This window comes from Sinobaca sp. H24, assembly GCF_023845525.1.
In genome coordinates this window covers 1-57,671 of sequence record NZ_JALBWT010000019.1, presented here as the reverse complement: position 1 = coordinate 57,671, position 57,671 = coordinate 1, and the positions used below count along the sequence as shown (strand labels likewise).

48 protein-coding genes, 1 other RNA gene, 17 pseudogenes and 1 other annotated feature are annotated in these 57,671 nt (G+C 44.7%); of the genes and pseudogenes, 11 read left to right on the top strand and 55 right to left on the bottom strand.

Annotated features, from left to right (window positions below; all coding sequences use genetic code 11):
• Positions 1 to 108 precede the first annotated feature (108 nt).
• From greA to alaS, 6 genes and pseudogenes are all read right to left on the bottom strand, one after another.
• The gene (gene greA / locus MMY81_RS20630) at positions 109 to 585 is read right to left on the bottom strand and encodes a transcription elongation factor GreA (RefSeq protein WP_252314331.1); all 477 of its coding nucleotides are present in this window, start codon (positions 583 to 585) and stop codon (positions 109 to 111) included.
• 189 nt (positions 586 to 774) lie between these two features.
• Positions 775 to 1,836 (bottom strand): endolytic transglycosylase MltG, encoded by a 1,062-nt coding sequence (gene mltG, locus MMY81_RS20625; protein WP_308215422.1) that lies wholly within the window; start codon positions 1,834 to 1,836, stop codon positions 775 to 777.
• Between the two features lie 175 nt (positions 1,837 to 2,011).
• The gene (locus tag MMY81_RS20620) at positions 2,012 to 2,296 is read right to left on the bottom strand and encodes a DUF1292 domain-containing protein (RefSeq protein WP_252314330.1); all 285 of its coding nucleotides are present in this window, start codon (positions 2,294 to 2,296) and stop codon (positions 2,012 to 2,014) included.
• A gap of 15 nt (positions 2,297 to 2,311) precedes the next feature.
• Positions 2,312 to 2,741 (bottom strand): annotated as a pseudogene (gene ruvX / locus MMY81_RS20615) (Holliday junction resolvase RuvX).
• A complete protein-coding gene (locus MMY81_RS20610) occupies positions 2,734 to 3,006 on the bottom strand; it encodes an IreB family regulatory phosphoprotein (protein ID WP_120193588.1) in 273 nt (90 codons plus the stop codon). Before MMY81_RS20610 ends, ruvX begins: the two are co-directional and overlap by 8 nt.
• A 141-nt stretch (positions 3,007 to 3,147) precedes the next feature.
• Positions 3,148 to 5,786 (bottom strand): annotated as a pseudogene (gene alaS, locus MMY81_RS20605) (alanine--tRNA ligase).
• 415 nt (positions 5,787 to 6,201) lie between these two features.
• On the opposite strand from alaS, the gene MMY81_RS20600 reads away from it, so the two are divergent.
• The 3 genes and pseudogenes from MMY81_RS20600 (at position 6,202) to MMY81_RS20590 (ending at position 10,301) form a co-directional block, all read left to right on the top strand.
• Positions 6,202 to 7,590, top strand: a complete 1,389-nt coding sequence (locus MMY81_RS20600; RefSeq protein WP_252314329.1) for a sigma-54 interaction domain-containing protein — start codon at positions 6,202 to 6,204, stop codon at positions 7,588 to 7,590.
• A 174-nt stretch (positions 7,591 to 7,764) separates the two neighbouring features.
• Entirely contained in the window at positions 7,765 to 9,315 is a 1,551-nt protein-coding gene (gene pruA, locus MMY81_RS20595; protein WP_252314328.1) for an L-glutamate gamma-semialdehyde dehydrogenase, read from the top strand.
• Positions 9,316 to 9,390: 75 nt separating this feature from the next.
• A pseudogene (locus MMY81_RS20590) lies at positions 9,391 to 10,301 on the top strand (proline dehydrogenase family protein).
• Between the two features lie 83 nt (positions 10,302 to 10,384).
• On the opposite strand, the gene recD2 reads toward MMY81_RS20590, so the two are convergent.
• From recD2 to MMY81_RS20555, 7 genes and pseudogenes are all read right to left on the bottom strand, one after another.
• Complete coding sequence (recD2, locus tag MMY81_RS20585) at positions 10,385 to 11,620, bottom strand: SF1B family DNA helicase RecD2 (protein WP_483882496.1); 1,236 nt, start codon at positions 11,618 to 11,620, stop codon at positions 10,385 to 10,387.
• Complete coding sequence (locus MMY81_RS20580; protein ID WP_252314326.1) at positions 11,602 to 12,672, bottom strand: helix-hairpin-helix domain-containing protein; 1,071 nt, start codon at positions 12,670 to 12,672, stop codon at positions 11,602 to 11,604. The genes recD2 and MMY81_RS20580 overlap by 19 nt, the downstream gene beginning before the upstream one ends.
• 14 nt (positions 12,673 to 12,686) lie before the next feature.
• The gene (locus MMY81_RS20575) at positions 12,687 to 13,346 is read right to left on the bottom strand and encodes a tetratricopeptide repeat protein (protein ID WP_252314325.1); all 660 of its coding nucleotides are present in this window, start codon (positions 13,344 to 13,346) and stop codon (positions 12,687 to 12,689) included.
• 56 nt (positions 13,347 to 13,402) lie between these two features.
• On the bottom strand, positions 13,403 to 14,521 hold the full coding sequence (mnmA, locus tag MMY81_RS20570) for a tRNA 2-thiouridine(34) synthase MnmA (protein ID WP_252314324.1): 1,119 nt from the start codon (positions 14,519 to 14,521) through the stop codon (positions 13,403 to 13,405).
• A 19-nt stretch (positions 14,522 to 14,540) separates the two neighbouring features.
• A pseudogene (locus MMY81_RS20565) lies at positions 14,541 to 15,633 on the bottom strand (cysteine desulfurase family protein).
• Positions 15,634 to 15,698: 65 nt separating this feature from the next.
• Positions 15,699 to 16,117: pseudogene (gene cymR / locus MMY81_RS20560) on the bottom strand (cysteine metabolism transcriptional regulator CymR).
• Positions 16,050 to 16,751, bottom strand: coding sequence for a YczE/YyaS/YitT family protein (locus tag MMY81_RS20555; RefSeq protein WP_252314323.1), 702 nt, complete (start codon positions 16,749 to 16,751; stop codon positions 16,050 to 16,052). Before MMY81_RS20555 ends, cymR begins: the two are co-directional and overlap by 68 nt.
• Positions 16,752 to 16,937: 186 nt before the next feature.
• On the opposite strand from MMY81_RS20555, the pseudogene MMY81_RS20550 reads away from it, so the two are divergent.
• Positions 16,938 to 18,208, top strand: a pseudogene (locus MMY81_RS20550) (replication-associated recombination protein A).
• A gap of 74 nt (positions 18,209 to 18,282) precedes the next feature.
• Here the strand turns inward: MMY81_RS20550 and MMY81_RS20545 are convergent.
• From MMY81_RS20545 to ssrS, 4 genes are all read right to left on the bottom strand, one after another.
• A complete protein-coding gene (locus tag MMY81_RS20545) occupies positions 18,283 to 18,459 on the bottom strand; it encodes an ATP-binding protein (protein WP_252314322.1) in 177 nt (58 codons plus the stop codon).
• On the bottom strand, positions 18,432 to 20,057 hold the full coding sequence (locus tag MMY81_RS20540) for a histidine kinase dimerization/phospho-acceptor domain-containing protein (protein ID WP_252314321.1): 1,626 nt from the start codon (positions 20,055 to 20,057) through the stop codon (positions 18,432 to 18,434). The genes MMY81_RS20545 and MMY81_RS20540 overlap by 28 nt, the downstream gene beginning before the upstream one ends.
• A 17-nt stretch (positions 20,058 to 20,074) precedes the next feature.
• Complete coding sequence (locus MMY81_RS20535; RefSeq protein WP_252314320.1) at positions 20,075 to 20,443, bottom strand: hypothetical protein; 369 nt, start codon at positions 20,441 to 20,443, stop codon at positions 20,075 to 20,077.
• Positions 20,444 to 20,525: 82 nt separating this feature from the next.
• Positions 20,526 to 20,707: non-coding RNA, 6S RNA (ssrS, locus tag MMY81_RS20530), on the bottom strand.
• A gap of 151 nt (positions 20,708 to 20,858) precedes the next feature.
• Between ssrS and MMY81_RS20525 the strand changes: the two genes are divergently transcribed.
• Positions 20,859 to 21,176, top strand: a complete 318-nt coding sequence (locus MMY81_RS20525) for a hypothetical protein (protein WP_252314319.1) — start codon at positions 20,859 to 20,861, stop codon at positions 21,174 to 21,176.
• 59 nt (positions 21,177 to 21,235) lie between these two features.
• On the opposite strand, the gene MMY81_RS20520 is transcribed toward MMY81_RS20525, so the two are convergent.
• From MMY81_RS20520 to MMY81_RS20405, 25 genes and pseudogenes are all read right to left on the bottom strand, one after another.
• A complete protein-coding gene (locus tag MMY81_RS20520) occupies positions 21,236 to 21,841 on the bottom strand; it encodes an amino acid--tRNA ligase-related protein (RefSeq protein ID WP_374562479.1) in 606 nt (201 codons plus the stop codon).
• Between the two features lie 57 nt (positions 21,842 to 21,898).
• Positions 21,899 to 22,056, bottom strand: a pseudogene (locus tag MMY81_RS20515) (GAD domain-containing protein); the annotation flags it as partial.
• A gap of 285 nt (positions 22,057 to 22,341) precedes the next feature.
• Positions 22,342 to 22,643 (bottom strand): annotated as a pseudogene (locus MMY81_RS20510) (amino acid--tRNA ligase-related protein).
• A gap of 32 nt (positions 22,644 to 22,675) precedes the next feature.
• Positions 22,676 to 23,056, bottom strand: a complete 381-nt coding sequence (locus tag MMY81_RS20505) for an OB-fold nucleic acid binding domain-containing protein (RefSeq protein ID WP_252314318.1) — start codon at positions 23,054 to 23,056, stop codon at positions 22,676 to 22,678.
• Between the two features lies 1 nt (position 23,057).
• Positions 23,058 to 24,333, bottom strand: a pseudogene (gene hisS, locus MMY81_RS20500) (histidine--tRNA ligase).
• A gap of 81 nt (positions 24,334 to 24,414) precedes the next feature.
• Positions 24,415 to 24,634: a binding site (T-box leader), on the bottom strand.
• A gap of 52 nt (positions 24,635 to 24,686) precedes the next feature.
• Positions 24,687 to 25,134 (bottom strand): annotated as a pseudogene (dtd, locus tag MMY81_RS20495) (D-aminoacyl-tRNA deacylase).
• A 31-nt stretch (positions 25,135 to 25,165) separates the two neighbouring features.
• A pseudogene (locus MMY81_RS20490) lies at positions 25,166 to 27,342 on the bottom strand (RelA/SpoT family protein).
• A gap of 265 nt (positions 27,343 to 27,607) precedes the next feature.
• Positions 27,608 to 28,127 (bottom strand): annotated as a pseudogene (locus tag MMY81_RS20485) (adenine phosphoribosyltransferase).
• The gene (locus MMY81_RS20480; RefSeq protein WP_252314317.1) at positions 28,117 to 29,766 is read right to left on the bottom strand and encodes a single-stranded-DNA-specific exonuclease C-terminal domain-containing protein; all 1,650 of its coding nucleotides are present in this window, start codon (positions 29,764 to 29,766) and stop codon (positions 28,117 to 28,119) included. Before MMY81_RS20480 ends, MMY81_RS20485 begins: the two are co-directional and overlap by 11 nt.
• Positions 29,767 to 29,797: 31 nt before the next feature.
• Entirely contained in the window at positions 29,798 to 30,433 is a 636-nt protein-coding gene (locus MMY81_RS20475; protein ID WP_252314316.1) for a single-stranded-DNA-specific exonuclease RecJ, read from the bottom strand.
• A gap of 177 nt (positions 30,434 to 30,610) precedes the next feature.
• Positions 30,611 to 30,754 carry a LapA family protein gene (locus MMY81_RS35580; RefSeq protein ID WP_374562453.1) on the bottom strand — a complete coding sequence of 48 codons (144 nt, stop codon included), beginning with the start codon at positions 30,752 to 30,754 and terminating at the stop codon, positions 30,611 to 30,613.
• Positions 30,690 to 30,866, bottom strand: a complete 177-nt coding sequence (locus MMY81_RS20470) for a LapA family protein (RefSeq protein ID WP_252314315.1) — start codon at positions 30,864 to 30,866, stop codon at positions 30,690 to 30,692. The genes MMY81_RS35580 and MMY81_RS20470 overlap by 65 nt, the downstream gene beginning before the upstream one ends.
• 11 nt (positions 30,867 to 30,877) lie before the next feature.
• Positions 30,878 to 31,788, bottom strand: a pseudogene (locus MMY81_RS20465) (cation diffusion facilitator family transporter).
• Between the two features lie 38 nt (positions 31,789 to 31,826).
• Positions 31,827 to 32,810 (bottom strand): protein translocase subunit SecF, encoded by a 984-nt coding sequence (gene secF, locus MMY81_RS20460; RefSeq protein WP_252314314.1) that lies wholly within the window; start codon positions 32,808 to 32,810, stop codon positions 31,827 to 31,829.
• A complete protein-coding gene (gene secD / locus MMY81_RS20455; protein ID WP_252314313.1) occupies positions 32,797 to 34,101 on the bottom strand; it encodes a protein translocase subunit SecD in 1,305 nt (434 codons plus the stop codon). Before secD ends, secF begins: the two co-directional genes overlap by 14 nt.
• Positions 34,102 to 34,225: 124 nt before the next feature.
• Positions 34,226 to 34,585, bottom strand: coding sequence for a post-transcriptional regulator (locus MMY81_RS20450; protein ID WP_252314312.1), 360 nt, complete (start codon positions 34,583 to 34,585; stop codon positions 34,226 to 34,228).
• A gap of 145 nt (positions 34,586 to 34,730) precedes the next feature.
• Positions 34,731 to 34,958, bottom strand: a complete 228-nt coding sequence (yajC, locus tag MMY81_RS20445; RefSeq protein WP_252314311.1) for a preprotein translocase subunit YajC — start codon at positions 34,956 to 34,958, stop codon at positions 34,731 to 34,733.
• A gap of 56 nt (positions 34,959 to 35,014) precedes the next feature.
• Positions 35,015 to 35,767 (bottom strand): annotated as a pseudogene (gene tgt / locus MMY81_RS20440) (tRNA guanosine(34) transglycosylase Tgt).
• A gap of 50 nt (positions 35,768 to 35,817) precedes the next feature.
• Positions 35,818 to 35,892: a hypothetical protein gene (locus MMY81_RS20435; protein ID WP_252314369.1), complete on the bottom strand. Its 75-nt coding sequence runs from the start codon at positions 35,890 to 35,892 to the stop codon at positions 35,818 to 35,820.
• A gap of 4 nt (positions 35,893 to 35,896) precedes the next feature.
• Complete coding sequence (locus tag MMY81_RS20430; protein ID WP_252314310.1) at positions 35,897 to 36,142, bottom strand: tRNA-guanine transglycosylase; 246 nt, start codon at positions 36,140 to 36,142, stop codon at positions 35,897 to 35,899.
• A complete protein-coding gene (gene queA / locus MMY81_RS20425; RefSeq protein ID WP_252314309.1) occupies positions 36,139 to 37,182 on the bottom strand; it encodes a tRNA preQ1(34) S-adenosylmethionine ribosyltransferase-isomerase QueA in 1,044 nt (347 codons plus the stop codon). Before queA ends, MMY81_RS20430 begins: the two co-directional genes overlap by 4 nt.
• 28 nt (positions 37,183 to 37,210) lie before the next feature.
• Complete coding sequence (locus tag MMY81_RS20420; protein WP_252314308.1) at positions 37,211 to 37,429, bottom strand: DUF2905 domain-containing protein; 219 nt, start codon at positions 37,427 to 37,429, stop codon at positions 37,211 to 37,213.
• Positions 37,426 to 38,427: a Holliday junction branch migration DNA helicase RuvB gene (gene ruvB, locus MMY81_RS20415; RefSeq protein ID WP_252314307.1), complete on the bottom strand. Its 1,002-nt coding sequence runs from the start codon at positions 38,425 to 38,427 to the stop codon at positions 37,426 to 37,428. The genes MMY81_RS20420 and ruvB overlap by 4 nt, the downstream gene beginning before the upstream one ends.
• Positions 38,428 to 38,462: 35 nt before the next feature.
• A complete protein-coding gene (ruvA, locus tag MMY81_RS20410) occupies positions 38,463 to 39,056 on the bottom strand; it encodes a Holliday junction branch migration protein RuvA (protein WP_252314306.1) in 594 nt (197 codons plus the stop codon).
• Positions 39,057 to 39,125: 69 nt separating this feature from the next.
• Positions 39,126 to 39,872, bottom strand: coding sequence for a YebC/PmpR family DNA-binding transcriptional regulator (locus tag MMY81_RS20405; RefSeq protein WP_252314305.1), 747 nt, complete (start codon positions 39,870 to 39,872; stop codon positions 39,126 to 39,128).
• Between the two features lie 98 nt (positions 39,873 to 39,970).
• On the opposite strand from MMY81_RS20405, the gene MMY81_RS20400 reads away from it, so the two are divergent.
• Entirely contained in the window at positions 39,971 to 40,510 is a 540-nt protein-coding gene (locus tag MMY81_RS20400) for a transcription repressor NadR (protein WP_252314304.1), read from the top strand.
• 29 nt (positions 40,511 to 40,539) lie between these two features.
• On the opposite strand, the gene pheA is transcribed toward MMY81_RS20400, so the two are convergent.
• From pheA to MMY81_RS20380, 4 genes are all read right to left on the bottom strand, one after another.
• The gene (pheA, locus tag MMY81_RS20395; protein WP_252314303.1) at positions 40,540 to 41,433 is read right to left on the bottom strand and encodes a prephenate dehydratase; all 894 of its coding nucleotides are present in this window, start codon (positions 41,431 to 41,433) and stop codon (positions 40,540 to 40,542) included.
• A 30-nt stretch (positions 41,434 to 41,463) separates the two neighbouring features.
• Positions 41,464 to 41,904, bottom strand: coding sequence for an ACT domain-containing protein (locus MMY81_RS20390; RefSeq protein ID WP_120193590.1), 441 nt, complete (start codon positions 41,902 to 41,904; stop codon positions 41,464 to 41,466).
• Positions 41,905 to 42,023: 119 nt separating this feature from the next.
• The gene (obgE, locus tag MMY81_RS20385; RefSeq protein WP_252314302.1) at positions 42,024 to 43,313 is read right to left on the bottom strand and encodes a GTPase ObgE; all 1,290 of its coding nucleotides are present in this window, start codon (positions 43,311 to 43,313) and stop codon (positions 42,024 to 42,026) included.
• A 12-nt stretch (positions 43,314 to 43,325) separates the two neighbouring features.
• Complete coding sequence (locus tag MMY81_RS20380) at positions 43,326 to 43,856, bottom strand: Spo0B C-terminal domain-containing protein (RefSeq protein ID WP_252314301.1); 531 nt, start codon at positions 43,854 to 43,856, stop codon at positions 43,326 to 43,328.
• 355 nt (positions 43,857 to 44,211) lie between these two features.
• On the opposite strand from MMY81_RS20380, the pseudogene MMY81_RS20375 reads away from it, so the two are divergent.
• Positions 44,212 to 45,163: pseudogene (locus MMY81_RS20375) on the top strand (agmatinase family protein).
• A 129-nt stretch (positions 45,164 to 45,292) separates the two neighbouring features.
• Here the strand turns inward: MMY81_RS20375 and hemY are convergent.
• From hemY to MMY81_RS20350, 5 genes are all read right to left on the bottom strand, one after another.
• Positions 45,293 to 46,684, bottom strand: coding sequence for a protoporphyrinogen oxidase (gene hemY / locus MMY81_RS20370; protein WP_252314300.1), 1,392 nt, complete (start codon positions 46,682 to 46,684; stop codon positions 45,293 to 45,295).
• 5 nt (positions 46,685 to 46,689) lie between these two features.
• Positions 46,690 to 47,625, bottom strand: a complete 936-nt coding sequence (hemH, locus tag MMY81_RS20365) for a ferrochelatase (protein WP_252314299.1) — start codon at positions 47,623 to 47,625, stop codon at positions 46,690 to 46,692.
• A gap of 1 nt (position 47,626) precedes the next feature.
• Complete coding sequence (hemE, locus tag MMY81_RS20360) at positions 47,627 to 48,673, bottom strand: uroporphyrinogen decarboxylase (protein ID WP_252314368.1); 1,047 nt, start codon at positions 48,671 to 48,673, stop codon at positions 47,627 to 47,629.
• A gap of 203 nt (positions 48,674 to 48,876) precedes the next feature.
• On the bottom strand, positions 48,877 to 49,350 hold the full coding sequence (locus tag MMY81_RS20355; protein ID WP_252314298.1) for a hypothetical protein: 474 nt from the start codon (positions 49,348 to 49,350) through the stop codon (positions 48,877 to 48,879).
• Complete coding sequence (locus MMY81_RS20350; protein WP_252314297.1) at positions 49,337 to 51,043, bottom strand: transglycosylase domain-containing protein; 1,707 nt, start codon at positions 51,041 to 51,043, stop codon at positions 49,337 to 49,339. Before MMY81_RS20350 ends, MMY81_RS20355 begins: the two co-directional genes overlap by 14 nt.
• Positions 51,044 to 51,201: 158 nt before the next feature.
• On the opposite strand from MMY81_RS20350, the gene MMY81_RS20345 reads away from it, so the two are divergent.
• From MMY81_RS20345 to MMY81_RS20335, 3 genes and pseudogenes are all read left to right on the top strand, one after another.
• The gene (locus tag MMY81_RS20345) at positions 51,202 to 51,726 is read left to right on the top strand and encodes an antibiotic biosynthesis monooxygenase family protein (protein ID WP_252314296.1); all 525 of its coding nucleotides are present in this window, start codon (positions 51,202 to 51,204) and stop codon (positions 51,724 to 51,726) included.
• A gap of 64 nt (positions 51,727 to 51,790) precedes the next feature.
• The gene (locus MMY81_RS20340; protein WP_308215418.1) at positions 51,791 to 52,453 is read left to right on the top strand and encodes a cytochrome c biogenesis CcdA family protein; all 663 of its coding nucleotides are present in this window, start codon (positions 51,791 to 51,793) and stop codon (positions 52,451 to 52,453) included.
• 50 nt (positions 52,454 to 52,503) lie between these two features.
• A pseudogene (locus MMY81_RS20335) lies at positions 52,504 to 53,687 on the top strand (M20 family metallopeptidase).
• 47 nt (positions 53,688 to 53,734) lie between these two features.
• Here MMY81_RS20335 and MMY81_RS20330 read toward each other — a convergent pair.
• Positions 53,735 to 54,319 (bottom strand): TetR/AcrR family transcriptional regulator, encoded by a 585-nt coding sequence (locus tag MMY81_RS20330; protein WP_308215417.1) that lies wholly within the window; start codon positions 54,317 to 54,319, stop codon positions 53,735 to 53,737.
• A 176-nt stretch (positions 54,320 to 54,495) separates the two neighbouring features.
• Here MMY81_RS20330 and MMY81_RS35575 point away from each other — a divergent pair.
• Positions 54,496 to 55,123, top strand: a pseudogene (locus MMY81_RS35575) (NAD(P)H-dependent oxidoreductase).
• Between the two features lie 65 nt (positions 55,124 to 55,188).
• Here the strand turns inward: MMY81_RS35575 and MMY81_RS20315 are convergent.
• The 3 genes from MMY81_RS20315 to MMY81_RS20305 form a co-directional block, all read right to left on the bottom strand.
• On the bottom strand, positions 55,189 to 56,409 hold the full coding sequence (locus MMY81_RS20315) for an ABC transporter permease (RefSeq protein WP_252314293.1): 1,221 nt from the start codon (positions 56,407 to 56,409) through the stop codon (positions 55,189 to 55,191).
• A 1-nt stretch (position 56,410) separates the two neighbouring features.
• Positions 56,411 to 57,151 carry an ABC transporter ATP-binding protein gene (locus tag MMY81_RS20310; protein WP_252314292.1) on the bottom strand — a complete coding sequence of 247 codons (741 nt, stop codon included), beginning with the start codon at positions 57,149 to 57,151 and terminating at the stop codon, positions 56,411 to 56,413.
• A 209-nt stretch (positions 57,152 to 57,360) separates the two neighbouring features.
• Entirely contained in the window at positions 57,361 to 57,633 is a 273-nt protein-coding gene (locus MMY81_RS20305) for a hypothetical protein (RefSeq protein ID WP_252314291.1), read from the bottom strand.
• Between the last annotated feature and the right edge of the window lie 38 nt (positions 57,634 to 57,671).

The following is a 57,671-nucleotide window of genomic DNA, read 5'->3' as shown; positions in this document are numbered from 1 at the left end:
TTCACACATAATTGTAAAATATGTAATCAGCCGAAAACCGGGAAATATATCTTATTGAGCTTAATAAAAAACTGCCGCTTTTCAGCGGCAGTAATTGGTTTGTATGATTTAGCTCACTTCAATAATTTCCACTTCTATTTCACCGCCGGGCGTGTTAACCATAACAGCTTCTCCGACTCTTCTGCCAAGCAGGCTTTGAGCCATCGGTGAATCATTTGATATTTTACCTTCCAATGGATCGGATTCCGCACTGCCGACAATGGTATACATTTCTTTTTCGCCGTCCGGCAGCTCTTTAAACGTAACGGATTTACCAAGAGCCACTTCGAAATTGTTGCTTTTGTCTTCTTCAATCATGATAGCTGTTTTTAACATGTTTTCAATCTGTCCGATACGTCCTTCAACGAAGGCCTGTTCATCCTTAGCAGCATCGTACTCGGAGTTTTCAGATAAATCTCCGAAACTTCTCGCTACCTTTATACGTTCCACAATTTCTGTGCGGCGATCGGTTTTAAGGAAATTCAGTTCTTCCTCTAATTTATTTTTACCTTCTTCAGTCATATAATTTTGCTTTTCTTCTGCCATTGCGATGGTCACTCCTCTTTCTCAGCTTAAAAGCTCTAAAGTTGTTTGTGCGTGTATTCCTATATTGTAAGCGATCTCTCTATTTCCATTGTTTTCATCATACTCATTTTTTACCATAATTCAATTAGAATTGATGAAATATGGAAATAGATTTCTCCTACTATTATACTTTCCCTATATAGAAGGTTTTTAATCTGTCTCTTCTTCCTGCTGTCTTCCATCTTCCCACTCGCTGCGGTACTGCTCCTGGGTTTCCTGATGAGCTTCGAAGGATTCATTATAAATCACTTCTCCATCAGGACGGGCATAGAAGAAAATATAATCGGTGCTTTCCGGTTCCAGTACTGCCTGTATGGATGCCAGCCCCGGACTTGCAATGGGACCAGGCGGAAGACCGGCGTTCCGGTACGTATTATAAGGGGACTCCGTGTCCAGATCATCATATGAGGTCATATAACGGTGTTCCCGTATAGCATAGGCGACAGTAGGATCTACTTCCAGGCGCATATCTGCTGCCAGCCTATTCTCAATTACTCCAGCAATCAGAGGCCGGTCAACATCATACTGTGCCTCTCTTTCTACAATAGAAGCGATCGTTAAGAGCTGATGAACGGTATAGTCACTCTCCTCTATTTGTGAAGCGTATTCTACCATACTTTCTTCCGTGCGTTCAATCATTTCATGTAAAATAACCTGAAGCTCTGTATCTTCATCAAAAAATTCATACGTAGATGGAAACAAATATCCTTCCAGCGGATACAGTAGCTCTTCTCCGTTAACTTCCTCTGTCACGATACTATGCTGTTCTATTGCTTCCGTTATAAATTCCGGACTGCCTAATTCGTCTATTACTTCTTCTTCTGAATATGACGTATTCTCAGAAATGACCGCTGCAATATCTTCCAGCCATACGCCCTCCGGAACAGTAAATACAATACCCGGCTCTGCATTTGGACCCTCTCCAAGCTGATTGGCGATCTCTCTCATTGTCATATCCTGAGAGAACATATAATGACCGGCCTGAATAGTGGAGTCTGATGTAGCTCTTAAGTAATACCGAAAGACTGTGTCGTTATGTATTAAGTTATTTTCTTCTAGCATAGCCGCCGTATCTGCGGCAGAATAGCCCTGTTCTATTTCCATATCCACTTCTTCCGGCTCACTGCTCTCTACTGGACTCATAGACTGCATGATATACCAGCCTCCGGCTGATGCTGCCAGGACAAGAATCAGAAGAATAGATAAAAAAATAATGGACTTTTTTCCTTAAAAAACAATCTTTTTTTGTTGGGGCGGTTAGTTTCTTCCACGAGACTCCCCTTTCTTCATACTAAGCACTCAGCAATGATTGAAAAGTACAAAGAAAAGCGCTCATGCCCTGTAAAAACAGGGGCAGCGCTTTTCTGTACTGCAAACCCGCCTGCTGCTATTCTTCCATATCCGCAAGCGTATTAATCATTTCTTCTACCATGTCCCACTCTTCATCTGTTTCTATTTCTTCTAGTGCGATATCGTCCTCATCGTCACCTTCCTGGTAACGGAAAGCAAGAATCTCAATCTCTTCATCTTCACTTTCCTGGTTTCCGGAAGCAGTAACCACAATATACGAATGGCCCAGCTCTTCAATTGGAAAGGTGAAAAGAACATCAAATAAGTGTTCATTTCCTTCTTCGTCGGGTATTACAATGCGCTCTGTTTCTTCTTCAGACAAAAATAACGCCTCCATTTATTGTAAAGAATTTTGATTCCTGTCAAGGTATCCCTGTAATATTAACACAGCAGCCATTTTATCAACTACCTGTTTTCTCTTTTTTCGGCTCACATCAGCCTGAATTAGTGTTTTGAGCGGCCTGGGTCGTCAGCCTTTCATCATAAAGAACGACAGGAATACCTATATACGTTTCAAGTGATGCTGCGAACTCCTGGCATTGCTCTCCTCTGGGACCGATGGAACCATTCATGTTTTTAGGGAGCCCTACTACCACAGTAGCTACTTCATTTTCTTCTACCATTTTTTTAATCGCTGGAAACGATTCTTCTGTGGCACTGCTTTTTAAATGAATGGTGTCGTGTCCCTGTGCGGTCCAGCCCATTAAATCAGAAAGCGCAACGCCAATTCTTTTTAAACCAACATCAAGTCCAAGTACTCTATCCATTTCCGCCGCCTTTTTGTACGTATGACCGCACCAATTCTTCAAGCAGTTCATCTCTTTCCAGCCGCCTGATTAGTGCCCGTGCCTCATTATGGCGGGGAATATAGGCAGGATCGCCGGAGAGTAGATAGCCTACTATTTGATTAATCGGATTGTAGCCTTTATCTTTCAACGCATCATATACTTTTAAAAGGACTTCTTCCGCTTGCAAATCGGTGGATAATTCATCCTGCACGTTAAATTTTACGGTTTTATCTTTCGGATCCACCATGCTGCCTCCTTCGATCTGCCTGTCTTTACCAGGGAAAAGACTATCCTGCTGAAATGCAGGCAGACGTGCTATGATTATGCATTTAAAGAAATAGTTTACCTGTCTCTTCGAGTACCATTGTACAACATTTCAAAGCGTTTAGGAAATAGATTCCACCATACCTGGAACAGAATCCAATGCTTCCTGCAGCTTTTCCGGATTACGGCCGCCGGCCTGTGCCATATCAGGACGTCCGCCGCCTCCGCCTCCGCAGATAGCTGCCGTCTGCTTAACCAGGTCGCCGGCTTTATATCCTTTTTTGATTAAATCCTCTGTCACTCCAGCTACGATTTGTACTTTGCCATTATTAACTGCGCCAAGCACCACAATACCGGATCCCAGTTGTTGTTTTAGTTCATCCACTGTATTTCTCATAGCATCCATGTCTTTCGCCTCTGCCGCTTCTGCAATAACCGGAATTCCATTTACCTGCTTTGCTTTATTCAGCAGAGTAGACGCTTCTGCATTGCCAAGCTTGGAAGACATGGAGTCATTTTCCCGCTGCAGCTCTTTTATTGAATGGTGCAGTGCATCAATTCTGCTCGGCACATCCTCAATAGATTTAGCTTTCAACATGTCGGCTGCTTGTTCAAGCGTTTCAATCTGGCTGTTCATATGACCGTAAGCATACTGACCTGTCAGTGCTTCAATTCTTCTAACACCAGCTCCTGTACCTGCTTCGGACACAATCTTAAAAATACCAATCTCAGCCGTATTATTCACATGGCAGCCGCCGCATAATTCAATGCTGTAGTCGGAAATCTGGACGACGCGGACATCTTCGCCGTACTTTTCTCCAAACAGTGCACGGGCTCCCATTGCTTTTGCTTCATCGATCTTTTTACTTTCGATTACGACAGGAATATCCGCCCAGATTTTTTCGTTTACTTTTCGTTCGATTTCTTTCAGCTCTTCCGCTTTTACCTGGCCGAAGTGGGAGAAGTCAAAGCGCAGCCTGTTTCCAGTCACCAGCGACCCGGCCTGGTTCACATGCTCTCCGAGAACATCTTTCAATGCCTGATGCATTAAGTGTGTCGCCGTATGATTTTTCACAATATCTTTTCTTGTATACGAATCCACCTGAGCCTGAACGAGGTCTCCTTTTTTCAGCGTGCCTTCTTTAATGGAAATCGCATGCAGGTGCTGTCCGTTTGGTGCTCTCTGCACATCTGTCACTTCCGCTTTGGCACTCTCTGTCGTAATGACTCCAGTGTCGGCCACCTGTCCGCCGCTCTCTGCATAGAAAGGCGTATGATCGAGTAGAATATGAGCTGTTTCTCCTTCTGATACTTCATCCACAGACTGTTTATCATGAATCAGCGCGCTTACCGTCGTACGGGCAGCCAGCTGATTGTAGCCAATGAATTCACTTTTTTCTTTAAGATCTGATAAAAGGGAATCCTGCGTCTGCATAGATCCAGTCGATTTTCTTGCTGCACGTGCACGGCTGCGCTGTTCCTGCATGGCAGTCTGAAAACTGTCACGGTTCATTGTGAAGCCTGCTTCCGTCAAATATTCTTCTGTGAGGTCTACGGGGAAACCGTACGTGTCATAAAGGCGGAAGACTTCTTCACCCGGTATAATTGTCGTATCGTTTGTTTCTGCTTTTTTCATAATGTCAGATAGAATGTGCAGGCCTTCACTGAGCGTTTCGTGGAACCGCTCTTCTTCATTTTTAATCACTTTTTGAACAAACGCTTCTTTTTCCTGCACTTCCGGGTAATACTCTTTCATAATGCTTCCAACGACCGGCACGAGCTGGAACATAAACGGCTCGTGGATGCCGATCAGCTTTGCGTAGCGGACTGCTCTTCTAAGCAGACGCCTCAATACATAGCCGCGGCCTTCATTGGATGGCAGAGCGCCGTCTCCGATAGCAAAACCGACGGTACGAATGTGGTCGGCAATGACCTTATAGGATACATCCGACTCTTCTTTCCGACCGTAGGGAACATCGGCAAACCTTTCAATTTCCTTCATGATCGGCAGAAATAAATCTGTATCAAAGTTTGTCCGTGCATCCTGAATAACGGAAACAATCCGCTCAAGTCCCATGCCTGTATCTATATTCTTTTTAGGAAGCGGCGTGTATGTGTCATCCGCATTATGATTAAACTGGGAAAAAACAAGGTTCCATATTTCCAGATACCTGTCATTTTCCCCGCCTGGATAAAGCTCCGGATCCTTTTCATTGCTGCCGTATTCCGGGCCGCGGTCGTAGAAGATCTCCGTATTTGGTCCGCTTGGGCCTTCTCCAATATCCCAGAAGTTTTCTTCCAGACGGATAATTCTTTCTTCCGGCAGGCCGACTACATCCTTCCATAGATCGTATGCTTCAAAATCTTCCGGATGCACGGTAACCGCCAGTCGGTCCTGTTCAAAACCGATCCATTTTTCGGAGGTAAGAAACTCCCATGCATATTCAATTGCTTCTTTTTTAAAATAATCGCCTATTGAAAAGTTTCCGAGCATCTCAAAAAAAGTATGATGGCGTGCGGTTTTACCTACATTTTCAATATCGTTGTCCGAATTGATTTCTGGGCATTTGTAATTCTTGGATTGTCCGGCACGATACGGCCGTCAAAATATTTCTTCAGCGTAGCTACGCCGCTGTTGATCCATAAAAGCGTTGGGTCTTCACTCGGAACAAGCGAAGCACTCGGCTCAATATCGTGTCCTTTTTCTTTGAAAAAATCTAAAAACATCTGCCTTACCTGTGCTGATGTATGCTGTTGCATTTGTTGGTTCCCCCTTGGATTTAGATAAGCTGTTTATAAAATTACGCAGACAAAAAAATCCCGCCCCTGGACGCAGGGACGAGATTGCTCGCGGTACCACCCTGTTTACGAAGAAAATCATTCTTCGTCAACTTGAACGCCTGTAACGCAGCGAAGCGGCACGCATTACCGTGCACTCTGGACCAGCTTTCCGTATTCCGGCGCCCTCTGTTTATCTCAGCGTTCTAAACAGTCTCTGTACTGGGTGGAAAACGTACTTTTTCCTTCAACGTGTTATCTTTATTCTCTTTTCTTTTATAACGAATATTTTCCTTTCTGTCAAATATCTTTCCTGCCTTCTTCCTTTCTATGTGCCTTTACATCTATGTCTTTCATGCTAAGATAATGTGGACAATCTCTGAAAAGGAGTGTACCTATGAATCCTATTCATCCTTCCCTTCAGTATATGTATTCTTCCGTTCTCGATCATCTTGATGTAGGCATTCGAATTATCGATGCCGACGAACAGATCGTAGCATATAACCAAAAAATGAAAAGTATCGAATCTATGACAACAGAGGACTTTTCTGAAAAAAAGATACGGGATGTTTTTTCATTCAAAAATGATATAGACAGCCGTCTTTGGAAAGCACTGCACCAAAAGGAAAGCGTCAAAAATGAAAAACAGACCTACTATAACAATAAAGGCCGTGAAGTAACGACTATCAATCATACGTTTCCTATTCTGTATCAAGGAGACATTATCGCAGCGGCAGAAATTGCGAAAGATATTACTCAATTGGAGAAACTCCGCAGAGATAACAAAAACCGCGGACAGCGCTCGGCTGCTTTTGATTTCAGCCAGTTAATCGGACGTTCGGCTAAAATGACAGAAGTCGTGGACAATGCGAAGCGGTCCTCCAGAACGTCGTCAAGCATTCTTATAGCCGGCGAAACCGGCACCGGCAAAGAATTATTTGCCCAGAGCATCCACACGGAAAGCGCAAGAACCGGCCCCTTTGTTGCCCAAAACTGTGCTGCCCTGCCTGATTCACTTATTGAAAGTCTATTATTCGGCACCGCTAAAGGGGCATTCACCGGAGCACTGGAACGCCCCGGACTATTTGAAGAGGCGGATCAAGGTACACTTCTTTTAGATGAAATCAACTCTCTGCCTATCAGCCTTCAGCCCAAACTTCTACGCGTGCTGCAGGAGAAAAAAGTTACGCGTATTGGAGGCTCAACGGAACGCACGGTCGATGTAAGAGTAATCGCCACGATTAATGAGGACCCGATAGAAGCAGTTGCTTCCGGCGTAATGAGAAAGGATTTATACTACAGGCTCAGCGTTGTCCCGATTATTATTCCACCGCTTCGGGAACGCCCAGAAGATATTGAGCCGCTTATCCAGCATTTTATTAATAAATATAATCTCCTGTTTCAAATGAATGTCGAAAATGTGGCAGAAGCAGTAATGGATAAATTTATTAAGTATAACTGGCCGGGAAACGTCCGGGAGCTGGAACACGTTGTTGAAGGAGCCATGAATTTTCTAACTGGGGAGAAAACGATTCAGGCAGCTCACATTCCTGCTGCTTTTCAGCATAGAGCATCTATTAGCGGGGAAATACCTGTAACCGCCTCGGCAGCAAGAGATGAGACTATTTCTATGAAGGAACAGCTTGAGTCTATAGAAAAAAGCTGGATTAAAGAAGCTCTTCAACATCATCATTATAATGTACAGCAGACTGCCCGCAAGCTTGGCTTAAGCCGACAGAGTCTCCAATACCGCATGGAAAAACTGCGTATTTCAAAACATCTTTAACTGTCTGACTTTTTTGATATCGCAAATATTTTTGCATATAAAACGCTCGTTTTTTTGCTTTACTGTTCTTTTTCAGTTGATTTTCCCTGTTTTCCAGGGAAATCAAAGTTGGCACACTATTTGCATTTGTACATAGGTGAGACCATTTTTATTCAACTGAAGGAGGAAAATAACATGGTATGGACGTATAAGCATGAACCATTCACAGATTTTTCAAATGAGACCGAGCAAAAAGCATTCAAGGAAGCAATTAAACTAGTATCGAAAGAGCTGGGCAAAAATTACCCTCTTATCGTAGGCGGGGAACGGATTACTACGGAAGATAAAATCATTTCGGAGAACCCATCCAACCGTAAAGAGGTCGTAGGCTATGTATCTAAAGCTACACAGGAGCACGCGGAAAAAGCGATGCAGAGCGCCCTGCTTGCTTTTGAAGACTGGAAAAAATGGAAGCCGGAAGCAAGAGCAGATGTGCTGTTCCGCGCTGCCGCCATTATCCGCCGGAGAAAGCATGAATTCTCTTCTTATTTAGTTTATGAGGCCGGAAAACCATGGAAAGAAGCAGATGCTGACACAGCGGAAGCGATTGATTTCCTTGAATACTATGCACGCGACATGCTCCGCCTAAAAGATGGGGTGCCCATTCACAGCCGAGAATACATCGAACAAAATACATTTAATTATATCCCGCTTGGGGTCGGAGTTGTTATCTCTCCATGGAATTTTGCTTTTGCTATTATGGCAGGTACTACGGTCGGCCCCATGGTATGCGGAAACACTGTTCTTCTTAAGCCGGCAAGCACTACTCCGGTTATTGCCTATAAGTTTATGGAAGCACTCGAAGAAGCCGGGATGCCGGCAGGCGTCGTCAATTATATACCGGGCAGCGGTTCGGAAATTGGTGATTATCTTGTCGAACACCCTAAAACCAGATTTGTTAATTTCACCGGATCCAAAGAAGTCGGTATCAGTATTTATGAAAAAACGGCCAAGGTTCAGCCCGGACAGAAATGGCTCAAGCGCAGCAGTATTGAAATGGGCGGAAAGGATACCATCATCGTTGATAATGAAGCGGATCTTGAATTAGCCGTAGACTCTATTATTTATTCTGCCTTTGGCTTTTCCGGACAAAAATGTTCTGCATGCTCGAGAGCGGTTATCCATGAAGATGTTTATGATCAAGTAGTAAACATGCTTGCTGAAAAAACGGAAAAATTAACCGTAGGCAATCCACAGCAGCTCGAGAACTTCATGGGCCCGGTAAATGATCAGGCCGCACACGATAAAATCATGGATTATATCCGTATTGGCCGGGGAGAAGGCAGATTAATCGCCGGGGGGACAGGTGATTCTTCTCAAGGATATTTTATTCAGCCAACCGTATTTGCCGATGTTGCACCGGATGCCCGTCTCATGCAGGAGGAAATTTTCGGACCTGTCGTCGCCTGCTCCAAAGCATCCTCTTTTGAGGAAGCACTTGATACAGCTAATAATACGGATTACGGACTGACCGGAGCTGTTATCTCCAACAACCGGGCCCGTCTGGAAAAAGCACGTGAAGAGTTTCATGTTGGAAATTTATACTTTAACCGTGGATGCACCGGCGCTATCGTTGGATACCAGCCTTTTGGAGGCTTTAACATGTCAGGCACTGATTCAAAAGCCGGCGGGCCTGATTACCTGCTCCATTTTCTTCAGCCCAAAACCGTTTCTGATGCATATTAATCGTTTTTCATTTTCTTTTCTGACCCTTCAGCCGCTTAAGTAAGCGGCTGTTTTTCCAAATGAAAGGAGAAGGCTATGCAGAAAACATCGAGAAACTTCTTTTTATTTTTATCAAAAAATAAAACGTTAAATAAAAGCGCCAAACGCTGGGGCTTTAACCTGGGTGCAGCCAAAGTAGTGGCCGGGGAATCAATTGAGAGCGCTATGGAAACTGTTCAACAGTTAAACGAAAAAGGGTTAATGGCCACCGTTGACCATCTGGGGAATTTGTTTCCATAGAACAGGAAGCTAAAGAAGCAGCGGAGCACTGTCTGAAGACATTGGAAGCTATTCATCGTTACGAGCTGAATTGTAATCTATCGTTGAAGCTGACCCAGCTTGGCCTCGATATCGATCGCGGACTCTGCCTTCACTTCATGAAAGAAATAGTGGAAAAAGCAAAGTCCCTGCAGCTTTCTGTATGTATTGATATGGAGGATTATGCTCATTACCAGCTGACGCTGGATATTGTTAAAGAGCTGCGGGAAGAATATGATAATGTCGGAACCGTGATTCAGGCGTATTTATACCGTGCTTCCGCAGATATTGACGATTTAAAAGGAGTTCCGCTTCGTTTAGTAAAAGGCGCCTATAAAGAAAACGAAGCCGTTGCCTGGCAGGATAAAAAACAAATTGATGCTAATTTTATTAATATTATCAAGCAGCATTTACTAAATGGCAGCTATACCGCAATTGCTACCCATGACCACAATATTATTGAAATGGTTAAACAGTTCGCCTCCGAAGCTGATATTCCAACGGATCAGTATGAGTTTCAAATGCTGTATGGATTCCGCACGGATATGCAGGAATCTCTTTCCGAGGAGGGGTACAGGTTCAGAACTTACGTGCCTTTTGGTAATGACTGGTACGGCTACTTCATGCGCCGTCTCGCCGAAAGACCTCAAAATGTTTCTTTTGCATTAAGAGGAATGTTCTCTAAATAAAAGCAGGCTGTCAAATGAATCGTTTTTACCTTCCATTTTAAATAACCTCGCACTCTTTTTAAAAGGAGTACGAGGTTATTCGTTTATTTATTTATTGTTTCTTGATTAGGTTCTTCCAATTTTTCTTTCAGGCGCGTGTAGCGCGTATCTTTATGCTCTGTCTGCACGGCAAGCTCGAGCGCCTCATACTCTCCGCAGAGTATTAAGTAATCCTTTGCCCGCGTAATTGCCGTATAGACCAGGTTGCGTCTCAGCATTCTCCTGTAAGCCATCAGCATAGGTACGACTACGATCGGAAATTCGCTTCCCTGCGACTTATGAATAGATGAACAGTAGGCCAGCATAATTTGATTCAAGTCCTGACGCGAATAGGTGACTTCTTTATTATCAAATGTAATAATCACCTGCATTTGTTTATCTGCTGTTTCTTTTGCTTCAAAAATAGCTTCAATTCTTCCGCGGTCTCCGTTAAATACCCCCTGCTCCGGGTTATTCACAAGCTGCAGTACGATATCGTCTTTCTGATATGTCACTTCTCCAAAGCTGACCGTTTTTTTCTTTTGCGACAGTGGATTAAACAACTGCTGCAGCTGTTTATTTAACTCATGTACGCCGGCAGGCCCCCGGTACATAGGGGCAAGTACCTGTATATCCATTGGGTCGTATCCTTTTTTTACAGCCCCGTCACATACTTTTACAATCAACTCGGCCGTCTGTGATTTTGAACACGGAAAAAAACGCCTATCCGGATATTTCCCCTTGATGTCTTCGGGGAGACCGCCGGCTTTAATCGCATGAGCCAGATCAATAATGGAAGAACCCTCTGCCTGCCTATATACAACAGACAATGACACCACCGGCAGCTTGTCCGATTCAATGAGATCCGTTAACACCTGGCCCGGTCCTACCGATGGCAGCTGGTCTTCATCTCCTACAAGAATCACCTGCATATCATCCGGTACAGCTCGAAACAGCTGGTTGGCAAGCCACATATCGACCATCGATACTTCATCAATGATCAGCAGCTTGCCGGGCAGGTACAAATCCTCCTCCCTTGCTTCGATATCCATCCCTTCTTCGCCGTTAAAACCGAGAAGCTTATGAATAGTAGAAGCAGCAAGGCCTGTGGACTCTTTCATCCGTTTGGCTGCACGTCCTGTAGGTGCAGCCAGGACAATAGGATAAGCTTCATCTTTTTTATATTCTTTTGGATCAAGCGGAAAGCCGTGCAGCGAAGCAAATACTTCTACAATGGCACGGATGACCGTCGTTTTTCCAGTACCCGGTCCGCCTGTCAGTATCATAATTTTAGAATGAATCGCCTGTTTGATAGCTTCCTTCTGCTGTTCCGCATATTCAATCTGGTATTTTCCTCTGTCTCTCCGAGTGCCTCCAGAAATTCCGACTCGGGAAATGTTTCTTCAAGCTCCGCGGAGTCCGCCATTTTCCGGATTTTAGCGGCAAATCCTTTTTCTGCATAGTATAGAGAAGAAACATAAACAAACTGATCTTCCCTGCTGACTTTCTCTTCCTGCTCCAGCACACGCAGGCCTTCTGCCAGAAGATCTGCTTCCATCGGCTGTCTCTCTTTAAGAAGCTCTCCCGCTTCCTCAAGCAGATCCAGCGCCGGCACGTAGACATGACCTTCCTGCATAGTTTTTTCATACAGTAAGTATAAAATGCCTGCTTTTACCCGTTCTAAGTCATCATATTTAATCCCGAGGCTTTTACCGAGCCGGTCTGCCTTCACGAAGCCAATGCCCTGTATATCCCAGACGAGCTGGTACGGGGAGGATTCAATAATATGAAGGGTCTGTTCTTTGTACGAATTATAAATTTTTACAGCAAGCTCCATACCAAACCCAAGCCGGGTGAGGCGGGTAATCGCTCTTTCCATTCCCTGATTTTCCAGCATGGCCTGGTAGACTTTGTTTCGCTTCTCTTCGTTCCAGCCGACAATTTCTTTTAACCGGTCCGGATCGTCGAGCACATGAGAAATAACATTTTCTCCATACGCCTGAACCAATTTATCTGCTGTCTTCTCCCCGATTCCTGGAAAACGATCACTCGATAAATAACCAATCAACGCTTCTTTTTCGGTAGGCACCAGCTTCTCATAGGACTGTACGACATACTGTTTGCCAAATCGGGGATGCTCTTTATAGGCTCCTTCGAAACGATACATTTCTTCACTGTCAATTTCAGGAAAATAGCCGACAATGCTCATTTTCTTTTCATCAAGCTTCGGCTCGGACTTTTTCACTTTAATGACTAAAACAGTATATCCATTTTCCTCATTCCGGAAAATAATATGAAGAACGGAGCCCGTAATATAAGAGGAGGCATAGGCTTCCGGATAATAGTCACTCATCGCATATTCCTCCGTTACTCATTTAATAACTTGGACGCCTCTTTTTTTCCATTGTGGGCAAGCATGTGATCCGGCTCTATCTCAATGGCCTGTTCAAAATATGGAAGCGCCTGTGCAGCCCCTTTTGTATGAAGATAGCCTACGCCTAAATTAAAATAGGCATCCGCATGCTCCGAATCCTGCTCTGTCACCATATGGAATTCTGTGACTGCTTCTTCTACCATACCATTCTGCGCCATGCTCATCGCATAGTAAAACCGGGCTTCTGTATCTTCGCTGTCGAGTTCCACCGCCCGCTTAAATGAAGCCATTGCATGAGGTACGCGACCGGATTGAAAATAAGCCATCCCCAGCATGTAATGAAGACTGCTGTCGTCGAGCCCGGCTTTATGGGCCTGTTGATACATAGTCAGTGCTTCTGCAAATTTATCTTCATTGAATAAAACATTGCCCGCACCATAATAAGCTGCGGCTGCACTGCTGTCGAGCTCTATGCCTTTTTCAAAAAAACGAAGCGCTTTTTCCGACTCTCCCAGTTCGGCAAGCAGATTTCCAAAATTAATATATGCGACCGGGTTGTCAGGCTCTTCTTCAATCGCCTGATTTAGTAACCTGGCTGCCTCTTCCATGTTGCCTTCCTGTAATTCCTGAAGTGCCTGTTGATTGGTATCCATTTAAAAAATCTCCTTTTGTATACATTCATCTAATAGAGGGAAAAGAGGACAACGTTTTATACCTCAACGCTCTCCTCTTTTTTTACTGCATATTCGATTGTCGCTCCGCCCAGACAGATATCACCGTCATAAAACACAACAGACTGACCTGGTGTAACGGCACGCTGCGGTTCATGGAACACTACCCGTGCGCCGCCTTCTGCCGATGGATAAACAGTTACTGCCTGATCCGGCTGCCGGTATCTGAATTTTGCCGTACAGTCAAATGGCTCCGTGTATGACTTATTAATCCAGTTCAGACCGGATGCTTCCAGCTCGTCGCTGTAAAGACCGTCGTGATGATAGCCCTGGCCGACAATGAGGTTATTGCTTTCAAGATCTTTACGAATAACAAACCATGGTTCGCCGGCCCCTCCGATGCCAAGTCCCTGGCGCTGGCCAAGCGTATAATACATGAGACCCTCGTGGGATCCTTTCACTTCTCCATCTACTGTAACCATGGAACCCGGCTGCGCCGGGAGAAAGGACTGAAGAAAATCCTTGAAATTTCTTTCTCCGATAAAGCAGATCCCCGTACTGTCTTTCTTTTTAGCGGTAGCCAACCCTTTTTCTTCAGCTATTTCACGGACTTTCTGCTTGCTCATGCCTCCAAGCGGAAACATTACCTGCTCAATCTGTGACTGACTCAGCTGATTTAAAAAATACGTCTGGTCTTTATTGTTGTCCACGCCGCGCTTCATCGTAACGTTCCCGTTTTTATCTGTTTCTACCTGCGCGTAGTGTCCGGTAGCCAGGTAATCAGCACCAAGCGACAGCGCATGCTGCAAAAACGCCTGGAACTTAATTTCTTTATTGCACATTACATCAGGATTCGGTGTTCTGCCCGCACGGTATTCATCTAAGAAATACGTAAAGACAAGGTCCCAGTATTTTTTTTCAAAATTGACTGCATAATATGGGATATCCAGCTGATTGCAGACCTTTACCACATCATCAAAATCCTCTGTAGCGGTGCAGAATCCACTATCGTCGGTATCATCCCAGTTTTTCATGAAAATGCCGATTACTTCATAGCCCTCATCTTTTAGAAGGGCGGCGGTAACCGAAGAATCGACGCCTCCGGACATGCCCACGACTACTCTTGTGTCTGCCCGGTCTTTTTGATTTACTGCCATTTTTTTCTCCCTTCCGCTTTTATAAGCGCTTTGTTATTTTCCCTATGACTGCGGCTGTTTTATCAATATCTTCCATTGTGTTGCCCGTTCCAAAGCTGAATCGTATCGAGGAATAGGCTTTCTTCTCCTGGATACATCGCTTCTATTACATGGGATGGCTGCATGGAGCCTGCTGTGCATGCCGAACCGCTGGAAGCGTAAATGCCCTCCATATCAAGCTGCACTAAAAAGGATTCCATCTGCACTCCCGGAAGATAAATATTCAATATATGCGGCTGGGACGCTTCTATGTCTCCATTAACGGCAAAAGAAACCGCTTCTTCTTCAAGACGGCTTACAAAGTGTTTTTTTAATAATAACAGGTCTGCAGCTGTTTGGTCACGAAACGAGGCTTTCTTTTCCGCAGCTTTGGCAAATCCTGCAGCGGCCGGCACGTTTTCCGTTCCAGCCCGTTTTTTTCGTTCCTGCTCCCCGCCTGAATGGATCGGCTCCAGCTGGATCCCGCGCCGGACATATAGAAACCCCGTCCCTTTAGGCCCATTAATTTTATGAGCCGAAACAGAAAGCATATCTACGCCCAGCGTTTCAACATCCAGGCTCGACAGCCCAAATGACTGTACTGCATCGGTATGCATCGCTGCCTGCGTTTCTTTTACTGCCGCTGCTATCTCTTTAACAGGCTGTAATACTCCCGTTTCATTATTGCTGTGCATAATGCTCACTAAAATAGTGTCTTCCCGAAAAGCCGCTTCCAATTGTTCAACAGATACGGAACCAGTTTGATCAACAGGGAGAAACGTAACATCAAACCCTTCCTCTTGAAGTTTTTCAAGGGGATGCAGCACCGCATGGTGTTCAACAGCGCTCGTAATAATATGCTTTCCCTTTTCTTTGTTTGCCCTGGCATATCCAGTAAGCGCCAGGTTGTTTGCTTCGGTTCCTCCGCTCGTAAAAATGATATTCGCAGCGTCAGCCTGGATGGTTTCTGCCAGTCTGCTTCTCGCATCATCCAGCTGCTTTCTTGCTTCTCTTCCCACCCGGTGAATGCTTGACGCATTCCCGTAGGAATCATACATACTTTTCGTGATTGTCTCAATTACTTCCGGAAGCATGGGCGTCGTCGCCGCATGATCCAAATAAATGGGTGAGGCCACTTTACGCCCCCTCCTCGCATAGTTTAAATGTAGAACATATAATCCTGCATGTCGCCTTCTTCTTTATAATTCGCTAAATACTCAAGGGTTGTGTTATCAAGAACATCTTTTACGGCGTCTCTTATTTTTATCCACAGGCCCGCTTTACCGGTTCTTCATCCTCGAGGACTTCCACAGGACTTATCGGACCTTCCAGTACTCGGATAATGTCGCCCGCTGTAATGTCAGCAGGCTCCTTTGTAAGCATATAGCCGCCGTAGGCTCCGCGCACACTCTTCACGAGCATCGCATTTCTAAGCGGGGCAATAAGCTGTTCTAAATAATGTTCGGAAAGCTCATGTTCGCGCGCTATGGATTTTAATGATGTTGGTCCTTCACCGTGTTTTTTTGCCAACGCCATCATTATAGTAAGGCCGTAGCGACCTTTTGTTGATATTTTCATGTCTGCCACCTCTTTCAATCAAATAATGCACAAGCTTCGACGTTTGAGGCATAGCAAAACCTACTACCTGCCCGATGCCGAGGCAAAAAAGAATGGTACCGACAAAAACAGGCCCGCCTAAAGCCCAGCCTGCGGCCAGCACTACTGTTTCCATCATAATTCTCACTCTCGAAATTTTCCACCCTGTTCGTTCATGAAGCGCAATCATCAGGCTGTCCCTGGGTCCTGCACCGACTTCCGGTGCAATGTACAGGCCTATTCCATAGCCGATAATGATAATTCCGGCCAAAAGCATCGCTATCTGAGCCACAAGGAGGGATGGTGTTCCGATAAGAAGTAGAAATATATCAATAAATACGCCAATTAAAAACATATTCACAATTCCGCCTGCCTGCGGTTTTTCTTTCTGGAGAATGGAGGTTACACCAATCACTACAATTCCGATGATGATACTCCACGTTCCCACCGTCAGGCCAAATTGATCCCGGAGTCCAATATGAAGAACATCCCATGGGGCACTTCCCAGATCCGCACGTATCATCAGCGCAATACCAAATGATACAATGACCAATCCGATCATAAAAATAAGCCACCGCATGAAAAGATGTTCGCGTTTTGTATACAGTTTTACCATCAAAGACCTTCTTTCAACCGATTCACACTGAAGTCTACGCTATTATAGCATGAAAGGACCCTTATTTGCATAAGAGTGCTCTATGTCCGTTTATTTACTTCTGTCTTCCGCCTCTCTATAATAAAGGCTGTATATATGATGCAGCGCAAGGCTCCTTTCAGGACTTGCTGCAAGATGGAGGATTTCATGAAAAACAAACAGCAGCCGCTGGCTTATCGAATGAGGCCGAGAACGATAGAAGAAATTGCAGGACAGCAGCACCTGCTCGAAGAAGGTAAACTGCTAAAACGTATGATAACCGCTAAAAGGCTGACTTCTCTAATACTATACGGGCCTCCCGGTACTGGAAAAACGTCTATTGCATCTGCAATTGCAGGCAGCACGGACACACCATTTAAGATGCTGAATGCCGTTGTTAATAATAAAAAAGATATGGAAATAGCCGTCGCCGAAGCAAAAATATCCAATCATTTGATCGTTATTATGGATGAAGTCCATCGTCTCGACAAAACCAAACAGGATTTTCTTCTTCCTCACCTGGAAAAGGGGCTGATCACGATGATCGGAGCGACCACAGCCAATCCATATCATTCTATTAACCCGGCTATCCGCAGCAGATGCCAGATTTTTGAACTGCACCGCCTGGACCACAACGACATTAAAGAGCTTTTATTTGCTGCAATGAACGATGAAGAAAGAGGGCTCGGTTCCTTTTCTGCTGAATTGTCTGATGAGGCAGCGGAACATCTTGCCTATGCCTGCGGCGGAGATGCCCGGGCCGCTTTAAATGCCCTTGAAATTGCGGTGCTTTCCAGCCCTGCTTCCGATCAGACTGTGACGATAACAAAAGAAACAGCAGAAGAGTGTATACAGCATAACCGCTTCCAGCATGACAAAGATGGAGACGCCCATTATGACGTGCTGTCTGCCTTTCAGAAATCCATTCGCGGAAGCGATCCGGATGCCGCTCTTCATTATCTAGCGAGGCTTATCGAAGCCGGAGATCTCATTAGTATCAGCAGAAGACTTATCGTCACAGCTTATGAAGACATCGGACTGGCTAACCCTCAGGCCGGTGTCCGAGCTGTAGCTGCGGTAGAAGCCGCAGAAAGACTGGGTTTTCCGGAAGCACGTATTCCTCTGGCAAATGTTGTCGTAGAGCTCTGCCTCTCTCCTAAATCCAACAGTGCTTATAAAGCGGTCGATAAAGCCCGGGAGTCGCTTTTAAAACACGGAACACCCGACATACCGAAGCATTTAAAGGACTCTCACTATAAAGGAGCCGCCAGTTTAAACAGAGGGTGGAATATAAATACCCGCATAATGAACCCGGGGGCTGGCTGGCTCAGCAGTATCTCCCTGATGCGGTGAAAAATGAAGTGTACTATGAAGCTAAAAACCATAATAAATTTGAAAATGCTTTAGCTGAAGGTCATAAAAAAATGACAAAACGCTGACGTTTCCAATAAATAACCCTATTAATTAGACTGAAAAAGCCGGAAGAAATGGCCCTTCCGGCTTTTGTATTGCCTTATTCTATTGGAAACGAGAGCTGAAACAACGTTCCCCTGTCCTCAGCGGAAAATACCTGGATTTTTCCATTCATTTCACTGACAATCTGGTAGCAGATCATCAGCCCAAGGCCTGTTCCTTCATCTTTTGTAGTGAAAAATGGCGTTCCTAGTTTTGACAGCGTTCGGGGATCCATTCCCTCTCCCGTATCTTCAATTTCCACACCGACACAACGTTGATTGTTTCATTGAAAAATTCGTAAGTCTTCATACTGACTCTGCCATTCTCTTTTACTGCTTCTATTGCATTTTGCAGCAAATTTAAATACAGCTGTTTTAATTTCTTTTCATTAGCTTTCATATCAGGAATTTCCTGGTAGGAAGTGTGGATCTCTATATTTTTCTCCCGCGCCTGGTCTTTATGAAGATACAAAATATCCTGCAGAATAGTATTCATATTGATCTGCACGGTCTTTTCATCATACTCGGGACTTGCGATCCCCAGCAGATCCCGGACAATCCCGTTCACCCGGTCGATTTCACTTAATATAATCTGGTAATGCTGAATATCTTCATTCCGCTGTTCAGATGATTCCTTAAACAGCTGAATAAATCCTTTTATCGTTGTAAGCGGGTTGCGGATTTCATGGGCAAATCCTGATGCAAGTTTCCCTACTGCCTGAAGCTTTTCACTGCGGAAAAGCTCTTTTTCAAGCACTCTGTTATCCGTGACGTTATTAAAAACCACTAAAATATCTTCTACTTGTTCAGCATTTTCAAGTCGGGGCAGAAGCGTTACGCTCGTAATAAAGTAATACGTTTTTCCATCAAAGGCGAACTCTATTTCCTTTGTTTGTTCTTCTTCGATGTCCATATTTATTTGATCAATAAAGACCTCGAAAAGCCCGCTTTGTTTTTTTAATTCTTCCAGAGAAGAAGCCAGCACCTTGTTTTTATTTAATTGAAACAGGGATACGGCCGCATGGTTAAAGGTCGTAACTGCACGGGTGCTTTTATTGATGGAAATCACACCATTATCGGTGGTTTCCAGAATCAGTGTCGATTTTTTATGGCTTTTTTCTCTTTCTTCCAGCCTTGCCGTCATCACGTTAAACGTCTGCGTCAGCTCGTCCACCTCTGAATAAGCAGCCCGCGGCAGCGGAAGTACTGATTTTCCAACGGCAAAATCACGTGTTGCCGTTACAAGAGATTCCAACGGTTTTACAATATACCTCGATAGAGCAACAGCCGCTAAAATCGTAATTAGCAGCACAGCACTGAATAATATAACATATGTAAATAGCAGCCTTCTTAATGGAGCATACAGAGCACTTTCAGGTACGGAAATTCCAACATACCATTGGTTATCAAAGCCTTCCATTTGCTCAATCGGCACGATGGTACTGACTGTTTCTGCTCCTCTGTTTGTAGTTAAAGAAGGAGAATTCCCCAGCTCTTCAAATTCATCCATGTTCAGCTCCGCATCCCGGACAAAATTACGATTTAGAATGTAACTGCTGTCTGGATGGGCAATATAATAGCCTTCTTCATTTAAAATAAACGCCTCTCCGTTCATTCCCAGCTGCTCCTGTTCATCGGTAAACCGGTTCATTCTGTCCCAGATGAATGTTTCCAGCGAGACCAGATCATAGGCTGGAGATATTACGCCAATATCATTGTCTTCATCGTCCCTTACTCCCGCTGACATCGCCAATATAGGTCGTTCAAGTACTTTGGACATAAATAAATCGGAAAGATAGAGTTCTCCATTTTTGGCTTCTTCATACCAATCCAAATCATTTACATCCCTGCCTACCGCATTGTCTTCTGTAGAATGGCAATCATCCCTTCATTGTTCGTGAATACTATGCCATGGTACATGTCCTGTGATTCGACAAAGCGGGTAAATTCAGCCTGCAGTTCTGCTTCCGTTGCCTGTGGATTTCGTATAACAGGGTTTGTCGCCAACTGCTCCAGATCAGATAGGCGCTCTTGTATCATTCCTTCCACGGAGACAGACAAATTGGCGGAAAAGGAAATTAACGTTTGTTCAATTCGATCTGATAAATCCGACTTTTGAGTTTCATACGAAACAAAGCCTATTACCAGCAGTGGGATACTCGTAATGGCTACAAAAAAACTAATAATTTTGACCGCAGTGTCCGCATATGTTTTCCCCACTATCTATTAAGTAATAAACAATCCATATAAAAAACTCCGAAGTAACAGCCTTCGGAGTAAGCATTTGTAGTAGTTAATAAGGAAGAGTCCCGTAGTGCCGTTAAACTAACTTTGTTTTGAAGCCTGCTCTCGCAGGTGGGTGCCCTGCTTCATCGTCCGTGCTTCCACTTCGCAGAGGCATGCACTTTCGATGAAAACGTCAGGCTCCCGATGTATAAGTGTTGGCTCAAAACGAACAGTGTTCTACGTACACCTCAGGACTCTTCAAATTGTGTTATTATCATAGCACGATGATTTCAAATGGTCAAGATACTTAACCAGTATATTAGAAAGAGAATTTGTTATGACTAAACTTCCGGGGCTCTTTATGTTACTCTTTATAAAAGACTTTTGACAAAGAAGGGAGCAGAACATATTGACCTATTCCTCCGTTCAGGAAAACGATACACAGCAGCCGCTGGCAGAGCAGGATACCGTATTCATTGAACAGAAAATCGAATGGCTTGAAAAAAAACGGGTAAAACATGTGTCTTCTCTCCATTTGTATGAAGACAGAATTGAAAGTGAGCATCATGTATATTACCTGGAGGACATCTTTGATCTTTCCTATCGTTGGTCTGAAGAACAGATTGGTTTTTTATATATTCATACGGTGTTTGGCATCCGTACTTTTCATATCCATTCATCACCGGAAGAATTTATCAGTGCGTTTCATACACTTGATCACCTTTAACCGCCTTAGAGATGTTTCCAGAAAATGCTTCATTATAAATAAAAGGTTGCGATTATCAATTAATGATAATCGCAACCTTTTTTAGTCGAGATAAAATTATTTTGTTTTTCTTCTTTTTTCGCAATGGCAAGCTTAAGATGCAGTTCCTTTAACTGCTGTTCGCTCACAGCTCCCGGTGCACCTGTTAACGGATCGCTTGCACTGGCTGTTTTTGGGAAGGCAATCGTATCGCGCAGGTTATCGCGGCCTGCAAGAATCATAACGAAACGATCCAGTCCCAGAGCAATTCCTCCGTGCGGAGGCGTACCGTACTCAAATGCATCAAGCAGGAAACCAAACTGTTCCTGGGCTTCTTCTTCACTGAAACCGAGTGCTTTAAACATACTCTGCTGCATATCTTTGTTGTAAATACGCTGGGAACCCCCGCCGATTTCATAACCGTTCAGGACGATATCGTATGCTTCCGCCCTTACGTCTTCCGGAGCGGATTCAAGCTTATGGGCATCTTCTTTAAGAGGACTGGTAAACGGATGGTGCATCGCCGTATAACGCTTTGCGTTGTCATCGTATTCTACAAGCGGAAATTCCGTTACCCAAAGGAAGTTGTATTTAGACTCATCGATCATATCGAAATCTTTTCCGAATTTCAGACGAAGCGCACCCATCGTGGCGTAAACAACTTCTTTTTTATCGGCGCCGAAGAAAAGCAGATCTCCCGGTTCTGCATCCATTGCCGATTTAATTTGCTCCGTTTCTTCTTCTGTAAAGAATTTCGCAATTGGACCGCGAGCATATCTTCTTCTACACGAAGCCATGCCAGACCCTTTGCACCGTAAATCGCTGCAAAATCGGCCAGCTCGTCGATTTCCTTACGGGACATTTTCGGAGCAGCCCTTTTACATTCAGGCCTTTGACAATGCCGCCGTTTTTAACCGCCTGGGCGAACACTTTAAAATCGCTGTTGCCTACAATATGGGAGAGCTCTGTAAGTTCCAGACCGAATCTCGTATCCGGCTTATCGGAACCATAACGGTTCATTGCGTCTTCATATGTCATTCTTGGAAAAGGTGTCTCAACGTCTTTTACCGAGAACTTCTTTTACGGTTTTTCTTCATCAGTTCTTCAATCATAGGAAGAAACTCTTCTGTTTCCAGAAACGAGGCTTCTATGTCCAGCTGGGTAATTCCGGCTGGCGGTCCGCTCTCAGGTCTTCATCTCTGAAACAGCGTACAATTTGATAATATCTTTCAAAGCCGGATACCATCAGAAGCTGTTTAAATAATTGCGGAGACTGCGGAAGGGCATAAACTCCCCTTTATGCACACGGCTTGGCACCAGGTAGTCCCGCGCGCCTTCCGGTGTGCTTTTTGTCAGCATCGGCGTTTCAATATCAATAAATTCATTATCGTTCATATAATCGCGGATGATCTTTGTTACTCGGTTGCGCAGCTTAATCGTTTCGCGCATTTCTTCTCTTCTCAGATCAAGATAGCGGTATTTCAGGCGTACATCTTCGAAATTTCCTGATTGCTGTCGATTTGAAAAGGAAGCGGCTTTGATGTATTCAAAATATCAATCTGCTCCACCCGGATTTCCACCGTACCGGTAGGAATCTTCTCGTTGTAAGTCTCCTCGTCTCTTTGCACGACTGTACCGTAGATTTCCAGCACATATTCGCTGCGCACACTGTCTGCTGTTTCCAATGCATCGGCGGAAATTTCCGGATTGGCTACAATCTGCACGATACCGCTGCGGTCGCGAAGGTCAATAAAAATAACCTGACCAAGGTCCTTTCTCGTCTGGGCCCAGCCTTTCAGGCGTACTTTTTCTCCAATAAGTGATTCAGTAATATCTCCTGCATAGTGCGTTCTTTTTCCCATATTATTCTCTCCCTATTTTATCAGTTAAATAGTCAGCCAGATCGGCAATGGCTGTTTTTTCCTGGCTGCCGTCGCTCATTTTTTTAATACTGACTTCTCCACTCTGCAGTTCATCGTCACCGATAACAACAGTATATGCCGCATTCATTCGATCTGCTGCTTTAAACTGCGCTTTTACTTTTTTCTGCATATAATCTTTCTCCACGCTAAGGCCTTTTTTGCGAAGTGACCAGAGAATAGATACTGCTTCAGTTTCCGCATTTTCCCCCATTGTTACAACGTAACAGTCCAGTCCTTTTTCGACAGGAAGGTCTACATTCTGGGCGGAAAGAGCCATCAGCAGTCTTTCAATACTAAGAGCAAAGCCGATGCCTGGTGCTTCAGGGCCTCCCAGCTCTTCCGTTAAGCCATTGTAACGACCGCCCCCCGTCAAGGTCGTAATGGCGCCAAACCCTTCGCCTTCAATCATGATCTCAAAAGCGGTGTTATTATAATAATCCAGCCCTCTGACCAGTCCCGGATCAATTTCGTATGAAATATCCATCTGGCTTAGAAAAGCCTGCACTTTTTCAAAATAACGGCGGCTGTCTTCATTCAGATAATCCAGGATAGATGGAGCAGTTGCCATTAGCGGATGGTCTTTGTCTTTTTTACAGTCGAGAATACGAAGTGGATTTTTTTCCAGACGCTGCTGGCAGTCACTGCAGAATTCACCGATGCTTGGCTTAAAGTGGCTGATGAGCGCCTGCTTGTGATTCTCACGGCTTTCCTTATCTCCCAGGCTGTTGATAACCAGCTTCAATCCTTTTAACCCAAGGGACGAGTACAGCTCCATCGCAAGTGCAATCACTTCTGCATCAATCGATGGATCATCACTTCCTATCGCTTCCACACCAAATTGGACAAACTGACGCATCCGTCCTGACTGCGGGCGCTCATAGCGGAACATTGGACCGATATAATAAAGTTTATCCGGCTGATCCGGCAGTCCAAAGCGTTTATTTTCTACATAAGAACGGGCAACCGAAGCTGTTCCTTCCGGGCGGAGTGTCAGGCTGCGTCCGCCTTTGTCTTCAAACGTATACATTTCTTTTGGACAATATCTGTTGTGTCCCCTACGCTCCGCTGGAATAATTCCGTCTGTTCAAAAATAGGAGTACGGATTTCCGAGTAATTAAACGCCCGGCATAGATCGTGCATTCTTTTTTCTACATACTGCCACTTCTCTGATATCCCGGAAGTATATCCTGGGTTCCTCTAGGTATTTGAACTGCCATTTCCCCACTCCTTTAAAAATAGTTGGTCTGTACTCTGTTACAGGTTTATAAAAAAACACAAAAAACCCGCCCCTCAAAAATATGAGGGACGGGATTTATTCCCGTGGTACCACCCTGGTTAGAGCTTTACAGCTCTCGCTTTACAGTTAACGCCTGTGTACGGCTGCTTTTACTTCTCTAGGTTTCAAAGCAGCACCTAAGGAGTGTCTTTCTGTAAAAAACGAGCAGAAATGCTTCCAGCACGGCATCTCTTCTCTGTCCTCGTTTATCTCTACATACTTTTCTCCATCATTGGTTTTCTATCGAACTCCATCATACGAATAATTACCTTTTGTGTCAATATAAAAATGGCTTTATTCCTTTGGTTCAGGGGATTCCAGCGTAAGGGTCACCGGGCCGCTGTTCGTCAGCGACACCTGCATATCCGCACCAAATCTCCCCTCTGCTACTGTGATGTTTTTACTGCGGAGTTCTCATTAAACAAATGATAAAGCGGTTCAGCATCCTCCGGCCGGGCCGCTTCTGTAAAGCTTGGCCGTCTGCCTTTTTGAGCATCCCCATACAATGTAAACTGCGAAATAGACAGCACCCCGCCCGAAATATCGAGCAAAGATTTATCAAATTTCCCTTGTTCATTTTCAAAATACGAAGGTTGACTATTTTTTCAGCCATCCATTCTACTTCCCTTTTCGTATCGCCATGGGTGAATCCTGCTAATACAACCAAACCTTCTGCTATAGAGCCGGACATCTCTCCATCGATGGTACAGGCTCCTTCTGATACACGCTGAATAACTTTCATCGCTCGAATATGCCCTTTCTTCAAACCGGTATTAATGCATAACGCGCTGCACCGTATAAATATCCGGCAGTTTTTTTATTTTTTCTACTACCTTCTGTAAATGACCGATATTGTGAATAGAAATGCTCATATCGATGAACGCCATTTTGTTTTTATCACTGCGGCCGCTGACAGCGTTAATATTTGTTTTTGCTTCTGTAACACAGTGAAGAACTTCATTTAAAGGCCGCGTCTGTCGTAGCCGATGATTTCTATATCTACATTGTAGTTCTTGTTCGTTTCAACAGAGCCTTCCCATTCTACTTCGAGCAGGCGTGGGCGTGCTTCGTCATTATCTACGTTTGCACAGTCCCTGCGGTGAATGGATACGCCTCGTCCTTTTGTAATAAAACCTACAATGTCGTCACCCGGTACAGGACTGCAGCACTTGGATAACCGGATGAGCAGGTTATCGACCCTTTAACACGAACTCCCCCATTTGTTTTCTTCACAGGATGATTCGTATTAATGGTTTTTACCGCTTCGGCTACCGACTGCTTTTCATCCTGTTCATTCTGGTGACGGATTTTATCTGTCAGTCTCGTTACGATCTGCTTTGGGCTGACTCCATTGTAGCCGACAGCCGCAAACATATCTTCTTCTCCGCTGAAGCTGAACTTATCAGCGGCTTCGCTTTTATTCTCTTCGGTCAGAACCTGTTTTGGATCATAATCCTGAGACTTTAATTCTTTTTCAACAAGCTCTTTGCCTTTTTGTACGTTTTCTTCTCTTCGTTCTTTTTTATAAAACTGCTTAATTTTGTTTTTAGCATGAGAGCTCTGGGTCAGCTTCAGCCAGTCCTGACTTGGGCCGTAAGAATGCTTGGATGTAAGCATCTCTACTATGTCGCCTGTATCAAGCTGGTAATCGAGCGGCACCATCTTACCATTTACTTTCGCTCCGATCGTCCGGTTTCCGATTTCCGTATGAATGCGGTAGGCAAAGTCAATGGGCACCGAGCCTCTCGGAAGCTCTATGACGTCCCCTTTCGGGCTGAATACAAACACCATATCCGAGAACAAATCCATTTTTAAGGATTCCATAAAGTCCTGAGCATCATCGGCATCATTCTGCCATTCAATAATTTCGCGGAACCATGTTAACTTGTCCTCAAACGTCTGCTTGCCGGATACGCTTTTGCCTTCTTTGTAAGCCCAGTGGGCCGCTACACCAAATTCTGCTACGCGGTGCATGTCCGTGGAACGGATCTGTACCTCAAGCGGCTCTCCTTTCGGACCAATAACAGTTGTATGAAGAGACTGGTACATATTTGCTTTTGGCATAGCAATATAGTCTTTAAACCGTCCCGGCATCGGCTTCCAGCATGTGTGAATAATACCAAGCACGGCGTAACAGTCCCGGATACTCTTCACAATAATCCGTACGGCGAGCAGATCATAGATTTCGTTAAACTGCTTTTTCTGTTTCACCATTTTCCGGTAAATGCTGTATATATGTTTGGGACGTCCATACATTTCTGCTTTAATGTTTAAATCATCAAGGTTGTGATTAATGTCCCCGATTACTTCTTCAATATACTGCTCGCGCTCCGCACGTTTCTGCTTCATAAGATTAACAATCCGGTATAGTACTGCTGCGGATCCAAGTAACGCAGAGCAGTGTCCTCAAGCTCCCACTTGATCTTTGAAATACCAAGACGGTGGGCAAGCGGTGCGAATATTTCCAGGGTTTCATTGGAAATCCGGCGCTGTTTATCAGGCGGCAGATGCTTTAACGTTCTCATATTGTGCAGACGGTCTGCCAGCTTAATCAGGATAACCCGAATATCCTTCGCCATCGCAACAACCATTTTCCGGTGGTTCTCCGCCTGCTGCTCTTCTTTTGATTTATATTTAATTTTTTTTAATTTGGTTACACCATCTACAAGCATCGCTACTTCTTCGTTAAATGCCTCTGAAATGTCTTCCACGGTTACTTCTGTATCTTCGACCACATCATGCAAAAAAGCACCCGCAACTGTATTGGGGTCCATTTCAAGGTCTACTAGTATTCCTGCTACTTGAATGGGTGGAGAATATATGGCTCTCCAGACTTTCTGTACTGATCTTTGTGAGCTTCTTCTGCATATTTATACGCCTTTTCTAAAAAAGAGACATGGTTTTCGGATAAATAATGTCGAGCTTTTTCCAACACTTCATCGATGGTCATGGAATCACCCTGCACACCTTTCTACATAACGTGTTTTTTCTATTTTCTATATTATCTGTAAGAATTGCTTTTCTGTAAAGTTTTTAGACTTATTCTAATTTAACTCAAAAAGTCTGGTCTTTTCTAAAAAAAGCTCTTCATGCAAATTTGGGTCTAATCTATTAAGTATAACTCTATCATGCCCTTGTTTGCACTACTTTATTCAATAAATAAAAAAAGCACTCCATTTATGGAGCACTTTTTATAAAATGTTTATTTTTACCCGTTAAAAAGTTACCAAGGAGAAAATATCGTATTCTCCCAGTTCAGCCAGCTTACCGCGGCCGTCCAGGTAATCCAGTTCAATCAGAAAAGCCAGGCCGGCAACTATTCCGCCAAGCTCTTCTACCAGCTTTACAGTCGCATGAATAGTGCCTCCTGTAGCAAGAAGGTCATCTGTAATCAGCACACGCTGACCCGGTTTTCGAGTCCAGGTGCATAGAAAGCTGGTCCTCTCCGTATTCCAGACCGTAATCCATATCTACTGTTTCCCGGGGGAGTTTTCCTTTTTTCCGCACAGGCGCAAAGCCGATTTCCATTGCGTAGGCGATCGGACAGCCTACTACAAATCCCCTTGCTTCCGGACCGACAATCACATCTATGTTTTTGTCTTTCGCGAATTCTTTCATTTCGTTAATTGCCTGCTTGTATGCCGGGCCGTTTTGCATCAAGGTTGTTATATCTTTAAAACGAATGCCTTCTTTCGGATAATCCTCAACAACTGTAATATATTTTTTATAATCCATGATTGACCTTCTCTCTTAATTCATTGTCTTGTTTCTCCAGAAGCAGCTCGCCAAGCAGCCGGTCTTTCAACTGTTTATACGTTGAAAAAAGCAGATCCTGCTCCATTTGCTTCAGCTGTTCCCGCCTTCTATACGCAGCCGATTCGGTTAACGGCTTCTTTTCGCTGGATCCTAGAAATTCCACCATGCTGCCGTCCAGTCTGATAAATCCAAGTTCTGTGAATACCTGCGCCATAAAATCAATATCTTCGCCCTTCCAGCCTTTCTGCTGAATTAACTTTTGTTTGAGCGTTTCCAGGTTAAACGACGGGTATTTATTCAAAAAGGAGTAAAACCATTTAAAATGCTCTCTTGTGCCGCCATGTTGAAAATAGGCTTCTTCTTCTGTGAAAAAACAGGCATACATATGCTCTGTCCGGCGGCAGAGGTGAAGCGCCTGGTTTAATTCATCAATAGAGGTTGGGATATCAATAAAAGCCGTATACTTCTCTTCAATCGGTTCGCCCAGCTCACGGGCCATATACAATGTGCAGCCATCCGGCAGGTCATCTTCTATCAACGCTCTGGTTTTGTCCTGAAAGACAACAGCCGCTGTGCCGGAAGGAAGAGCTTTAATCATCTGCTTTAGTCCTTTTTGCTGGCGCTTGTCGTGAATCTGGCACGTCGTAATCGCCATATCATGCATCATCAGCTGCGGTTTGCGGAAATTGTTCCATTCGTTAATGGTCAGCTGTCCTATGAAAGAAGCATTTGCTGTTACGGTCATCTGATCAGCTAAATGTCCTTTCTGGAAAGCAATCCCATCAAGCCGGTTTCCCTCCTGTTCAAGCGAAAGCTTTAAATGGGTTTTGTCGCTGCCGATTTTTTTGAAGGCCGTAATTTCGACATCTTCAAGCAGAAACACAGGCTTTGGGTTTGCCATACCAAACGGGGCGAGCGTACTTAAATCTTCCAGCGCGGCCACTGTAATATCAGAAAGCGGCACCTGCAGGTCAATGGAAGCTGCAGGCACATAGGCAGAAGGATCGAGTCTAGACGACGCCTGACGGCACAGCTCCGTACGCAGAGCTTCAATGTTCTCTACTTTCATGGAAAGACCTGCTGCCATTTCATGGCCTCCGAATTTTTCAAGAAGCGGACGCTGTTTGGATAGCTCTTCAAACATATTAAAGCCTTCAATACTCCGTGCCGATCCTTTGGCGGTTTCTGTTTCACCGTTAATGGACAGTACAAGGACCGGATGATGATATGTTTCAACAAGCCGGGAGGCGACAATACCTATAACACCTTCGTTCCAGCCCTCTCCCCCTGTGATGATCACTTCATTCTCATGATACCCTCTATCTTCTACCTGCTTGACGGCGGTTTCCGTCAGCTCTTTAACAATGTTTTTTCTGGATTGATTCAACATATCAATTCGTCCTGCCCATTCAGCCGCTTCTTCTTCATTTTCGGACAGAAGAAGATGAACTGCCGGATCAGCAGAATCCATTCGGCCGGCCGCATTTAAACGCGGACCCATTGTAAATCCGACATGGTCTTCCTGCATCGTATCTGCTTCTATGCCGCATACTTTCTTTAATGCTGAAATGCCTGGTCTTGTGGAAGAGGTAAGGGAACGAAGCCCCTTTTTCACCATGCTCCTGTTTTCGTCTACGAGCGGCACCAGGTCACTTATTGTACCAAGTGTTACCAGATCTAAATAATGCTCCCGGCAGTTCCCCTAAGAGAGCATGAGCTACTTTAAAAGCAACTCCGACCCCGGCCAGTTCTTTGAATGGATAAGAACAGCCCGGCTTTTTGGGATTTATAATAGCAAAAGCTTCCGGAAGCTCCGGAGGCGGCTCGTGGTGATCGGTAATAATAACGTCCATGCCAAGGGCATTGGCTGCGGCTACTTCCTCTTTTGCGCTGATACCGGTATCTACAGTAATCATTAAGGAAGCTCCATCCGCTGCAGCCTGCTCCACTGCCGGTATATTAGGGCCGTAGCCTTCTGTAAAACGGTTAGGAATATACCAGCCGAATACCGCTCCCGCTTCTTTGAGCAGAAGTACCATCAGCGTCGTGCTGGATACTCCATCGGCATCGTAATCACCAAAAATTAAAATCTTTTCTTTATTTTCTATTGCCTGCTTTATTCGTGAGACCGCCCGCTCCATCCCATCGAGTAAATATGGGTCATGCAGCCTGGCCATGCTCGTGTCCAGAAAAGAAGCGGCCTCTTCTACAGAGGAAAATCCTCTGGCAGATAATACTTTTGCTGCGAGAGGAGACAAGTTCATTTTTTTTGAAGTACTTTCCATTCCTCGTTTACAGAGGAAGTTGTTTTCCAATTCATTTTGGATTTTAACATTAAAACACCCCTCAACCCATTTATTATACTAAAGGGGTGGAAGGGTGACAATCTTATATTTTGGGCTTACGGTCCGTTTTTTCCGGTGCTCTGCTTCTCTTTTTTACGGCCAAATCCTTTGTTTCCTCTAGAGGTCCGAGCCTGAAGCGGGTGTACGATTTTTATATTTTTTTAATTCAGTACGAAGTCCGTAAATTTTGACAGCGTTAATCGACCCTGCGATAAAAGCTCCTATTAATACAGAGCCGAGGACGATGAGGATGAGCGCCATTCTGCCGTACCCGAATAAATATCACTTCTACACTATTAACATTAATAACAGCAAAAACTGCAATAATAATGGCTAAAACGAGGCTGATAATAAATACTGTTTGTGTTTTCATCACGCATTCTCCTATTCTGGATTCTTTTCCTCAAATGGATTTACATGCACGAAAACATCCTGCACTTCCTCCTCCATTGTCATCAATGATTCCTTTACCTGCTTCCCGATTGCATGTCCCTCCTCTACAGTAATATAAGGATCTACTCCTATCTTTATATCAATTATAACGTAATGCCCATGTTCCCGTGCAAAAAATTCATCTACATGACGTACGCCGTGAACTTGTTCTGCATTCTTAATCATCTGCACCGTATCTTCGGAATGAAGCACATGATCAAGCACATTGTGTATAGAATCTTTTCCCAGCTTCCAGGCCATTCTCATGATCAGCAGCGAGACAAATAATCCTGCTAGAAGGTCTCCGTATGTTAGAAAATCAATATTATAGGCGCCCCGGCAATAGAAGCTCCTATTCCAATTAAAGCGGCAATCGATGAGAAGACGTCGGAGCGGTGGTGCCAGGCGTCTGTTATAATAGCCTCGCTTTTGTATTTTACCCCCAGCTTATATTTATAGCGGAACATGCCTTCCTTTACTATTATAGAGAAAATGACCGCGTATAATGCCAGAGTTCCCGGCACTGCTACGGGTTCTGATATATCCTGCAGTGCATTTAAGCCTATTTCAAACCCGACGACAAACAGAAGCACAGCAACGATTATAGCCGTCAGGGTTTCTGCCTTTCCGTGGCCGTATGGATGATCAGCATCAGGAGGCAGTTTGGCTGCGCGGATACCGACCAGCACCGCTACTGATCCTACTACATCCGCCGCAGAGTGGGCAGCATCAGCCACGAGGGCACGGCTGTCTGCGATAATGCCAATAATAAATTTTATAATGGCTAAAATAATGTTCCCAAAGATGCCGACCATCGCTCCGAAGCGCACCATTTTATACCGATGTTCCTGAAAGTCGTTCATCGCTACCATTCCTTTATCTTTGTATCCTTTTTTCCGTTTTAAAAGATAGAAAAAACCATGGCATAAACCATGGCCTTTTCCTTATAACGTTGGTTCTGCTTTTTTTCGGCTTCTTTTTTCTGCTGTTTTTGTATGCTTTTCCATTTCCACGATACCCATAACTGAGCAGCAAGGAATAAAGAAGAATACGTTCCGGCAATAAGCCCGATAATTAAAGCAAAGGAGAACGAGCGTATTGCTTCGCCGCCGAATACATAAAGGGATACTGCCGCAAATACAACGGTAAGAACTGTGCTGATGGAACGGCCCAGCGTCTGATTTAAACTTTTATCCACTACAGCAGAGAGATGCTCAAAGGTCGAAACCTCTTCTTCTTTCGCCATATTCTCGCGGATCCGGTCAAACGTAACGATCGTATCGTTGATCGAATAACCGACGATGGTCAGGACGGCCGCAATGAATGGCACATTCACTTCCAATTGCAGCGCACTGAATACAACAATAATAAAAAACGCATCATGAAACAGGGCGACGATAGCCGCAAGCGCATATAAAAATTGAAAACGGATCGTCACATAAATAATGATGCCGACCGCTGCGATGAGTACCGAAATCAAGGCATTCATGGCAAGCTCTTCTCCTACCTGCGGAGAGACGGTGCTGATATTAGGCTCCTGTCCATAGTTATCAATAAAATATGTCTGCACTTCACTGATTTCCCCTTGATCCAGAGCGCCGATAAATCGTGCATGGGCGATTTCCCCATTGTCTCCGGCAAGCGTAATGTCATCCGGTTCATAACCATCACCAATAGAAGCAAAATCTTCCTGAACCTGCTCAGCGGTCAGTGGATCTCCGGAAGATACTTCCACCCGGGATCCGCTCTCAAAGTCGATACCGAGATTTAAACGGATCGTAACCAGCAGGGCAATACCTATAGCTGCCATTACAAGGGATATCATAAAAAACTTTTTTCTGTGTTTGACGAATGGAATTTCTTTTCTACGTTTACTGCCGAGCATCAATGTCACGCTCCTTTATTCCAAACACTCTTGGCTTTTTGTTGAATATACGGCTTTTCACCCATAAACCGAGGAGAAATCTCGTTAATAGAACAGCGGTTAAAAAGCTCGTCAAAATACTGACAATAAGCACGACAGCAAATCCTTGAACAGAGCTGGTACCATAATAAAACAGCACGCCTGCAGCAATAATCGTCGTAATGTTGGCATCAACAATAGTGGAGAAAGAACGGCTCGTTCCTAATTTAAAGGCGCTGATGACCGATCTTCCTTCACGCAGCTCCTCTTTAATCCGCTCATAGGTAATAATGTTGGCATCTACTGCCATACCTACACCAAGGACAAGGGCTGCAAGCCCAGGCAGGGTAAGAACACCCTGCATCCAGTTGAAGACAACCAGAACGACATAAATATAACTTGTCAGGGAAATGATCGATATAACTCCCATAAATCTATAGTAGAAAAGCATAAACGCAAAAATCAGGCCGATGCCGATAAATCCGGCGAATATCGTCTGTTCCATCGCTTCTTCTCCCAACGATGCGCCAACAGCATTGGAGTAGATCTCTTCAAGTTCGACCGGAAGGGATCCGGAATTTAGAATCTCAGCCAGAAATTCTGCTTCTTCAAGTTCAAAGTTTCCTTCTATCTGAACGGTATCAGTGTAAAGAGGTTCGTTAACGGAAGGCGCAGATAAAAACTTAGGATCTTCTTTCTGGGATTCCTCCATAAAAGAATCTCCTTCTTCATAATCCAGCCAAATAACCATTAAGTTCTCCGGTGGAGGATATTCTTCAATCACCTGCTCCGTTACCCGGCCAAACTCATCTCCGTCCCGAAGTCCGACGGAAACAACAGGTTGATTGCCCTGGTCAAAATTGACGCTTGCGCCGCTTTCCTGAAGATCATCACCGGAGAGGAGGACGTTATCATCTATGTCCCGGAAGCTCAGGTCGGCTTCGGTGGCTAGAAGTTCCCGGGCCTGCTGCTGATCGTCTATTCCCGCCAGCTGCACCCTGATACGGTTATCTCCTTCTATAGATATATTGGGCTCAGATACCCCAAGGACGTTTACACGCTGATCAAGGGCACTGACCGTTGACTGCATCGTCTCCTCTGTTACTTCTCCCTCACCGCCTGGGTTATTGACTTCATATAATATCTCAAAGCCTCCCTGCAGATCTAGCCCGAGATTAATGCTTTTGGCGGTATTGAGCACCGTCTGGGACATCAGTCCCCCAATAGCAAGGACGATGAGAAAAAAGATAACAATTCTCGATTTTTTTATCATACTTCGGTACATCCTCTCTATACACTGTCTCAAGGTAGCTTTTTTCATGAAAAAACTTGGCAGTGCTGCCAAGTTTGCTGATACAGGCTTATTTCCACAGAACATGCTAATTATACGGATGTATTTAAATTAATGTCAAATCACTTTTTCCCAATGCAGCTTTTGGTTCAAGAACGGGCACTCGGGTATTCTCAATATCTTCTAATATGGACGCCAGCTGATTGCCGCTGCGGCTCTTTTCTTCGAGGTCAATATAGGAATTAATCGTAAGGCGGTTCATATAGTCACTCATTTTAAGATGAAGAATATCCTGAATTACTTTATGTAAATGCACTCTTTTTTTCCATGTTCGTTCGTTCTCAAGTAAATACTGCCAAATAGTCTCTTCTGTTACGTTAATATAGCCGAGCATATGAAACTCTTCCTTTTTACTTTGCAGCGCCGGATGCACTAAATCTTTCCAATTGCTGACTGAATATAGCATATTTCAGCTCCTTTACCTGTTCTGTGCTTCTATTTATTTAACCTCATGGATCTCTTCTTTTATTTAGCAGGGGAGAGCGCAAAGAAAAAGCTGTCTCCCAAAATTAATAAAATGGAGAAACAGCTGTTTTTACAATGGAAGTACTTTAATCTTCGTTTACTACCTCTTTAACCGCACTGCGGTCAAAAGTCAGTCTGTTGCTTCCATCTACAACGATAACTAGTTTGTTTTCGTCTATTGCATCAATGGTGCCGTGAAGGCCTCCAATTGTGACGATGCGGTCTCCTTTTTGGAGATTGGAATGCATCTGTGTGATCTGCTTTTGTTTCTTCTGCTGTGGACGAATAAGCAGAAAATAAAAAATAGCAAACATAGCACGAGCATAATATTGCTTCCATGATTTGTCCCTCCCTTCACTGATTAAAAAAACTAAAAGTTTTTGGCATTTTCTTTATTAAAGCCGTATGCCTCGAAATACTCTTCCCTGAAATCGAGGAGCCTGTCGTCACGTATAGCCTGGCGGACCTGCTCCATTAAGTTTAACAGGAAATAAAGATTGTGATAAGAAGTGAGCCTGAAACCAAATGATTCATTGCATTTCACCAAATGACGTATGTAAGCTCTGGAATAATTTTTGCAAACATGGCAGTCACATTTCTCATCAATTGGTCTGAAGTCGCGGGCAAACTTTGCATTTCTAACGACAAGACGGCCGGAACTTGTCATGCACGTCCCGTTTCTTGCAATTCGAGTCGGAAGACGCAGTCAAACATATCGATGCCGGATCGCTCCATCTATTAGAGAATCGGCAGATCCTACACCCATCAATACCTTGGCTTGTTGTCCGGAAGAAGCGGAGTCGTATTCCAGCACACGATTCATGATTTCTTTCGGCTCTCCAACTGATAGACCGCCTATAGCATAACCCGGAAAGTCGAGAGAAATCAATTCTTTCGCCGATTGTTTACGAAAATGTTCATATTCTCCTCCCTGCACAATACCAAATAGTCCCTGCGTATCCGGATTAGCATGGGCTCCCAGACAGCGTTCCGCCCATCTGGACGTTCTCTCTACACTGGCTTTCATGTACTCTTCACTTGCCGGATGAGGAGGACATTCATCAAATGCCATCATAATATCCGGTCCGAGGTCATTTTGAATCTGCATTGCTTTTTCAGGGATAAGAACAGCTTTTCTCCACTTATATGGTTTCTAAAGTGGACCCTTCTTCTTTAATCCCTGAGCTTGCTTAAGCTGAACACTTGAAATCCACCGGAGTCAGTTAGAATCGGCTTGTTCCAGTTCATAAATTTATGCAGCCGCCGGCTTCTTTAATGATGTCTTCCCGGGTCTGATCCATAAATGATACGTATTGCTTAAAATAATCTGGGCGTGCATTTCTTCTAGTTCATCCGGACTGATCGTCTTAACAGTAGCCATTGTTCCTACCGGCATAAATATCGGGGTTTCAATCACTCCGTGCGGAGTATGGATTTTCCCGAGTCTTGCCCCGGATTGTTTGCACGTCTTTATCAGTTCATAACGGATCGCGCTCATGTGACGCCCCCTCCCTTTTTAATAAACATAGCATCTCCAAAGCTGAAAAATCTGTACTTGTTCTTCACTGCCTCTTCGTAGGCTCCCAATATTGTATCTTTCCCGGCTAGTGCGCTGACCAGCATCACAAGCGTTGACTTCGGAAGATGAAAATTGGTAAGCAGTGCGTCAATTCCTGAAAAAGAATAGCCTGGATAGATGAAAATATTGGTCCACCCTGACCCGGCAGTAAACAAGCCGTCGTTCTGACCGGCAATGGTTTCAAGCGTTCGGGCCGATGTGGTTCCTACGGCTGTTATAGTGCCGCCTGAACGTCTTACTTCATTCAGCGTGTCAGCGGCCTGCTGTTTTAACTCATAAAATTCAGAGTGCATGTCATGATCCTCTATGGAATCCACCGAAACAGGCCGAAACGTGCCAAGGCCGACATGAAGGGTAAGGGGAACAATATGAACGCCCTGCTCCTCCAGCTCTTGAAGCAGGCCTTCTGTAAAATGCAGGCCGGCCGTCGGCGCAGCGGCTGAACCATTGTTTTCCGCATATACCGTCTGATAGCGCTCCTGATCTTCAAGCTTTTCTTTAATATAAGGAGGCAGCGGCATTTCCCCAAGCGATTCCAGGATTTCCAGAAACACTCCCTCATATGAAAATTGAAGAATACGACCGCCGTGCTCCTGCAGCTCCGTACATTCAGCCGTAAGCTTTCCTCCGCCGAACGTAATAACGGTTCCTGCTTTAATTTTTTTAGCAGGCTTTACAAGCGTTTCCCACTTATCGTTTTCGAGCTGCTTTAACAGCAGTATTTCAATGGCAGCACCTGTATCTTTTTCACCAATCAACCGGGCCGGCAGCACACGTGTATCATTAATGACCAGCGCATCGCCCTTTTGAAGAAACTGTTTGATTGCTGTGAACCTGCGGTGTTCAACAGCACCTGATAGAGGATCGACTACCATCAGCCGGGAGCGGTCTCTATTGAGCAGAGGAGTCTGGGCAATCAGCTCCTCCGGAAGTTCAAAATCAAAATCTTGTACGTTCATTTCCAATATTCCTTTCTATACATGCCGTTTAACGAAAACGGCCTATGACAAATAAGATCAAAGATAACACGATACTTATAATGATGGAAGTAGCGAGCGGGAAATAAAACGAAGTATTTTCTCCTTTAAAGAAAAAGTCCCCGGGCAGCCGTCCTAATGAAATAAAACGGCCTCCTACCTGCCAGATCACACCGAACAGGATCAGCGCAGCACCCAGGCCGATTAGAAGCTTTGGGATATCGTTCACCGCTCCGGCACCTCCAGCTGGAAATGTTCATACACTTTGGCACTGACCATCCGGCCTCTTGGGCTCCTTATGAGAAAACCAATCTGAAGCAGATACGGCTCATATACATCTTCCAGCGTATGGGATTCTTCCCCAATAGACGCTGCTACCGCTTCGACTCCAACCGGTCCACCGGCAAATGTCTCCATAATGCTTTTCAGCAGCTTATGGTCAATATGATCCAGCCCAAGCTTATCCACTTGAAGCTTCTCCAGCGCATTTCGTGCAATTTCCTCTGTGACGAGGCCGTCGCCCTGTACCATGGCAAAATCACGAACCCGGCGCAGTAACCTATTGGCAATTCGCGGAGTTCCTCTTGAACGCCTTGCCATTTCATAAGATGCTTCTTCGGTAATATCGAGCTGAAACAAATCAGCACTGCGGGCTACAATTTTAGCCAGTTCCTCCGGCTGATAATATTCCAGGCGGGCATGCACACCAAACCGGTCCCGTAGAGGAGCTGTAAGCATCCCCGCTCTTGTTGTTGCCCCAATCAATGTGAACGGCGGAAGGTCAAGCCTTACCGAACGCGCCGTCGCCTCTTTTCCTATCATGATATCAATGCAGAAATCCTCCATTGCAGGATAGAGCACCTCTTCAATCGTACGGGGAAGACGATGGATTTCGTCAATGAACAAAACATCCCCCGGCTCCAGAGCGGTAAGGACCGCTGCCAGATCGCCGGGTTTTTCAATCGCCGGACCAGAGGTTGTTTTGATGTTTACGCCCATTTCATTAGCAATAATCATTGCAAGGGTCGTCTTACCAAGACCAGGCGGACCATATAACAGAACATGATCCAGGCATTCTTCCCTCATTTTGGCGGCCTCTATAAAAATACTTAAATTATCTTTTACTTTATGCTGTCCAATGTATTCTGAAAACTGCAGAGGACGAAGACCGCTTTCCATCGATTGATCATCGTTGGTTGCCTCCTGGGATACGATACGGTCATCCATTACTGCTCACCACCATTTATTCATTCGTCTCTCCATTAGGAGAGCATCCACTGCAGGGCTTTTCTAACGTATTCATCTGCGCTCAGCTGTTCTTTTGCAAGCTTTGGCTTCACTTTTTGGATCTCTTTCTCTCCATACCCAAGCGCTCTCAGCGCTTCCAGTGCTTCCTCAAGCGGCTGATCGAACAAGGGTCCGGACGCACTCGGCGCTGCCAGAAAACCTTCTTCCCCGATAATGTCCTGAAGTTTTCCTTTTAAGTCCAATATCATCTGTCGCGCTGTTTTTTTTCCGACACCGGGAAATTTCACTAAAAATGCTTCATTTTCATTCTCTACAGCTTCCACAACCTGAAGCGGCGCACCCGCTGCCAGAATGGCCAAAGCCCCTTTCGGACCAATTCCAGACACCTGGAGAAGCCGCTCAAACAGTTCCCGCTCTTTTCTGGATTTAAAACCATAAAGTCTTAGTATATCTTCTCTTACATACTGATAGGTATATACCGTATTTTCTTCATTCAGCTGAAAAACAAAAGGGTTGGCGCAGTATATTAAATAACCAATACCGCCGACTTCCACCGTGACGGTGTCCCCTTCTGCACGTACCACTCTGCCTGTTACATATTCTATCAATCAAGACACCCTTCCCCATCCTGCGAACATACTTTCCCTAATCCTATCAAAAAAGCAGGCGTTTGGGTATTACTGATTTAGTTGTTCCTGTGTTTCATTCCAGGCAAAATTGTGATGAACGTCCTGAACATCGTCATTTTCTTCAAGTACGTCAATCAGCTTTATCATTGCTTCTGCGTGCTCGTCATTAAGTTCTACTGTCGTTTCAGGTTCCATCAGCACTTCTGCCTTCTCTATTTTATACCCTTTGCCTTCAAGCTCAGCTCTTACTTTCTCATGTTCTTTAACCGGTACGGTTACCGTAAATACTTCTTCCTCCCGCTCCACGTCGTCGGCTCCGGCTTCAATGGCATCAAGCATAGCCGTTTCTTCATCTACTTCTTCTGCAGAAAGAAAAATATAGCCGTTTTTGTGAAACATAAAAGCAACACATCCGCTTTCACCCATATTGCCGCCGTTCTTATTGAAAGCATGGCGGATCTCGGCAACGGAGCGGTTTTTATTATCAGTGAGTACTTCGACCATAACTGCAGCGCCTCCGGGACCGTAACCCTCGTACGTAATTTCTTCGTACTGGATGCCGCTTGTATCACCGGATGCCTTTTTAATGGTGCGCTCTACATTATCCCCGGGAATATTTTCGGCTTTTGCTTTTGCAATCGCAGAACGAAGCCTTAGGTTTGTGGAGGGGTCATCTCCAGCTTCACGTACAGCAGCAAAAATTTCTTTGGAAAGCTTCGTGAAAATTTTTGCCCGCTTTGCATCCTGTCTTTCTTTTCTATGCTTGATATTATTCCATTTTGAGTGCCCTGCCATAACAGATCTCTCCTCTATTTTATCTTGATAAATAGCTGTTTTTCCTTTAAAGTCAATTAGACCAGGTACCGTAAATAAGCACACTAGGAGCATATACAATGAATAATTCGGATAAAATGCTCGGCGAAGCACGCCGTAACCAAATACTAAAGTGGCTTGAGGACGCTTCTTCTCCTTTAACAGGAAGTGAATTAGCTAAACGAACTAAAGTCAGCCGGCAGGTAATTGTTCAGGATGTCTCCCTCTTAAAAGCGAAAGGCAGCCCGATTCTTGCCACGGCTCAGGGCTATATTCTCGTTTCTGCACAGGCTCCGACTACCGTTCAACGAAAAATAGCCTGCTATCACCTCTCTGATATAGAAACGACGCAGAAAGAGCTTCAGATTGTAGTAGATTATGGAGCAACAGTGGTGGATGTTTCCGTAGATCATCCTATTTACGGCGACCTTACGGCATCTTTATTAATAAAAAACCGTTACGATATCGGACAGTTTATTCAAAAGATTTCCAGCACAAACGCTGCGCTTCTCTCAGAGCTTACCGGCGGCACGCACATGCACACGATTGAAGCTGCTTCTGAACAAATTTTAGAGAATGTATGTGAGGCATTAGAAAAAGAAGGATTTCTTCTTTCCTAATGACCGCCTTGTTGAAGAAAAGCCGATTCCTATTTAGGAATTGGCTTTTTTTGGGTACTTTCTATTTCTTCCACGGAGAATAGACAGGGATAGCTCCCTAAAATACGAACTCCACAGCCAAGCGCTTCGAGCTCTGCTACCGCACCGGGCAGCAGAACATCATCCATCAGCTGATCTACATCAATAACAAAAAAATAGTTGCCTATTCCTGTCTTCATCGGTCTGGACTCAATTTTCGTCAAGTTCAGCTTTCTCCAGGCGAAGGCAGACAGTACTTGGTGAAGCGCACCGGAGAAATCCGAAGGAAGGGTGACCATCAGAGTTGTTTTATCCCCTGTTCTGCTTGAAACCGGCTGTAATTCCTTCGAAGCTTCTCTGGAAAGTACGACAAATCTTGTGTGATTGTTTTCATAATCATGAATGTTTTCATTAACGATCGTTAATCCATACTGCTCGGCAGCCAGCACATTGGCTACTGCTGCTGCATTCATGGATGGATCCTCATAAATTTTCCCGGCTGCAGCCGAAGTCGAATTCGTATAATGCAGGCCGGCTCCAGGAAGCACATCTGTTAAGAAATCATGGCACTGGGCAATAGCATGTGGATGAGAGTATACATCCTCTACTTTTCTCCACTCGGCAGCCCGGGAAGGATGCACCATTAGATGCTGTTCAATCGGAACCGTTATTTCTCCAATTATAGGAAGGTTATGTTTGTGAATTAAATAGTCCAGCGTCATGTTTACTGATCCCTCTATCGTATTTTCAAGAGGAATAACCGCCCGGTCAATATGTTCGGCTGCAAGGGCGTCCATACATGCCGGAATAGTCTCAAATGGAACAAGCTCTTCATCTGTAAAAATAGAAACTGCCGCCATTTCAGTAAATGTCCCTTTCGGGCCGAGATATCCTATCTTATTCATACTCATCGTTCCTTCCTTGTTTCAATAAATTTACAATGACCCTGATCCAACTACTTCTGCTTTTTCTACAGCAGGCATAGCCTGTATCCTGCGTACAAGCTCTCTTATTTCCATATTTAAAGCAGACGTGTCTACTGTAAGTGTTACGTTAGCTCTTCCCTGCAGAGGAATACTCTGATTGATCGTTAATACATTGGCATTCGCCCGCGCCATCAGCGCAAGCAGCTCTGAAAGCGATCCGGATTTATCCACAAGCTGTATAGATAATGTAATAATCTGTTCTTGTATCATTTGATGAAAAGGGAACACTGCGTCTTTATATTTATAAAAAGCGCTCCGGCTTAAGTTGACTTCAGCTGCTGCATCAGCCACTCTTGCCACTTTTCCGCTTTCCAGAATAGCCTTTGCAGCCAACGTTTTCTGCATCGCTTCTGTCAGCAGATCCTGACGCACTAAATAAAATTGGTCCATTTTCTCTGCCAATACGTTTCACCGCCACTAACCATGGTCGATACCATCATTTTCATACTAATTATACATTATAAAGACTTGCCCGCTGTTTTACAACAAGCGGGCAAGTCCAAGGTATTCTAGCCTTCCATAAATTCGAATTCAAAGTCAAGCAGTTTGACGATATCGCCATGCTTGGCTCCTTTTTCCCGGAGGGCACTGTCTATTCCCATATGTCTCATCTGGCGGGAGAACTTTTTAACAGACTCATCGCGCATCATATCTGTCATTTTAAAGCGGCGCTCAATTTCTTTTCCTGAAATAATATACGTGCCGTCTTCATCAATTGTAATTTCAAAAGCCTGCTTTTCTTTATCGAACGAATACAGCACTCTTTGTTCCTTATCCACGTGGTCTTCGTATAGAGGAAACTCAGGAGTTGTATCGATCAGCTCTGCAACCGTGCGGAGCAGATTCGTAAGTCCGCTCTTTGTTAAAGCAGAAACAGGGAAGACCTGGAGATCTTGTGGTGCTTTTTCCAGAAAAGCATCAAGTCTCTCCTGGGCTTCGGGCATATCCATCTTGTTTGCCACAACAACCTGCGGCCGCTCGAGCAGGCGCATATTGTACTGCTTAAGCTCTTCATTGATTTTTAAATAATCATCGTAGGGATCTCTATCTTCTATGCCGGACATATCCAGAACATGTACAATCACACGTGTTCTTTCTATGTGGCGGAGAAATTGGTGGCCGAGCCCTACTCCCTCATGCGCCCCTTCAATTAAACCAGGAAGATCAGCCATAACGAAGCTGACTCCTTCTTTTACATTAACGACGCCAAGGTTTGGCTTTAACGTAGTAAACGGATAATCGGCGATTTTAGGACGCGCTGAGGAAACGACGCTTAATATGGTTGACTTTCCAACACTTGGAAAACCTACAAGACCGACATCAGCAAGAACCTTCAGCTCAAGCGTTACGTTTCGGTCGCCTGCCGGCTCCCCTTTTTCACTAAGTTCCGGAGCCGGATTGGAAGGAGAGGCAAATCTTGAATTCCCTCGTCCTCCACGACCGCCTTTGATAATAACAGCGCGCTGCCCGTGATCCACGAGGTCGGCCAGAGCCTGTCCCGTTTCATCATCGGTAACAATCGTGCCCGGCGGAACTTTAATGATTAAATCATCGGCTCCTCTGCCGTGCTGGTTCTTTGGACGGCCATGTTCGCCGGGTTTTGCTTTGAAATGTTTCTTGTAGCGGAAATCCATTAACGTACGAAGGCCTTCGTCTACTTCAAATATAACGTCGGCACCTCTTCCACCATCGCCTCCGGCGGGGCCGCCGTCCGGTACGTATTTCTCGCGCCGGAATGCCACCATGCCATCGCCGCCGTCACCGGCTTTCAGGTAGACTTTTACTCTATCTACAAACACATGCTTCACTCCTTATTTTTTATTTAGTACAAATACCAATTCCTGCCCGTTTGCTACGATATTCTCTACATAACAGCTGGATGAAACCTTCCACTCGGCAAGCCATTCCTGCATGTTTTCCATATCCTCGATGCCGCCTTGAAAATCAAATTCAATATAAGGTTTTTCCTGGAGATGGAAGCTCACGAGAAGATTCGGGTCTGTTGTACTGTCGGACTGTTCATTGAGCTTTTCAAAAAAATGGGTAAAAAACTTCAGCCAGCAATTTTCATGCTGTGCACAATCTATTGGTTTACCGATCATTTCAATATCTAAATGAAATTTCTGCCACTGCCAATTGAAGGTAATTAATGTATAAGCAAGGTCCGGTGTATTCAAATCGGACAGCTTTGCTTCATGCTCCGCACGTCTTGTTACTTCATTAAGGATGTCATAAACGCGATCTTTTCGATCGAGCTGCAGATTCCCTTTTATAACCTGTACAATATTCATCCAGTCATGCCTGGAATGTCGAAGAATATTTAGTTTATCTTTTTCCTGCAATACTCAGCACTTCCCAGTTTGTGACGTTAGAATACATACAAGCACATCTATGAAATGAAATCTATTACGATTCGTTATAAGAGAGCCGTGCGGCCCGTTTTCTTAAGCATCAGTTTTTCTTATCGTACCACTAATTCCCCGGTGAAAACCAGATCAGCTTATAAATCGTCCAGAATTGAATGTACCTGACATTGAATGAAATAACAACTAAAACTTTCGCAGCGAGCCTCTCCCCGTCGGTTGAATCCGTCGGGATGCAGGATAATATTTCTTTTTATCAGCCTCATTCTCCTATACAATAAAATGATAAAGTTCTCTTTGCATTAAAGCTATATTTAGAAACGAGGGATAGGGCATGCAGGATGAAAACTATATTTATGGAAATACACCATGTTACTTAGGAAGTACCAATGTTTCCGGCGACTGGAAAAAAGCAGCCGGCCAGGATGTGCTGTTTTACGGGGTTCCCTGGGAAGGTGCCGTAACCTGGGGTGACTTTACAGGCTGTGAGCTTGCTCCTAAAGTGATCAGACTCAGCTCTGCCCGATACAGCGGCTATCTGCCTGAACTTGATCACATAGATGTAAAGGAACACTTTACAATGGGCGACGCAGGCGATATTGATGTGGTTCCGTCCGATGTAGAAGAAACGATGGAACGTATCGGCGCTTTTGCTGATAAAGCATGGGACAGCGGTGCTTTCTCCATAGCATTCGGGGGAGATCACGGTATCACCTATCCTATTGTTAAAGCGCTGGCCTCCAAAGGGAAAAAAGTGGGTATTATTCATATGGATGCCCATTACGACAACAACGATAACTCCATGGGAGACCCATACGGCAGAGGCGCACCGTTTGCCCGTCTTTATGAAACCGAAGGAGTCCGCAACGAAAAGCCTCGTTCACCTGGGCATTCACGGTCCCAGAAACAAGCCGGAAAATGGACGCAGCGCGAAGGAAGCCGGGGCGGTGACACTTACGCTTAACGACATTCGAAAAAACGGAAGTAATCTGGAGGCATTTGCTGATGAAGTATATGCCATTGCCGCTGAACAGACAGATGCCGTTTACTTAAGTATCTGCAGCGACGTACTGGATCATGCTTATAATCCGGGTGGACCTATTGATGGAAACGGCCTTCACTCTCATGAACTGTTAACACTTATTCACGCTTTTGCTAAAAAAGGACTGATCGGCATGGATTACGTAGAGGTTTATCCGCAGCAGGATCCAAACGACTTTTCCTCTCATTTTGTAACCAATGCTGTGCTTTATGCTTTAGCCGGACACCAGCTTTCCAAAAAGTAATTTTGACCTTTCTTCATTTAAAAAAACGACCGCTATTATTAAAAATAACCTCGTGCCCTTATCACCAGGGCACGAGGTTATTCTTTGTTCAGCGGCTTTTAAGAGCGTTCCGTTTTTTGCTTCTATTTATTATTGACCACGCAGCACAAATTGGACGGCTTTCTCTCCCTGAAGTATACAATCAGGAAGTCCGACGCCTTCAAAGGCTGCTCCACCTGCATACACGTTTGGAAACTTATCAGCAAGATGCTGTCTCACTCTCGCGAGCGACTGCTTATGACCAATTTCATACTGCGGCATAGACTGCCTCCATCTTGTGACGAGAAAATCGGAAGGCTCTGCCTGAATCTGCATAATCTTTTCCAAATCATGACGTACTGCATTCAGTATTTCCTCATCCGTTTTTTCGACAATATCTTCTCCGCCGGGCTTTCCTACATAACAGCGGATCAACGCTTTTCCCTCAGGAGCGGAGTGCTTCCATTTGCGGTGGGTCCACGTGCAGGCCGTTATCGTATAGTCCGTTTTTTTGGAGACAACAAACCCGGTCCCGTCAAATGCTTCCGGTACCTCCCCGGCTTCGAACGCCATCGATATCGTCGCTACTGTCGTCGATCTGATGCTTCCAAGTGTTTCCTCAACGACTGGATCCTGAAGCAGTTTTGATGTTATATGAGGCGGCGTCGCCAGAATAACATGGTCCACTTCTTCTGTAGATCCATCTTTAAAATACAGCATCATACCCCGATCCGTTTTTGAAAGGCGTTCTATTGTTGTATCTTTATGGACAGCCTCTTCTTTCAGATGATTTTCCATGGCTTCCACTAAAGAATACAGACCTCTTTCAAAGCTGAGAAACGCCCCCTTTTTCTTAGAGGACTCTTCATTTTTGTCAGGAGCCGGCGGTTTGAGACCGCGCATAAGACTCTGATGCTTCTGCTCGGCTTCAAAAAACTGGGGATAGGTTGCATGCAGACTTAGTTTATCTATATCTCCGGCATACACGCCTGACAACAGCGGATCGATTAAATAATCAACCGCTTCGCTGCCCAGACGGCGGCGGAAAAACCCTCCAAGAGACTGGTCCTCTTCCGGAGAGCTTTTCGGTATGACTAAATCAGCTAAGGCTCTTACTTTCCCTTTAAAGCTGAGAAGCGGTGTCTGCCAGAAAGGCATCCATTTCGTCGGAACGCCCATAACTGACCCTTTAGGTATCGGGTGCAGGCTGTCTTTTTTCAGAATATACGCCTGGCCGGCAAAGTTGGAAACCAGCTCTTTGTCAATGCCGACTTCTTTTGCAAGCCGGGAAGCACTTTCTTTTCTGGCGAGAAACGAATCAGGTCCTCTTTCCATGACAAAACCATGCCGGTACTCTGTCTGTATCTTTCCTCCGAGCCTGCCGCTGCTCTCATACAGTTTAAATTCCATGTCTAGATCATTTGCCATAATCGCTTTCTGCAGATAATAAGCAGCAGTAAGGCCGGTAATCCCGCCTCCAATAATAGCTGTTTTAGTCGTCATACCATTCACTTCTCTACGCTGGCATTCATTTTGCCTTCAATAACATTAGCCAGCGCATTTAGAAATTCAGGCTTTGCATTAGGCATCTCGGGACGATAATACGCAGCGCCTACTTCATCTGTCGCAGCTTTACACTCTACGTCGTTATCAAATAAAACTTCCAGATGATCCGTTACAAATCCTACCGGACAGTAAACAAACGCTTCAAATCCTTTATTTCGGGCCAGATCCTTTGTTAAATCCTGTACATCGGGACCAATCCATGGATCCGGCGTGTTGCCTTCACTCTGCCAGCCGATATCAAAATGCTTGATGCCCGCCTGCTCGGCTATCATTTCAGCGGTTTCCCGAAGCTGTTCCGGATAAGGATCGCCGTTGGCGAGAATTTTCTCCGGAAGGCTGTGTGCGGAAAAAATAACGCAGGTTTTATTTTCGTCTTCTACTTCTGCCAGCGTTTCTTTTACTTGATTGACCCAATAGTCAATGAAAAGCGGCTCTTTGTACCAGCTTTCTACGCTGTGTATAATGGGTCCGTTAATTTTTTCAGACGTTTCTTTTGCACGTCCGTTGTACGATTTGACACTGAATGTGGAAAAGTGAGGAGCCAGAACGATGCTGTATGCTTCTTCAATTCCATCTTCTTTCATCTGTTCTACAGCCTCTTCGATAAATGGATCAATGTGCTTGAGGCCTAGGTACATCACAAATTCCACATCATCATGACGACTGTTCAGAACAGCTGTCAGGCCATTTGCCTGATCATCGGTCAGCTTTGCCAGCGGAGAAATGCCCCCAATCGCTTTATAACGCGACACCAAGTCTTCCAAAGCTTCTTCAGAAGGCTTTCTCCCCCGGCGGATATGAGTGTAATAAGGCTCTACTTCTTCCAGGCTTCTCGGCGTTCCGTAAGCCATTACGAGGAGTCCAATTTTCTTTTTCATGTTAATTACTCTCCTTTGCCTGTCTAGTATAGTCATGAACAAACGCAGTCAGTCGTTTTAACACTTGAGGATCTACTTCTGGAAATACGCCGTGTCCCAGATTAAAAATATACGAATTATTTTTAATACCTTCATCAAGTATCGGCTTAACCTGTTCTTCAATTTTCTCCCATGGAGCCAAAAGCAGGGACGGATCAAGATTTCCCTGCAGCGCTTTATTTACGCCGGAACGTCTTGCTTCTCCAATACTTGTTCTCCAGTCGAGTCCCATTACATCAATAGGCAGGTCATTCCATTCCTGCATCAGATGCCCGGCACCTACACCGAACATAATAAATGGCACATCTTCTCTTTGCAGCTCTGTAAATATTCTGTTCATTACCGGTTTTACGAAAGTCCGGTAATCCGCTGCATTTAAAGCGCCGACCCACGAATCAAAAATCTGAATGGCTCCGGCTCCGGCTTCTATCTGTGCTTTTATATACACAACCGTCATATCAGCAAGCTTGTTCATGAGCAGATGCCATGCCTCCGGCTTTGCGTGCATAAATGCTTTGGTGTGGTGATAATTTTTGGATGGTCCTCCTTCGATCATGTAGCTCGCCAATGTGAATGGAGCACCGCTGAATCCGATTAATGGAACATTCAGCTGTTTTTCCAGCAGCGAAATCGTATCAAAAACATACGGCACATCCGCTTTCGGATGTAATTCGCCCAGCGCTTCAATATCGCGCATAGAGCGGATTGGATTGGAAATAACCGGACCAATACCGGATTTAATTTCCACGTCTACTCCCATAGCTGGAAGCGGCGTCATAATATCTTTATATAAAACAGCTGCATCATTATCATACTGGTCAACCGGAAGCTTCGTTACATACGCACATAATTCCGGCTGATGGGTAATTTCAAACAATGAATACTTTTCTTTGATTTTACGGTACTCCGGCTGAGACCTTCCCGCCTGTCTCATATACCAAACCGGCACATGATCTGTCGCCTCGCCTCTGCAAGCTTTTAAAAACCGGTCGTTGAATGGCATGTTCATCTCCTGCACCCCTTTTAACTGCACTGATATCATATCGGTGGCCTGTCTTATTCTGTGTGAATTCCATATCATTTTTACCATACTCTTGTCTGAATGTCATGTATAGTACTTATGGCAAAGAGTCATTAATTGTCCATAACGCTCTCTACTGGAAATAATTCCTCAAAAAAAGACCGGCACTAAAAAAGTGCCGGCTGTCTTCTTTAAGAGGCAGATCCCCAAATGGAACCAACTTCTACTTCCGTAATATTGGAAGGATCGCCTTCCTGGTTGGTCTGGGAATTGAATGGAACCACTTTATAATCTTTTAAAGAAAAGACATTCACTCCTTCTACCGTGTAAGAGCCTTCTCCCTGAATTTCAGCGATTTCCGTTTCTTCGTCTCCATCTATTTCATAGAGCTTATACTTAACCCGATCGTCTTCAGACGGCGTCCAGGTAAGCTGTACGTTAATTAGTCCGGATCCTTTGAAACTTAACGAAGAATCCAGGTCATCTACTTCCCCCATATCGATTGGGTCTGCCAGGTCCTGAACGCCTTCCGGCTTTTCGAATTCCTGCTGGGAGGCTGTCTGCTCCTCCGGAAGTCTGTTGATAATTTCTTTAAATAAAGTAACGGCATACGCACTGCCGCCATTCAGATAGTTCTCCTCTGTGGTCTGGTCATATCCATCCACAAAGCACCTGTCCACTCCGGCGTGTAGCCGGCAAACCATGCATCTCTTGCCGCGTCATCAACGGCTTCGAATGAGGTGGTTCCGGTCTTTCCGCCAAAGCGTAGGATGTGTCTCCGCCTGCCGCTCCGGTTCCTTCCATTACAGCCTGCTCCAGCATTCTTGTCATATACCAGGCGTTCTGCGGAGTCGTCACTTCGGCTTCGCTTATCTCACGCTCGGCAATCGTTTCTCCGCTGCGGTCTTCAATCTTTTCTATGAAATATGGTTCTACTTTCATGCCGTTATTGGAAAACGACGTATACGCTCTCGCCATTTCAAGAGTGGATGTTCCTTCGTCCATTCCCCCTAGAGCAACGCCGAGGCCTTCCTCTTCCACATGAATACCGGCTTTTTCCATCCAGCTGCTGCTGTAGCTTTCTCCGATTTGGTCATAAAGCCATACCGCAGACGTATTCGTAGACTCAATAACTGCCTCCGACATAGAGACTTCTCCTTTGTATTCATCATTATTATTAGAAGGTTCATATCCGTCGTAATCAATTTTTTCATCTACGAGCATGGAATAAGGCTGATAATCTCCGGTATCCAGTGCCGGTCCGTAAACCGCCAGCGGCTTCATTGCAGATCCAGGCTGCCGTTTTAATGTCGTCCGGTTCAAACCCTGACGGACGTATTCTCTTCCGCCCTGCACAGCGGTTACCCCTCCGGTATCACTGTCCATCATGAAAAAAGAGGCTTCACTTCTGGCTTCGGAAGACTCCGGAAAGTAACTGCTGTCCTGAAATAAATCATAGGAAGTCTGCTGCATATCGTTGTTCATAGGGACCGTTATCGTATAACCACCACGATATACTTCTTCTGCGCTTATACTATACGTATTCTCTGCTTCTGCTAACACCATATCAATATATGTGTAGTAAGCCGGATTATTTTCGGTACGGTGCAGTTCGGAAGGGACGGTTCTTCCCTCGGCCGCTACAGCTTCTTCTGCATTGATAAAGCCGTGTCTTTCCATCACAGAAAGGACTACATCACGACGGTCTTTTGAACCCTCCGGATTGTCGACCGGTGAATATGTTGTTGGTGCCTTTGGCATGCCGGCAAGCAGAGCTGCCTCATCAATAGTCAATTCAGACGCATCTTTATTGAAATACATCTCGGAAGCCGCTTGAATCCCGTATGCCCCATGACCAAAGTATATTTGATTCAAGTAGTATCCAAGAATTTCATCTTTGCTGAATTTCCGCTCCAGCCCCATGGCAATAAGTACTTCTTTTGTTTTTCTCATTAAAGATTTGTCATTTGTTAAAAAGGCGTTCTTGGCCAGCTGCTGTGTGAGCGTGCTTCCGCCTTCCACCGCTGCCCCCGCCTGTATGTCACGATACAGCGCACGTCCTATAGCTCTTGGGTCTATTCCCTGATGCTGGTAGAAACGCACATCTTCAATCGCCACAAACGCTTCCTTTACGTGATCAGGGAGCTCTTCAATATTAACTAAATCCCTGTTTTCTTCCTGCAGCTCTGCAATGAGCTCTCCATCTTCATCTTCGAGTACCGACGTTTCGTTCATGACGAGTTCTTTTTCATCAATAGCTGCCGCGCCGATAACGACAGAAGAAAGATAAATGCCAAAGCTTAATATGATAAATGCTGCACCGAGCGCCAGTACAACGAACCATTTCTTTTTTAACATGTTCGTGTTCCTTTCTTAACTGTCTTCCATATTTCTTTCTGGATTAAAAACCTTTACAATTGAGTGAAGCGGTTTATTTTAATCAGCAGAACCTGAAAGCCTGTATCCGCTTTTTCATCATTCTTTATACCAGTCGTTTCTTAAGGAGGAAAAGTTACATGAGCTATGCCTGCTTCGGCAAAAAGCCGTCCGATACTCTTATTACGAACGCGTCTGTAAAAATGATTCATTTGTCTGCTGAAACAGAAAATCATGCTGCAGCTGACGCGTGGTATGCCGAAGGCCTTGAGAACACTTTGAAGCCCGAAGCTACACACACGATTATCAATCAAATTGGTACACTTCCGGTCCATTCCTATGTTGTCTGCAACAACGTTCCCGTGCTCGCGGATAAGCAGCCTCAATTTGAGGAACGGTTTCTACAAAGAGCCGGAAAGGTGGAAAAAGAACCCGGCTTTGAAGCTATACGTATTTTAAAGCCAATTCATTCAGATGTAAATGTCATCATCACTTTCTGGCGCGATGCTTCTTTTTTTACAGATTGGCAGGAATCTTCCGCTTATAAAGAAGCGCATAAACATAGAAACACGAAACAAGGTTTATCAAAAAGTATCTTCTCCCGTCCTTCCTATGTCGAATACTACAATGGTATTGTCCATCCGGACGGCAGAAGCGATGATTAAATGAGGTGGCCGTATTGAGTGAAATAAGTATTTGGCTTGCTTTCGGAGCGGGCGTCATATTTTTTTGTCCCCCTGTATTTTCCCATTAATACCAGCTTATTTAGCCCAGCTTACCGGCACTGTTATTACAGACAGCAAGGTAGTGGCTTCACGAAGCATGATTCTTTCCAGAAGCATTGGATTTATTATGGGATTCACGATTATTTTTCTCTTATTAGGAGCATCCTCTACATTTCTCGGACAGCAGTTTTCCCGATGGGGAAACATGATTGAACAGCTCGGTGCCGTAGTTATTGTTCTATTCGGTCTGCAGATGGCGGGTATTATTTCCATCCGTGCCTGCTTTCTGAAGCGCCTACATAAAAAACCAACTCATTCGTCGAGCTTTCTCGGATCCATTTCGCTCGGGTTGATTTTTGCAGCAGGATGGTCCCCCTGCATCGGTCTTGTTCTCGGCTCTATTCTAGCTATGGCAAGCCAGTCGGAGACATTGTATTCCGGAATGGCCATGCTGTTATTTTATTCCGCCGGACTTGGCGTCCCTTTTATTATCGTAGCCCTGCTGTATTCCAGATCGCTGAACAAATTGAAACGCTGGAACAAATGGCTGCCACGCCTTCAACGATCGGGCGGATACATTATGATTGCTTTAGGAATTATGCTTTTCACCGGGCATTTCCAGATGATATCGAGCTACCTCGCCCGGTTTGTACCATTTGGCATTTAAATAAATAATCATTATTGATGGCTCGGCCATACACGGAAAGGAAGAATACAATGACGACAGAAACATCTTTATATGAGCTGCTTGACAGCCGCTATGAGGAAATGGTGGAAATAAGAAGACACCTTCACCAGCATCCAGAACTTTCTTTTGAAGAGGAAAATACGCCGGCTTATATTGCGGACTACCATGAAAAGCTCGGCCTTGAAGTTCAGACAAAAGTCGGGGGACGCGGCGTTGTATCGACATTAAAAGGAGGACGCCCAGGCCCTGTAGTAGCTCTTCGCGCCGACTTTGACGCTCTCCCTATTCATGAGCAGACCGGCCTTCCCTTCTCCTCTAAGGTGGACGGAGTAATGCACGCCTGCGGCCACGACGGCCACACGGCTACGCTTCTTGTTCTGGCTAAATGCTTAACAGAAATGAAAGAGGATATTGAAGGTACCGTTGTTTTTATACATCAGCATGCTGAAGAATTTGCTCCCGGCGGCGCAATCGAGATGATTAATGATGGCTGTCTTAAAGGAGTGGACGTTATCTTCGGCACCCACCTTTGGGCGACTACGCCATATGGCACGGTTCAGCACTGCACCGGACCGATGATGGCAGCAGCAGACCGGTTCGAAATTAAAATTCTCGGCCAGGGCGGGCATGGCGCGATGCCTCATTTAACAAAAGACGCCGTTCTTATCGGCTCCCAGCTCGTTACCCAGATCCAGCAGATTGTCAGCCGCTATGTAGATCCCCAGAAACCTGCGGTCGTATCCATTGGTTCTTTTGAAGCTTCTAATGCGTTCAATGTTATCGCAGACAGCGCTAAGCTGATCGGAACGGTGCGGACGTTTGACGCGGACGTAAGAGACCTGATTGAAAAAGAACTGGAAGTAATAACCAACGGCATTGTTTCCAGCTGGGGGCAGAGGCTGATTTTAATTATTACCGCGGCTACCCGCCTGTGGTAAACCATGAGAACGAAACAGCTTATTTAGCTGCCTGTGCCTCTGCTGTTCCGGGAGTGGAAAAAACAGAAGAAATGAAGCCGGAAATGGGTGGAGAGGATTTCGCCTACTACCTCGAAAATGTGAAGGGCAGCTTTTTCTTCACAGGCGCAGAAAATCCGGAATGGACAAAAACGTACCCCCATCATCATCCTAAATTTGATATTGATGAAAGAGCGATGCTGACGGCTGCCAAGGTTATGGCCAAGGCCGTTGTGGATTATCCAGGCCAGGTTTAAATAATCAAAAAAAGAGGCTCCTCCCACTAGGGAAGAGCCTCTTTTGATTATTCTGCGGTTACATAAAAATCCATCCCATACATAAAGTAAGGCAGCGCCAGTCTGATATATTCTTCCGGCGCAATGGAACTGCTTTGTTTCCAGTCGACGGAGGCACCGTAAATTCCCCAGCTCAGCATAAATGCGGCTATCCTTAACGATTCATCGCTGTCTGTCTGATGCTGTTTGAGCAGCGCCTGGTAAAATATAGCTTCCAGCTTTTTTTTAATAATTGCCTCAATCGTAACCGAAAAAGCCTGAAAGCTTCTTCTGCACTGCGAGGATAAGGATAGATGAAACGTTGTAATCGATAAAAAGATACTCACAATAGTATCTTCCGTAAGCTTTTCATGCTGGGCAATTTCATTGCTTACATTCATCATGAGATCTTCCGTTAATGACTTCTCCAGCAGGTCATATTTATCTGTAAAATGAGAATAAAACGTAGCCCGGTTTACCGTCGCTTCTGCTGTAATATCCTTAATCGTGATGTCTTTTACATCTTTTTTCATCGCCAGTTCAATAAAAGAATCCATAATTAATTTTCTTGTCCGTTTAATGCGCGGGTCTATTTTCGTTTCGTTCATCGTCATATGCGTGCTCATCCTCTCTACTTATTAGACATTTCGTCCATATGTTGTTTAAACAATAAAAGCAGGAACTATTGGTTGATTAACATATTAAAAGTCTATATAGTGTGATTATACAACAAGTGTTGGATAAACGAACCTTGTTTTTAAAACTTTACAATAAACGGAGGAATTATTTCATGAATGTATTAGTAGTAAAAGCAAATAACCGTCCTGATGGAATCTCTACAAAGATGTACGAAACTTTTCTGGAGAACGTCAGGATCAAGAAAATTTAAATGTAAACACATTGATGTGTTTGAAGAAGATATGCCTTACTTGGCCAGGATCTATTCAATGCATTTGGCAAGATCCAAAACGACGGAGAGCTTTCCGATGTAGAACAGCGCATCGTTAATGCCAAGCAGAAAGCTAAAGACGCGCTTGCAGCAGCAGACGTTCTTGTTTTGCTTCCCACTTGGAACCTACTATTCCAGCTAAGCTTCAGACATTTATTGACTATATTGCAGAAGCAGGATTCACGTTCAAGTATGACCAGAACGGAAACCTTGAGCAGTTGATGTCCGAGAAGAAGTTATTCTTCTGAACGCCCGCGGTGGTGTATATTCCCTTCCGGAAGCAGCTCCAATGGACATGTCCGTCACTTACATGCGCAACCTGTTCGGCGGACTGTACGGCATGGATATTATTAACGAAATCATTATTGAAGGCCACAATGCAATGCCTGAGAAATCTGAAGAAATTGTTCAGGACGGTCTTGCTGAAGTAAAAGCTGCTGCCGAAAACCTTTCTTACCAAAACGCATAATTTTATCTATACAAAAAACCATTTTCAGGCCGGGCTACCGCCCGCTTGAAAATGGTTTTTTTGCGCTAGGAAAGCTCCAGCCTGTTTTTCGGCTTCTGCCGGGAAAGATAATAGCTAAGCAGCAGTCCTGCTCCCAGAATAAACAGGGAAAATAGCATATACGTGCCAAGAAGAAGATATGCCCCTGCAAAAAGAACAGACTGCAGCATTAAAAGGCGAAGCACTAAAAACTGAAACGAATATTCTTTTTCGGATAATGCCAGCGGATAAAGATCCGGCCAGATATTCGTGTCAAAATGATACCATAAGGTTCGAAGCTGCACGCCGGTTAAATAAACAAACAGCACGCTTACGAGAACTCTCAGCCATTCAAACGGAAAGGCATACATCACGAGACATCCTACGAGCAGCAGCCTGGCATACATGCCCAAGTACTCACCTGATCGTACAAACGCTTTAACATACATATACCTGTAGGCTTTGTCTTTTTGAAAAGGCATCCGCTCGGCCAGTCCGGACAGCCACCTTCTTCTTTTCACCGGCGATTTAATAAACGGTACATCCGCAAACGACTGAATAAAACGGTAAAAAGAAGACAAACGGCGCTGTTCCATTAAAAAGACTGCTTCCCACTTCAGTGCGTATTTTTTGGCAAGTCTTCCATGCCAAAAAGCGTATACGCCCGCCATGACAGCAAGCAGAATGACGGCCATAAGCCAGGACGCGTCAGCGAATACAATGTATAAAAGAGAAGCCGTCAGTATAACTCTTCCTGCAAGAAGGCCGAATCTCACCCGGTGATCCTGAAGCCTCCACTCTGCCCAGGCTGATGCAATATTCCAGCCTTTTACCGCCAGGATAATGACAAGGACAAGCAGAAAGGAATTGGATTCTTCAAACAGCCGATTTTGATAAAGCGGTCCAAGTATAAAATACAGCAGCACAATAAACAACGATTGAAGCGTGTACGAATACACCACGCTTTTTCTAAAATATGAACGCATCTGATTTTCCACCGGTAATAAAAAGACCATATCCGCCTCTTTCAAAAAGGTCCGGATCGGATTTCTCGTTAAAAAATAGGTGAATAAAAGTGTGAACAGCTCAAGTACAGGTACATATGCCGGCAGCCATTCCAGAAATGCCGGATACATAAATCCTCCCACCAGAAACAGGGCATAGATACTGAACATAAACCCGCTGTTGGCCACCAGTCTTAAATAGCGCATAGCTGTACCCGCAAATTCACCGGCACGTTCTTCCCAGAGCCGATCCAGCGTCCCCATGTTAGATCGCTCCTTTTGCAACTTCGATGTATAGATCATCCAGCAGTGCTCCAGGCATTCCTGCCTGCTCCTGAAGTTCCTCCATCGTTCCCTGCAGCTTGATACGACCTTCATGCAGAACGATAAACCGATCACAATACCGCTCTGCAGTCGCCAGAATATGTGTAGACATTAGTATTCCGGCACCTTCATTTTTCATTTTCACCATCATATCAAGAAGCGCTTTAATGGCCAGCGGATCCAGGCCGATAAATGGTTCATCTACAATGTAGAGTTCAGGTTCAATTAGAAACGCACACATAATCATTACTTTCTGGCGCATTCCTTTGGAAAAGTGACTTGGAAACCAATTTTTCATTTTTGTCATCCGGTATTCTTCCATGAGACGCTCTGCCCGCTCTTCGAATACCTTTTCCTCTATTCCATAGGCCATCGCTGTTAATCGCATGTGCTCCCAAAGCGTTAACTCATCGTATAAAATAGGCGTTTCCGGGATATAGGTGAAGTGCCTGCGGTATTCTTCAGGTCCCTCCATCAGCCGCTTACCGTGGATACTTACCGTTCCTTCTATCGCTTCCATTAACCCAAGCACGTGTTTAATCGTGGTACTTTTCCCGGCTCCGTTCAAGCCGATTAAGCCGACAATTTCATTTTGCTTCACGGTGAAATTCAATCCGTGCAGGACTGGTTTATGAACGTTGTATCCTCCGCTCATGTTTTGTACATTCAGCAAGTCCGCCATTATAAAAGCTCCTTTTATGTAAAAATTGAAGTAGTGTGATTACGACTGCTTGAAAATTATATCATAATTTCCTATTTTTCTGACTGCGGCCTGAATCCTTTCTATAAGAAAAAGATCAGGAAAGCACTGATAGAAATAATACACCCCTTTCTCGGAAAAACAAAAGGAACCACTCTTTAACAAGAGACAGGTTCCTTCGTTTTTAACCTTCATATCTTTTCTTTAGGCCAGCTGCGGAATTCACTGACTCTGCGTGTGTCATGAAACTCTTTAAAATGCCTTACCATTTCTTCGTAGGAAATACCGCTGTTAACAAATGCTTTTCCATAATCATAAGAGCTTTCCGGCGGGAGGGCTTCCACACGGTATCCTTCCCCTAGATCAAGTGCCTGAACAATTTCGATGTCTAAATCGGAATGAACATATCCCAAAGACACAAATTCCAGTTCTTGTTGAGTAATATCAGCCAGCGTTTCTTCCACTGCTGCCAGGTTGGATCGATGACTTCCCCTTTAGCTGT

Excerpts from the sequence above, each read along its gene's own strand:
- hemY (WP_252314300.1), bottom strand. The coding sequence starts at position 46,684 with ATGACGACTAAAACAGCTATTATTGGAGGCGGGATTACCGGCCTTACT.
- secF (WP_252314314.1), bottom strand. The coding sequence starts at position 32,810 with ATGCTCGGCAGTAAACGTAGAAAAGAAATTCCATTCGTCAAACACAGA.
- MMY81_RS20505 (WP_252314318.1), bottom strand. The coding sequence starts at position 23,056 with ATGGGAAAAAGAACGCACTATGCAGGAGATATTACTGAATCACTTATT.
- MMY81_RS20390 (WP_120193590.1), bottom strand. The coding sequence starts at position 41,904 with ATGGACCAATTTTATTTAGTGCGTCAGGATCTGCTGACAGAAGCGATG.
- MMY81_RS20450 (WP_252314312.1), bottom strand. The coding sequence starts at position 34,585 with ATGCTATATTCAGTCAGCAATTGGAAAGATTTAGTGCATCCGGCGCTG.
- MMY81_RS20480 (WP_252314317.1), bottom strand. The coding sequence starts at position 29,766 with ATGGTGAAAAAGGGGCTTCGTTCCCTTACCTCTTCCACAAGACCAGGC.
- MMY81_RS35580 (WP_374562453.1), bottom strand. The coding sequence starts at position 30,754 with ATGGCGCTCATCCTCATCGTCCTCGGCTCTGTATTAATAGGAGCTTTT.
- mnmA (WP_252314324.1), bottom strand. The coding sequence starts at position 14,521 with ATGGCAGTAAATCAAAAAGACCGGGCAGACACAAGAGTAGTCGTGGGC.
- hemH (WP_252314299.1), bottom strand. The coding sequence starts at position 47,625 with ATGAAAAAGAAAATTGGACTCCTCGTAATGGCTTACGGAACGCCGAGA.
- pruA (WP_252314328.1), top strand. The coding sequence starts at position 7,765 with ATGGTATGGACGTATAAGCATGAACCATTCACAGATTTTTCAAATGAG.
- MMY81_RS20345 (WP_252314296.1), top strand. The coding sequence starts at position 51,202 with ATGAGCTATGCCTGCTTCGGCAAAAAGCCGTCCGATACTCTTATTACG.
- MMY81_RS20405 (WP_252314305.1), bottom strand. The coding sequence starts at position 39,872 with ATGGCAGGGCACTCAAAATGGAATAATATCAAGCATAGAAAAGAAAGA.
- MMY81_RS20330 (WP_308215417.1), bottom strand. The coding sequence starts at position 54,319 with ATGACGATGAACGAAACGAAAATAGACCCGCGCATTAAACGGACAAGA.
- MMY81_RS20600 (WP_252314329.1), top strand. The coding sequence starts at position 6,202 with ATGAATCCTATTCATCCTTCCCTTCAGTATATGTATTCTTCCGTTCTC.
- pheA (WP_252314303.1), bottom strand. The coding sequence starts at position 41,433 with ATGAATAAGATAGGATATCTCGGCCCGAAAGGGACATTTACTGAAATG.
- MMY81_RS20310 (WP_252314292.1), bottom strand. The coding sequence starts at position 57,151 with ATGGCGGACTTGCTGAATGTACAAAACATGAGCGGAGGATACAACGTT.
- greA (WP_252314331.1), bottom strand. The coding sequence starts at position 585 with ATGGCAGAAGAAAAGCAAAATTATATGACTGAAGAAGGTAAAAATAAA.
- MMY81_RS20575 (WP_252314325.1), bottom strand. The coding sequence starts at position 13,346 with ATGGATACCAATCAACAGGCACTTCAGGAATTACAGGAAGGCAACATG.
- ruvB (WP_252314307.1), bottom strand. The coding sequence starts at position 38,427 with ATGGATGACCGTATCGTATCCCAGGAGGCAACCAACGATGATCAATCG.
- MMY81_RS20520 (WP_374562479.1), bottom strand. The coding sequence starts at position 21,841 with ATGGGTGCGCTTCGTCTGAAATTCGGAAAAGATTTCGATATGATCGAT.
- MMY81_RS20315 (WP_252314293.1), bottom strand. The coding sequence starts at position 56,409 with ATGGGGACGCTGGATCGGCTCTGGGAAGAACGTGCCGGTGAATTTGCG.
- MMY81_RS20350 (WP_252314297.1), bottom strand. The coding sequence starts at position 51,043 with ATGTTAAAAAAGAAATGGTTCGTTGTACTGGCGCTCGGTGCAGCATTT.
- MMY81_RS20555 (WP_252314323.1), bottom strand. The coding sequence starts at position 16,751 with ATGGTAAAACTGTATACAAAACGCGAACATCTTTTCATGCGGTGGCTT.
- hemE (WP_252314368.1), bottom strand. The coding sequence starts at position 48,673 with ATGAACATGCCATTCAACGACCGGTTTTTAAAAGCTTGCAGAGGCGAG.
- MMY81_RS20475 (WP_252314316.1), bottom strand. The coding sequence starts at position 30,433 with ATGGAAAGTACTTCAAAAAAAATGAACTTGTCTCCTCTCGCAGCAAAA.
- MMY81_RS20470 (WP_252314315.1), bottom strand. The coding sequence starts at position 30,866 with ATGAAAACACAAACAGTATTTATTATCAGCCTCGTTTTAGCCATTATT.
- MMY81_RS20400 (WP_252314304.1), top strand. The coding sequence starts at position 39,971 with ATGAATAATTCGGATAAAATGCTCGGCGAAGCACGCCGTAACCAAATA.
- MMY81_RS20545 (WP_252314322.1), bottom strand. The coding sequence starts at position 18,459 with ATGGATCCCCGAACGCTGTCAAAACTAGGAACGCCATTTTTCACTACA.
- MMY81_RS20430 (WP_252314310.1), bottom strand. The coding sequence starts at position 36,142 with ATGAGCGCGATCCGTTATGAACTGATAAAGACGTGCAAACAATCCGGG.
- yajC (WP_252314311.1), bottom strand. The coding sequence starts at position 34,958 with ATGTTTGCTATTTTTTATTTTCTGCTTATTCGTCCACAGCAGAAGAAA.
- queA (WP_252314309.1), bottom strand. The coding sequence starts at position 37,182 with ATGAACGTACAAGATTTTGATTTTGAACTTCCGGAGGAGCTGATTGCC.
- MMY81_RS20580 (WP_252314326.1), bottom strand. The coding sequence starts at position 12,672 with ATGAGTGACTATTATCCGGAAGCCTATGCCTCCTCTTATATTACGGGC.
- secD (WP_252314313.1), bottom strand. The coding sequence starts at position 34,101 with ATGATAAAAAAATCGAGAATTGTTATCTTTTTTCTCATCGTCCTTGCT.